Genomic DNA, 44,504 nt, shown 5'->3' with positions numbered 1-44,504 from the left:
TGTGCGGACCATACGCTTTCGGAGCGTCTTTCCACTGAAGACCGTTACGGATGACATAAACGATCCCGCTCAGAACACGCCGGTCATCCACGCGTGGCACGCCGTGCGCCAGAGGAAAAAACGGCTCAATCCGCTTCATCTGGCTCTCAGACAGCATAAACACATCACTCACAGGCCCACCCTCCATCGGTAAGCCTGTGAATCATAACCGTTCGCTCAGTTCAATAAATTAATAGGTCCTGAGCCTAGTCGAACGGATGGGATTATTGCCACAAATCCGTGCGGCACACGTCAACACCCGCCTGATGACATTTGTTGATGGAGACGGACGTGAAATTGGCTCCGTGCCTGTCTATGATGCCGTTGGTAGCAATGAAAGGGACGTCGAGTTACCTCGGGGAGCTCTGGCAACATTGTTGTATGACGCGTCCCGGCAAGGAAACGTCCGGTATCGGTTCAATGACTCAATAGACACGCTGCACGATGACGGTGCGGGGGTGGATATTCGGTTCACCAGTGGCATTCGTGAACGCTACGACATTGTTGTTGGGGCAGATGGGCTCCACTCCCGCACGCGGCGTTTTGCCTTCGGGGCTGAGGATCTTTTCCGTCATGATCTCGGCTTTGATTTCGCACTCTTCTCGTTACAAAATGATCAGGGTCTCTCACATGGCGGTATTTTCCATGCAGAACCCGGACGTGTGGCGGGATTGTTTGCGGTTCAGGATAGTCAGAGGATGTTCGGATTTCTGACATTCATGACTGATCAGGGAGCCCCGCGCACAGTCAGGGGGCAACTGGATTTAATACAGGCAACTTATGCCGGTATGCGCTGGGAAGTGCCGCGTCTGTTGAAAGAGATGGAGGTGGCTGACGATCTTTATTTTGATAGTGTCAGTCAGATCCGTATGCCGCACTGGTCCAGAGGATCTGTCGTTTTGCTAGGCGATGCCGCTTTTGCACCGTCTTTCCGGTCCGGGCAGGGAAGCAGCCTTGCTCTTGTCGGTGCTTATGTTCTTGCAGGAGAGCTTGCTTCGCATGAGGATACATCGGCTGGACTGGAAGCATATGAACGCGCCCTGAGGCCCTTTGTCGAAGCAAATCAGGCACTGGCAACTGATGGGCGAGGGGCGTTTTTCCTGCCGCGCACTCAGGCAGATATCGACATGCGAGACAGGATGCTGGCTGAGATCGCACGCAACGGCACTGGTGCGTTTTTTGACAACCGCCGTCCGGCGGCTCACTCCGCAATCAGTTTAGTGAATTATTAGGGGCTGTTACGAGCGTGAGACGCATTTTGCCAGGTCACCCCAGAATATAGTTCACGCAGGCTGAACGCTATCGCAAACACATGCTGGAAATTCAGGGACGATCGGAAAAATCCTGCAAGGTGGTCCTGTGCAAACGGAAGCCTCTGAAAATAGTCCTGTGGATTGTGCCGAAAGGAGGCTTTTGTCTGTGGTGCCAACTGCCTAAAGGACAGAACTCGACAGACAGGGCACCGAAAAGCATGGCTGACGCTATCATCCATGCTCCGGGAAATGTTTTCAGTGTAAGCCAGTCGGCATCTTCTTTTCATGCGCTGCCATGTGACTCAGTGCGAGGACGAAAGAATTTTTCGCTCTCTAAAAAAATACTGGAAGGGGAAATGCCAGACTATTCTTGATATTGTCTATAAAAATCACAGTGACTGAGCCGTAAGTGGTGTTTCTCTGGTCTTACAAAACGGCCTACTCAGTATCCTGCGCCCCTTGTAGTGCACTATGTATTTAACTCCATGATGGAATAATTGCGCCATGATAGGCTTCAAGCAGTTTTTCCCGCACATTGGGTTGCTGGAAGGCTTTCACGAGCGGCTGTATCCATGGTGCACGGGCGTTGTTCTCATTCACCGCAATAAAATTGATGTAGGGGTTATTTTCCATACTCTCGCGCGCGAGGCGTTCTTTATTGAGGTCAATCCCGGCTTTATACGCCCATTCCGTAATAACCACCCCGGCATCCAGATCGGGCAGGGATCGCGCCAGAACAGGATCATCCAGCTCTTTAATTGTCAGAGACTTGGGGTTTTCCGCAATATCCAGCGCCGTGGGCATTCCATCCGGTACGGTTGCAATTTTTAAGAGTCCTAAGGACTGAAGGAGCTTCAGGGCTCTCCCTTCATTTGTCGGGTCTGCGGGAACGCCGATTGTTGCACCCTGCGGGAGGGCAGACAGGCTTGGCCATTTCTTGGAATAAAACCCGACTGGTGCGAAATATGTATTACCGACCGGGACAATATGGGCACCCAGAGCCGTGTTTTGTGCCTGAAGATAAGGACCATGCTGGAAAGCATTCGCGTCCAGATCTCCGGCCGCCAGCGCCGCATTGATCGGCGTTCCCTCAGAAAACGGAATAGCCTCAATGGCCAGACCGGCAGTCCGGGCGTTTTCCTGAACAATATGCCAGATATCCTCATCCTCACCGGAGAGGATTCCAACCCGTATCGGGCGAGACTGTGCTCTGGCGGCGGATGACAGAATGACCGGTGTCGCAGCCAGAAGCGTCAGGACGGCACGACGATTAAAACGACGACCTTGTGTGGTGGAAAGGGAGGTAGAGAACACATTACGCATGGTCGAGAACTTTCGGTAATGCCGGAGAAAGAAGGTCACTGTGATGGCGGGCTGCGACGTCCGGATGCGATCTGAGGCGGCCCTTTAAGGTGTTTTGGCCAATCTGGGAGAAAAGCGGATTTTCTGGGTCCTGCGTCAGCCCGATGCTGGATTTTGTGAGGGATTCCGGCAAAGGCAGGATAGGGATTGTGGAATCCAGTTGCGCGCCAAGGAAAAATGCGGCCGAGAGCCTGTCATGCCCCGATCGGGGACTGACCACACGATGAATGGCTGCCCTGAAATACCCGCTGGTCGCGACTTCAAGCAGTTCACCGATGTTGACGATAAACGTGTCTGGCTGTGGCGGAGCCTTGAGCCATTGCCCGGACGCCAGCTCAACTTCAAGGCCGCCTTCGTTATCCTGTAAGATAAGAGAAAGCAGATCACTGTCTTTGTGCGGACCGACGCCCTGACCTTCATCATTATTTTGAGAGCCCGGATAATGGATCAGCTTTAAAAGGAGATAGGGCGAGTCATTCACAACCGGATGAAAGGCTGTTTTATCCTGTGCCAGAGACAGGGAGAGCGCTTCGAGAAGTTGGCGCAGCACATTGAGGGTTTGCTCCTGCCAGGCCAGAACCGTCTTTTTGAAATCAGGGAGGGCTTCAGGCCATTGATTAGGCCCCTGAAGGCGCAGATAGGCGGGCTTCTCCTCAAGATCTGTCAGAGCAGCTTTTTCAGAGCCGATATCAATCTGTTCACGCCAGTCCTGCCTGCCGCGCGTTAGCTCCAGTCCCGCACGATTATATCCTCTGAAATGCGGGGAATGAACCATGGCAATCTGCTCTTTCTGCTCCAAAGGCAGAGAAAAGAAGTGCTGTGCCTGCCGGAGCAGTTCAGCATTGAGGGACAAGGAAATTCCATGCCCTTTCAGGTAAAAAAAGCCGTATTCATGCGCAGCAAGCCTCAGTGAGTCCAGAAAAGCTGCGTCGGGCTTTCCTCTTTTGTCCCAGAGCGAAAGATCGATGGTCGGCAGAGAATAAGCAGTCCGCGTCATGCGTTGATTACTTTCAGCTTAATGTATTTGCCAGATGTCAGACCGTGGCCGAAACCGGCGTCAGGCTCTGACGGGCCTATTTAATGCATATTAAATCGCATTATATAAAAAATCCATAAATTATTCGTTGTTTGACTCGTAATTCCACATGGAATAATTGTGTTAAAGTTATTTATGGAAAACACTATAATGATGCGTGGTTATATTCTGGCACCGATTGTTTTTGGTCTGTCTGCTTCGACCGCTCTGGCTGCGGACAGCGGAAGCCGACAAAATCCTTCTGATAAAGGCGCGCGTTCTCAGAAGGTGGCTGTTGTCAGAGATACGCTCCGTACAACACAATCAGACCATGAGGCCTCTGATGAACCTGAACAGGTGATTGTTACAGGAACGCGTGATCCGTCCCAAACCGCGGCGAGAAGTGTCAGTCCGATCACCATTATTGGCGGGGATCAGCTCAGAGCAACAGGTATGACGGATATCCGGGAGGCTCTTGTCCAGCTTTCTCCGTCCATCAGCCGGGAAGTTAATGGGTCAGATCAAGGGTCAGTCGTAGATGCTCTGAGCCTGCGTGGTTTGAATGCTGATCAGACACTGGTGCTGGTCAACGGAAAAAGACGCCATACAACAGCAGCCATTGCTGTCGACGCATCTTCCCAGCAGGGCACGACGCCTGTTGATTTAGACATGTTGCCAATTTCGGCCATTGACCACATAGAAATCCTGCAGGATGGCGCCGCAGCCCAGTATGGATCTGACGCCATTGCAGGCGTTATCAATGTGATCCTGAAATCAAACAGCCACGGTCTGCACATGCAAGCCACCAACGGCGGATATGCTGCCGGAGATGGCTTTACGACAGGGGAAAACCTGAACGCGGGGTTTGCTCTGGGCCAGCGTGGCTATGTGAATATCAGCGCAGAATTCAAGCATCAGGATCGCACCCAGAGAACAGGGATTGACCCCAGAACCGGCCGTAATAATGACCTTGCGACTGGCCAGCCGCAGGTCACACGGGAAGCAATCGAGGCGAATTTCGGCTATCATCTGACAGATCAGATTGAACTCTATGGGTTTGGCACCTTTACACATCGGGATGCTGAACGCTGGGCCTATTTACGCGCGCCAAGCACGGCGGCAGCCGACGGGCTTCAGGGCATGTATCCGAATGGTTTTGAACCTGTGGAGACAATGCCTGAAAATGATTATGGTTTTACGTTAGGGTTCCGCGGCAAAAAATTATACGGCTTTGACTGGGATCTCAGTTCCACCATTGGCGGAGACCACGATACGTTGGCTGACTATAACTCAGCCAATGCGGATGCCTACAAAGAAACCGGTTATTCACCGTCCCGCTTTTATCTGGGCAATTACTCCAATCAGCAATGGACAAATAACCTCGATATCCGGCGTGGTGTTGATCTGCCGTTTCTTTACAGACCTCTGAATATTGCGTTTGGGGGAGAATATCGCAGAGACACCTATTCGATCGGGGCCGGGGAGCCGTTGTCATATTATCTGAGCGGGGCACAGGGCTACCAGGGAGAAACCCCAGAAAACGCGGTTAATTCCGCCAGACATGTGGCCGCAGCTTATATTGATTTGTCGACACAAATTATCTCGCGCTGGCGGGTGGATATTGCCGGTCGGTTTGAGCATTATAATGACGTCGGGAATGCACGGACCGGCAAAATTTCCAGCCGCTATGATATCAACAAATATATCGGGTTCCGTGGGACAGCCAGCACTGGCTTTCGGGCACCTACTCTTGCTGAGCAGAATTTTGCTGCTTTCATTTCCAGCCCGAACTACGCAACGGGGCAAATTGCCGCGAACTCCGCAGCGGCACGCGCCTTAGGTTCTCCGGGGCTGCGTCCTGAAACATCAACAAATTTCAGCGTCGGGATGATCCTGAACCCGTTGCCACGGCTTCATATCAATGTTGATGCTTACACAATTTCAATCAAACATCGGATTGTTGATGGAGGATATGCTTCAGGGGCACGCGCCATTGAGGCTTACGCGGCTGCCGGGGTGAATACATCCGGGTTTGCCGGAGATGAATCTGCAGTCAGTACAAATTACTTTACGAACGGTGCCAACACGCGCACGACGGGCCTTGATATCACTGCCCGTTACGCCACGGATTTCGGCCGGTTTGGAAAGGTGGACTGGGATGCAGCCGTTAATTTCAATCATACCAAAGTCAAGGATATTGCTCAGACAGGGGAGGGCAATCCTGTCCTGAATGCTCAGCAGATCAGCCTGATGTCGACGGAAAACCCATCAAACAAGCTTATTTTTGGCGGCCGGTGGACATTGGGGAAATGGGATGTGGCTGTGCATGAAATTCGCTATGGCCACACAACGTCAAACCTGACGTTTGTCTCTGGGCCCAATGCCTTTTCCACCACAGAGTTTTATCATCAGATCAACCGCCCGCGCTTTGTGACCAATCTTGAGGTGGGATATCAGGTATTGCCTCAGCTGCATCTGGCTTTGGGTGGCAACAATATTGGAAATGCTTACCCGAGCCGGGTGCCGTCTTTCACGGCAGATTATAACAACAACCTCTATGATACGCTTAGTCAGCAGCTTTCAGAAGAACGCGGGTTTTACTATCTGCGTGCGGATTTAAAAATATGAACAGCGTCACGTTTTTAGAGAAATCGCATGGCTGAGAGTCTGACAGAGAGTCTAAGAGTTGACCGGCTGTATAAAGCTTTTGGCGGCAGCTCTGTGCTGGAGGATTTGAGTTTTTCCATACAGGCAGGCGATATTGTCGGGATTATCGGGCGGTCCGGGGCAGGGAAGACAACTCTGCTCCGCTGCCTGCACGGCGCGGAAACCCCGGATGCAGGAGACGTTTTTATTGAAGGTCAAGAAATCGGCAGGCTGAAAGAAAAGGAACTTCTGGCAGTCCGCCGACGGATTGGCATGGTTTTCCAGAATTTTAACCTGCTTAAATCCCGTAATGTGTGGGGCAATATTTCTCTGGCTCTTGAGGTTGCAGGGGTTCCCAAATCAGCGCGCATCGCAAGGATTCAGGAACTGATAGGGCTGGTTGGACTGGAAGGGCATGAAAATAAACATCCTTCTCAGCTTTCGGGCGGCCAAAAGCAAAGGGTGGGGATTGCGCGGGCACTTGCCACAAATCCGGCGGTCCTGCTGTGCGATGAAGCCACATCGGCTCTGGACCCGGAAACAACATCATCCATTCTGGCTTTGCTGAGCAAGATCAATCAGGAACTTGGCATCACGATTGTGCTGATCACCCATGAAATGGATGTGATCCATCGCCTTGCGCGCCGTGTCATGGTTTTAGAGCAGGGGCGCATTATAGAAGATGCACGCATAGAAGATTTCTCAGGCACAAAAGAGAAGCGTACCTTAAACCAGTTTTGTGAAGGAGAAGAGCAGAACGTTCTTTCAGGCCAGCGACTGTCTGTTCTGCAGAGCGAAAAACCGCATGGAGGATTACCGGCACTGCGTGTAACGGTTGCAGAAAGCGCCTTATTCACGTCTCTCATTCCGGCTCTTTATGAGCAGTTTTCTATTACATCACACGTGTTGAGAGTAGATTTGAACGAAAATTATTCTGATACAGGCGCAAGACATCTCATTATTCTCTCTCGGGACGATGAGAACGCCCTGAACTGGCTTGTGCAGAACGTCGAGAAAATGGAAGTGCTTGGCTATGTCCCATCAGGTATTTGATCTGTTCCTGAAGGCGACGCTGGCAACGCTGGAAATGGTTTTTGCTTCTGCTGCCATTGCCGTCATTTTTGGATTACCACTCGCGCTCCTTCTGACTGTAACAGCACCCAACGGTTTATGGCCTTCACCTGTTATACGCAAAGGGCTGGGCTTTATTATTGATCTGACCAGAGCTGTCCCCTTTATTATTCTTCTCGTCCTGCTTATCCCGTTTACCCGTATTCTGGTTGGAACAGCCCTTGGAACGGGAGCTGCGATTGTGCCTCTTTCAGTCACGGCTATTCCGTACTTTGCACGCATTGCTGAAGTGTCTTTGAAAGACGTGGACCCGGCGCTGATTGAAGCCATACGCTCCATGGGTGCAACGCGCCTGAAAGTCATATGGTCTGTGCTGCTGCCAGAAGCGCTGCCGGGATTGATTTCAGGCCTGACGGTTACGGTGGTCACCCTGATCAGCGCCTCTGCCATGGCGGGTGTTGTTGGCGCTGGCGGATTAGGCGACCTTGCTATCCGCTATGGCTATCAGAGATTCAACACAGGCATGATGCTCTGGATAGTCGGGATACTTGTACTGATCACGATAATTGTGCAAGTTTCTGGCAATTTTGTAGCTGCTAAACTTAGAAAAAATTTATGACTGTTTTTGCGACGTCTAAGGAATGTGTTTTTGAATAAAAATCTTTATTTAAAAAAGAGTATGCACGTTCCTTTGCAGTCTAATCTGCTCATGGAAAATCTTGACGATCGCAAAGCATGTCAGTTTCTCCGCCAAAAAACAGATGAAATACTTGGAATATTATTGCATATACCAAGGAAAACAAAAAATTTCCGAGCGATTTTTTGTCTGGATGAAGAAGTTTATAAGTATTTGTGATACGCCATAGCATCCTGAAATGAGCCTTCTCTGCTGCCGTTCAACCCTCGTCCTGCTATCATCAGAGCTAACTGACAATATGGTCCGGAGAAGGTTCTTGGCAGGGTTTGAATGGGAAGGTCGTTCTCTCAAACGCTTCAAAATTTTATTTGGATCATAGAAAGAACAGCGTGAAAATTTTCTGGAAACCGGCCGCCTTTGATTGTGCCATATTCATATTGCAGGGCAATTTTTAAAATATCCATTGGCCACCAGTTCAGGTTGGCAGACCATGCTTTCTGCTGCCCCCCATCGACGGAGGCTGATTTTAGACTGGCTTCTGAATAGCGCGCAGAGGCCTCCAGAATTCCGGTTCCGTTACACATAGAGTTCTGGTGTTTTGCGCAGTTTGGGGAAGAAAAAGCCGCCGTTCTGGATTTCCAGCTACGGGGTTTTCCGACCAGAGTATAGCTGGCCTGAGCATACCAGCCTGAAAAATGCAGCTTCTGCGTCGTGTTTTCCACGGCCTTATTGGCAACAATCTCGTAAGCCTCGCCCTGAAAAAGCAGACGTTTCCATGCGGCGGCGGCTTCCAGCCCAAAGGCGCCGACATCCCGAAGGTTTATTTTGCCAGTGTTCAGATATTTGGAGGTGAGCCCAACATTCATTTCTGGATAATCAGAAAATGTCGCAGTGGGCTGTTGTCCGGGACTATGCGCGACCCGGAAAACCCATTCCCCGGAAAATCCAACGTGAAAAAACAGATCTCGCGTGCGGACCGGCACACCCACCAGCCGGAAAACAAGAGCGCGCTGGTTACCGTTTTCGCCCGGGCCAGCCGTCCCGGCGGTACCGGAGAGTGCCAGATGGTATCTCTTACCGTGAGCTTCTATCTGCACAGCCTGTCGTTCAATACCAGCGGCAATATTGCGCGTAATGGTGGAAATACTGGAGCGTTCGATGAAAGCTGTATCACCTTGTGCCTGCATAGATTCAAGCCCAAAGCTCGGTTTGAAAATACCAGCGGTAAACACAAAATGTCTGAGGCCGATATAGCTGATCTGGCCTTCAAAAAGGCGCATCTGCCCACCGGGAGCAGGGCCAAAATCCCATATGCCGCCCAACTCAACCTGATTGTGGATGGTAACGCGGGCACCATTCCGAATACGGCCACCACGCGCCCCAACACCCGGCACAGGCTGATTTGTCTGCGGGAAACCACCAATGTCTAACTGGTCCGTTGCATAGGGTTTGATGGTGATGCCGTTAAACGTAAATGTCGGGATTGTGCCAGCCACACCAGTGGGTGCGTTAAACAGCGAAATCCCAACACCTGCGCAGGACAGGCCCAAGACTACCTGCCGTGGAACATGCGCTCCACGCGGTAGCCTCCTGAAACAAGGCCAGAATTTTTTAGGAACCCGTATCAAAACGCGGCAACGCTACCGTCACTCCGGGGGTCGGCGGCTCCCTCGATAAGACCGCACCGGTGGCGAACAAGCGCTCCGGCATGACCCATCAGAGAGGAGAGCGGAGAGACGAGTTCTACATCATGCCCTGCCAGCCTGAGCTGCTGGATAAGGGGTTCGGAAAAATTACTTTCCATTTTCAGCGAGACACTTTCCGTGCCCCATGTTCGCCCCAGAAGCCAGCGAGGGGCCGTTACAGCCTGTTGCAGCGGAATGCCATAGCGGGCGTAGCGCGTAAAAATGGCCGATTGTGTCTGGGGTTGCCCTTCTCCGCCCATGGTGCCGTACACCATGCATCGCCCGTCATGAAAGCGGGCCATTGCTGGATTAAGCGTGTGAAACGGCTTCCGTCCGGGTTTAAGAGTGTTCCAGCCCTCGTCCGCAAGGCGGAAGGATGATCCACGGTTCTGCCAGAGTATTCCTGTTTCCGGCAGAAACACGCCTGACCCAAATTCAAAATACAGGCTCTGGATCATGCTGACTGCAATGCCGTTTGAATCAATAGCCCCCATCCAGGTTGTATCACCTTGCTGGGACGGCGCGGGCCAGGGCATGGCGTGCTGCATATCAATGCTGGCGGCAAGGCTCTTCATCTGCTCCGTATCATTGAGGAAGCTTTGCGCACATTCAGTCATGTACGCGGGGTCCCCGACATGCGCATTGCGGAAAAGAAAAGCCTTTTTAGTGGCTTCAACCAGCCCATGAATGTGCGCGAAACTCTCAGCCTCTGGTGCGTGAAGCTGATCAAACAGCCTGAGAATGGCCAGTGATGCAACGCCCTGTGTTGGGGGCGGCGTATTGTAAAGCGTAGCCCCGTGAATGCTGGCCTGAAGGGGGGCGGTCAGTGTTGCTTTGTGGCGCGCAAAGTCGTCAGGCGTCAGGGGGCTTCCTGCCTGCTGAAGGTCATGCGCCAGAGCGTGCGCGATGCCTCCTGTATAAAAGCTTTCCAGCCCGTCTTCGGCCAGAGACCGCAAGGTGTGCCCGAGAGCAGGGTTACGGCGAATTTCGCCACATCTCATGAGTGCTTCTTGTCCGGCATAAGCAGCCATAAAAGCCTGATTATGGGCCAGTTCGGCGTTCTTTTCCTTTAGGAGGGAGGCTTCACTGTCTGAGACGGCATAACCTGCTTCGGCGTAATAGATCGCGTCTTTCAGCAGTTCTGACAGAGGCAGACCGGGTTTGATAGCGGCACTCTGGCAAAGGGCTTCCTGCCAGCCGGAAACCGCGCCTGCCATACTGTTGGCAGCAAGTCCGCCACGCCACGGAATATCTGTATGTCCGGCACTCTGATACAGGGAGAGGGAGGCGTTAGCTGCCGCAGCCCCGCAGGCATCAATCACACAGGTCCGGCCATCCGGGTAGGAAATAAGCCAGAAAGCGTCTCCTCCAAGACCGGTCATGTGCGGATATACCGCGGAAAGCGTGGCAGATGTGGCAACGACGGCTTCCAGCGCGGTGCCGCCTTTTTTGAGAACATCAAGCCCCGCCTGACTGGCGAGATGGTGCGGGGATGTCACCATGCCGCGTGTAGCATGAAATGTATGAAGCATCAGGCGTCCGAAATATGTTTGGCGTGATAATGGCGGGCGATGAGTGTGCAAACAAAAAGTTGAATCTGATGGTAGAGGATCAGAGGCAGGATAATGAAGCCAGCCACGGAGGCAGGAAAGAGAACATTAGCCATAGGCACACCTGAGGCGAGTGACTTTTTGGACCCGCAAAGAATAAGCGAGACTTCATCCGGAGTAGGAAAACGGCAGGCTTTCCCGAGAAACAGGGTGATCAGTACCACAAGGAGCAGTAGTCCGGCATCCGTAGCTATCAGGGCAGCAATGCTCTTAAAATCGAGTTTAGACCAGATGCCTTCAACCACAGCATGGCTGAAGGCGGTATAAACCACCAGAAGGATGGAAGATCTGTCTGTAATGGAGAGGATCTTTTTGTTGCGATGCGCCCATTTATGCAAAACAGGCTGGAGGAGCTGCCCGGCTACGAAGGGGAGCAGAAGCTGCACGGCAATATCGGTGATGGCCTGAGCAGACCAGACGCCCTGCGTGTGCAAAACGCCGGAAACCAGAGCCGGGGTGACAAAAATCCCCACGATATTGGAGAGGGTCGCCGCACAGATGGACGCCGCGACATTTCCGTTGGCAAGAGACGTAAGGGCAATAGAAGACTGAACTGTTGAGGGAAGGCAGCACAGAAACAGCACCCCCAGCCATGTCGTGCTGTCCAGCAAGCCGGGTGCCAGCGTATGAAGCATGATACCCAATAACGGGAAGAGCAGGAACGTGCATGCAAGCACCAGCCCCTGCAACTTCCAGTTGCGCATATTGTGTACAATGGCGTGACGTTCAAGCTTGATACCCTGCATAAAGAACATGACCATGATGCAGGCATCTGTCACATATTCCAGCACACGGGTGGCGTTCCCTTTGCAGGGGAGCACGGTTGCCAGCAGGACAGCGCCAATAAGGGCTGTCAGAAAAGGGTCGAGCTTCCGCATTACGGCGCGCTCTGCATGAAGCGGCGGCGCATGGGGCGAAGGACCGCAAGAGCGAGAAAAGCTGTCAGCAGATCACCACCAATGGCCAGCGCAAACACCATATGCCAGTTGCCACTGGCCTGATGCAGCCAGGCAGCCAGCGGCCCCCCAAAGACGGCTCCCACGCCTTGCGCCATATAGAGTAGCCCATAATTGCGCGAGGCGTCACGGGTGCCAAACGTGTCTGTCAGCGTCGCGGGGAAAAGGGAGAAAATTTCACCCCATCCGAGGAACACAATGCCGGAAAGCAGGACAAAAGCGACGGGGTGGTTTGCCAGAGCGAGCCAGCATGTCAGAGCCAGCGCTTCCAGAGAGAACGCAAACGCCATTGTCTGCTCACGCCCCAGATGGTCGGAAACCCAGCCAAACAACGGGCGTGTGACACCATTGGCAATACGATCAAGCGTCATGGCCAGCGGCAAGGCCGCCATTCCCAGAATGGTAAGGTGGGCGACCCCAAAATCCGTTCCGATCTGAGCAAGTTGAGAGGTGACCATCAGACCGGATGTTGCCATGGTCGCCATCATGAAAAACATCAGCCAGAAAAGCGGTGTTCTGACGACGTAAGAGGTAAGATATCCTGTGGCTTCCGGCGCATCAGGGGTGGACACGCTTTCCGGCACTTTCAGGAAGCAGGCTGCAACAACACCCACAACCGCCATGATAACGCCAAACACCATCATGGTATTCCGCCAGTCCGTCGCGGCGAGAAGGTGAGAGATGGGGAAGGTGGTCAGCATGGCCCCCATGCCATAGCCTGCGGCTGCGGCTCCGGCAGCCATGCCCCGGTTTTTGGGAAACCACTGCATCAGAAGCGAAACAATGCCGACATAAACAATGCCTGTGCCAACCCCGCCAAGCCCGCCATAGGTCAGGTAGAGCATGGTGAGGGAGTGGACCTGTGCCGAGGCCACCCAGCTCAAACCCGTCAGAACAATGCCGGCCATAATCAGGTTGCGCGGGCTAACGTGCCGCGCAATCCAGCCCTGAATGGGCGAAAACAGGGTTTGCAGCACAATCAGCAGAGAAAAGGTAATCTGCAGGGCTGCGGCGCTCGTGCTGAAATCGGTTTTGAGCACCGGTGTAAACAGGGTCCAGACATATTGTGGGGAGGAAATGGCTCCCATACAGACCAGACCGGCAATCATCTGCCGCCATTTTGCTGCGATCATTTTCTGTATCCTTTATGGAAAGTGGCGCTCGGTTCAGACATGCGGACTAGTTGCGTGTACGATGCAGGGTGGGGAGACCAAAAGCCGGGCTGAACTGGACGTTCAGCATCACACCGGCCTGCACGGCGGTGTTCAGGTTGGGCAGAATGGTTTTGCGTCCAAGCTGGTCGGGGTTCCAGATATATTCAAAATAGGGTGTGAACATCACGCCCGGTGCAATATTCAGACCATAGTTTACTTCCACCATGGTTTCCTGTTTTGCCCATCGGGCATGATGGCCGTGCGCTGTCAGGGTGTCATTCATGCCCTCAACAAACCGGTGATCCCAGATGAAGCTCTGGCCAACGAGACCAAAATAGTCACGGGGGCGGCTGGCAAATGGCCCCCAGTCAAACAGACCCGCGACAAAACCATCCTTGATGGCCGCGTTGCCTGATGTCATGAGGTTGGCGGCGCCGAACAGGATAAGCCCACGTGTTCCGTGCTCATCAGGCTTCCAGATCATCTGTTGTGCCTGAAGATAGAGCTGGGTGCGGCCTCTGCGGTTCATGGCTGTTCCGCCATAAAGCGGGCGCGACTGGCCATGATTGTTGTAAAGAGGGTCAGAATAGCTGGCTGTATCGTACACAAACCCCAGATCATACGCGCGGGGATAGAGGTCATTGGTAAAGTTTGTGCGGTATCCTGCCTCGGTTGGAATATATTCACCCTGAGCTTTATCAAAACCCCAGTCCGGGCCGGGCCAGCTATTATGGTTGGTGGTTTTCAGCCAGGGCTCAGCCTCCCAGATACCTGTCTTGATGTACGTTTTTTCTGTGGGTTTATAAAGGAAACGCGCACCCCATGACGATGTAACGAACGAAGGCATGGAGCCGTTAACGGTCAGGGTTGTCGGCACAGAACACAGGAAAGAGGGGAACATGCAATAGAGTTCTGACCCATCAAACTCGCCGCCTTTAGGCATGGAGCGGCCAGCCAGAATGAAGAGGCGGTTGTTAAAAAGAGCCTGATCCCATGTGAATTCCCGGACCTGAAAACCATTATGATTACCATAATAGGACACAAAGCCCCAGCTGGACCCCGTAGCGCCTCCGGCACGCCCCTGACCGGCGACGTCATCTGCCAGAAAATGGATTTTTGCCCCCGGAATATGGGCTATCCGCTGCATATCCAGATCGAGCCCAATTCCTGCAAAATTATTGAAAAATGAGCCGTGTTTTATACCGCCAGCCGGAACGCCTGAATATTCGGAAACATTCCAGCCTGTTATATACACGCCATTTTTGGAGAGATATTTTCCCGCATCCCTAACAGGCGGTGTGTGCATGGAAAAAAGGTAGGGCTGCGGGGCGGTGGAATGGGCACTTTGTGCGGAAGGCGCAGAAGGAACACCGGCAGGCGTATTGATGGACGGAACATAGGCCGGCACGGACGGATCTGTCATGCTGCGGGCTTGTGCATCATCGGAATTTTTCCCGTGCACAACAATGTTGGAAGAGCCAGCAAGATCATTCTGATCTGCTGCCGCACAGGGAAGGGGGGCCATCAGAAAAGCCATACCGGACAGCAGGACGCCGGAACACAGAGGGCCTGGGGAGTGTTTGAACACGATCATAAGTGAGCCTGCTTTTATGTGCTGATATCAGCCGGGAAAGGCATCTTTTGTTGACTGGATCAGCGTGTTTTCAAGAGAACTGAACTCCTGCTTGTTGTTCAGTGCGACAAAACCAACAGAGGGGGCATCTGGTAAATCTGGCATCACAATGGGGGACGCCAGAGCACTCCTCTGGAGAAAACCGGGTTGCAGGGTGCAGCCGTACCCCGCTTTGACGGCGCCGAGCAGCGCGCTGAGGCTGTCGCTGCAAAATGCGATATGCCAGCGGATTTTGTGCCGGTTCAGGGTTTCAAGCGCTATCCGGCGCGTAACACTCCCTTCTGGAAATACCACCAGAGGTATGGAGTTTTCCTTATCGAGCGTTTCTTCTGGATGCATGTACCATTTCAGGCTCTCCTGCCACAGTAAGTGGCCGTGCGTTTCGTGCGGAGCCTGCATGCCAAACATGAGGTCAATCTCTCCCGTTCCAAGCCGGTCGCGTAATTCATGACTTAACCCGGTGACGAGACTAACCTGCGTCTTATTGTTCTTTTTTCTAAAATTTCTTAGTAATAAAGGGAGATCGGAAAGAATAAGATCTTCTGTTAAACCTAATCTTATCTGTGTCTGCGTTTCGAGTTTTTCAGACAACTGAAAAATACGGTCATGAGACTGGAGGGCATCCTGCGCCAGCCGAATAAGCGCGTGCCCGGAGCTTGTAAGTTCCACCACCTTGGTTGAGCGGGACAGAAGGGAAATACCCAGAGCCTCTTCCAGACGGCTGATATGCAGGCTGATGGTCGACTGGCTCACACCACGGCGATGCGCTGCGGATGTAAAATGGAGTGTCTCTGCAACAGCCAGAAAAGAACGGAGATGTTGCAGATCTAGATTAGATTTATCGACCATATAGATAAACATCCGAGTGGAATCGTCATATCCGATTGGTGCGATATAGATATGATTCCGTCAAGGAAAAACGATACATTGTGGAAATGAAGGGACTATAAAAAATACTTAATGTGATTTTTGTGTTATTACAGAACTATAAATATCCAATATTAAACTGGTTATAGTCTGAATTTGGATGCAGATATTTCTCTTTTGTATACAAAAAAGAAATTCAAGCCATTTATAAGTCTTTGCAAGGGTTTAAGGTCTCGGAATGAGAATACGGCCACAGGCGTAACAGGACTGCCGCTTTAGGCAATACATCTCGCAACACACACAACACAGTCTGCAACCCGCGATAACTGTTGATCAGAACTCTGCACGCCGTTTCATCTGGAAGGACGCGGCATGCAGAGCGGAAGAACGGAAGCAGAGGCGTTATATTAAGACGTTTTTCAGAGGATTTGACGGAGGCCTGCCGCCGGTGGGCGGCGTGCTGCCCGCCAGGCCTGACTGAAAATGGCGGCTGCTGCGACACAAAGAGTCAGGAGGGTTACAAGCATAAACGGGACCGGTGTCAGAGAAATTCTCTGATCAAACTTTGAGAGCCATGTCTGCATCAGCATCCACGCCACAGGCCATGCAATGACCGTGGCAAACATGATCGGGCGGAGAAACTGGCCGATAAGAAGGCGTAAAATATCCCCTGAGCATGCCCCCAGAACTTTGCGGATACTGATTTCCTGCATTCTACGCGTGACCGTAAATGCAGAAAGACCGTAAAGACCGAGACAGGCGATAGCGACAGCCACAAGGGACCCTATGCTGAAAAGCGCACTGTGGTTTGCGTCAGACCGGTAATCCTCAGCCAGAATATCTGACACATCCCGAGCGGAGAACGGCACATCCGGCACGACTTCCTCCCATACTTTGCGGAGGCGGCTCATTTCGATCTGTCCGCTTGCGCCTTGATAGCGCACAATACCGGCCACATAATCAATCGGCGCTTTTGTGCCAAAAAAGAGCAGGGGACGGATCGGGCTTTGTATTCCACCAAGGCGGATATCCTCAATAACGCCGATAATGCGATATTTTATGATGTTGTCAGTGGCCTGAGCCTCCTGAATGTCCTGCCCGAGTGCCATTTCGGGCGATGAGAAGCCAAAGCGTTTTGCGGCCAGACGTGAAATGACTACATTCTTTGCGCTGTCTGACGTCGCGTTTGTCTGGGCGTAGTCCTGCCCATGCTCTTCATCAAACACGCGTCCTGCAACAAGACTGGCGCCAAGGGTGTCAAAATATCCCGGCGTTGCGTAACCCCACTGGAGGCTGAAAGCGGTATTCTGGCCGGGTCGCTTCCAGTCATCACTGTCTGACATATGGTGGGGGTAGAGGTCCGAGCGTGTTGCAACCGTGACACCCGGAACCTCGGCAAGCCGTGTGATGATGGCAGCCTGCCGGTTTTTCAGCGTATCATCACTGAGCGCATCAATCACGATAAGCCCATGGTTTGTCATGCCCCGGTCCAGTGCCTGCACAAAGCGGGCCTGCTGGGCCATGACAAGGGTGCAGATGGCCAGAAGGCTTGCAAACGTGAATTGTAATGTCACCAGTGCGTTTCTGACTGTGCGGTCAAGCCGCCCGCCACCGGGCATTCTGCTCGCGGACAAAACATCAACGGGGCGGAAGGCAGAAAGAACAAAGGAGGGATAGAGGCCTGCAGTCGCGCCGGAGAGAAGGGCAATACTCCCGGTCACAGGGAGTATAAAAGACCAGTTGTAAGAAATCTGCCACCCGCCGAAGGCATTGACCCATTGCAGAGCAAACTCGGCGAGCGCCAGAGCCAGCAGAGCCGCGCCGCATGTCAGAAAAATAGCTTCCGACATAAACCTCATCACAAGGGAGAGGCGTGATGCGCCAAGCACCTTACGCATAGCCACGTCTTTTGCGCGTAAACCTGCACGGGCTGTTGCCATATTAATATAATTGACCAGCGCTGTGGCAAGCGCCGCAAGCCCGACCAGAGCCAGAATATCGACAAGCTGACGGCTAGTCCCTCCCTCCCCAATACGGGCGTTATGAAAATGAATATCTTTCAGCGGTATTAAAATTAATCCGCCTGTTCCAAACATAGTCTGGATTCCGCGCGGGGAATACGTGCCTGGATGTCGGACAGGATACGCCATTAACTCTTGCCGGATACGCGGAACAGCATCGGCATTATCAATACGGAGATAGATATGCCCCCACGTGCTGCCCCAGTTTTTAAAGGGAAGCGTATAAGGCGGCGTTGTGAAAAATTTACTTGGGAAGAGTGTGATAAGATTAAATGTTTCAGTCGAATTTGTGGGCGTATCTGCCATGACTGCGGAAATAATACCGTCCTCGTGATTATCAATACGAATTTTACGGCCCACAGCCTCCATTGTGCCAAAATATTTCCGGGCGAGGCTTGCAGAAATAATAACCTTTCCCGGCGCGTCAAGTGCAGTGGCTTTGTCACCGGACAGGAGAGGCAGGTCGAAGACCGACAGGAAATCCTGATCCGTCATGGTGACAGTCTCGCGCCCCAGTATCTCGCCCGCGCGAACGGCCTGCGGAATGCTGAGAAGACGTATGGCGTGGCTGATTTCAGGGAAGTCCTGTTTCAGGAACGGAAAACTGACGAAACTGACGGCATCATTTTCATAAGCAGAATGTCCTGCCGGTTTGAGCAGTTCATCCACCTGATACAGGCTGGCTGCGTGTGGAATATAGGAATCATAAGTCGTTTCGTATCGGACAATGAGCATCATGATGAGAAACACAGCGATGCCGAGAGCAAGCCCGATCAGGTTGATCAGCGTATAAAGCCGGTGGCGGGAGAGGGTACGGAACGTCGGGGTCAGAATTCCGGTCAGCATTGTGGTTCTCCTGTCCCTTACCAGCCAGCGCGGTCGAGTGCGGCCAGAGGCGCCTGAAGGGGCTCCCAGTCACGCGTACGGGCGTGCCGCAACTGAGCGTCGGGATCATAGGACTGGACGTTTGGTATCAGATCCTGAGCCTGCAAATGCCCGATGGCCGCCAGAAGCTGGGCTTGCGCAACAATGGTGTCATGCTGGCTGGTGGCCAGTTCCACCTGTGCGGACCGCAGGTTCTGATCCGCATAGAGCACGTCCGTCGTGCTGCGTAGGCCATAGCCATATTCAAGCTGATAGCCTTTTAAGGTTGTCTCACCAGAGCGGACTTCCGCCTGACCTGCTCTTATGGCTTGCAGGCCGTTCTCCACGGCATTCCAGTATGTCACAACATCCTGCAAAGCGGAGCGGCGGGCCTGTTCCACGTTCTGGTGGGCCTGTTCATCTTTATCGCGGGCCTGTCTGATCTGGGAGTTGTAGAGGCCGCCATTATAAATAGGCTGAACCAGCGAGACTGTTCCTGTCACCTGCTCCCCATACTCCCGCCCGCGGAAAGGTGCGCCCGGCCCGATGGTGCCAAACGTGCCCTGAACCTGAATTTGCGGCCCCCATTGTGAGCGGGCTGTCTCAACATCTGCCTGTGTTGCACTTTTTGTCTCGCGCATCTGGGCAAGCTGAGGGTTGGACTGAATGGCGGTTTTCATGGCCTGAGGCATGCTGGACGGCAGGCCGGGCAGGGCTGCTGGCATGACCAGATGAGTGGGGTCTTCCCCAATAACGGCCCGAAACTGTGCCTCGGAGGCTGCAAGAGTGGCGCGGGCCTGCGTCAGAGCCACCTCTGCTGACTGGCGGCGTGTTTCGGCCTGTTCCACGTCCGTTCTGGTCACCTGCTCGGAGGGCGCACCTCCAAGGTTGTAGCGGGAGGTCGTCAGTTGCACCTGCCTCTGGAGCATGCTCAGATCCGCCTGTCGGATGTCTTTTATCGAACGGTCCCGTAATACGTTCATGTAGGCGGTGATAACATTTGTGAAGACCTGCGCTTCCGTCAGACGCAAGGCGTGCCCTGCGGCATGGGAGCGGGCATCCGCGGCTTTAACCTGATTAGCCGTGTGGCCAAAGGAGTAAAGCGTCTGTTTCGCCGCAACATATCCTTCAGCATAGTTTGAGGTATAGCTTCCCAGAGCAAACGCGTTGGTATACGGGCCCTGCTGGTAATTGGCATCCATATTGACAGAGACGGTTGGCCTCCAGCCGGACCGTGCCTGCACGGAGTTTTCAGTAACGGCACGCTGATTAGCCTGCTCTCCAAGAAGGGCCGGGTTGCTGTGGTAGGCGTGTGCCAGAGCCTCCTGAAGGCTCTGGGCGTGCGCGACACAGGGGGAAAGTGCGAGGGCAAAGCATGCAAGAACGCGGGACATAGGCGTTACTCCGCTCTGAGGGCGCGTGCTGGTTCAGCCCGTGCGAGATGCAGGGTCTGACCCAGAACTGTGCAGGTTGCGATCAGTGAGGCTCCGGCCACGGCAAAGAGGAAAAGGGCCGGGGAGAGAGAAATACGTTCATCAAATCCGCTCAGCCATTGCCGCATGAGCAACCACGCAACCGGACAGGCCAGAAGACAGGCTAGAAGAACCGGCTTCAGAAAATCCGCCAGTAACAAAGCCAGCGTCTGCCCGGAGGTGGCCCCCAGCGTTTTACGAATACCAATTTCATGCACCCGGCGTGCGGCCGCAAAGGCCGCCAGACCGTAAAGCCCAAGGCAGGCAATCAGCAATGCGGCAACCGCGCCAAGAGTGAACAGGTACCCGCGCTGTTCATCATCAGCATAAAATTCTTCCATGAGCTTATCCGCCGGGGAAAAATGACTGGGGATATCAGGCAGGAGTGTCCGCCATGTTCGGTCAAGCCGCTCAGACATCACAACGGGAGCAACACCGGAGAAACGAACAGCCGGGACGGGATCATCAAACGGGGTGCGTTGCAGGGAGGAAAAGAACAGAATTTCCGGAGAGACAGTTTCACGCGCGGAACCGAAACGGATATCGTCAAGAACACCAATAATCGTGAAGTGCTTCGCGCCTTCCCTAATAATTTTCCCTAAAGCCTCATCAGGGTTTTTAAAGCCAAAGGACAGGGAGGCCTTGCTGTTGATAATAACATTCCAGTTGCCGTTCCCGTTTTTAAAATCAGCGTTGGAGGGGCCATCATCCTGCCCGTGTGTGGCATCAAACCAGCGTCCGGCCAGCAGGCGGGGCTGGTAGGTTTCTCTGTAACCGGATGAGACGCGATCCCGCAGCATCTGCACCTCAACCTGTCCGGCGGGGCTCTCATAAACAAAACCTGTGCGGGTGAGAGAATGTGGATTGGGCTGGAGCTCACCTAACGTCACAGAGGTGACGTTAGGGAGGGATTGCAACGTATCTAGCATGTGCCGTTGCACCTCGATATCTTTCGAGTGCATCTGCTGGCCGATCAGCGGGCCAGACTGGATGTAACCCCGGCTGGCATGCCGCAGAAAACTGGTCTGCCGGTCAATCACCAGTGTGCAGATCACGATGCAGATTGCGACAGAAAACTGCGCCACAACCAGCACGTTCCGCAGCATAGTTGCTTTGCGCCCCCCTGCGGGCATGCGGGCGGCGGCCAGAATAGTAGCGGGATTATAGCCTGACAAAATCAATGAGGGATAAAGTCCGGACGCCAGACCGCTCCCAAGGATAACGAGCGGAAGCAGGAGTGCTATAAAATAATAATCAATACGGACGGCTTCCCCTGTCACGCTGGCAATAGCCGGGACACATATCTCACAAAGCGCCAGTCCGCTCAGGCCCGCAATGCAGGAAAAAACCATAGCCTCCCCCATAAACTGGGTGAACAGCATGCAACGGGAAGCCCCGAGTGTTTTGCGGAGAGCGACTTCCTTTGCTCTCAGCCCGGCGCGGGCGGTGGCGAGGTTAACGGTATTGGCACACCCAAGAATAAGAGCAAGCAGACCAATCAGACCAATGCCATCAATAACGTATTGTTCCGCACTACTGCCCGCATCCTCAACCTGTGAATCATGAAAATGTGTTTCCTTCAAAGGAATAACGGAGAGCGCGTAAACTCTTTTTCCATCCGCGCCAATAGAAATCTGATCATCCGCCGTACCCGATGCCCGGTGCAGAACAAAATCGGAAAGGCGTGCGTTTATGGCAAAAATATCATCGTGTTTATGGAATTTAAGCAGAATTTCTCCGCAACTACTGCCCCAGAAAAGGAAACAGGAGCGCGTCACCCGGTCTTGCGGAGGGACTGGCAGGAGCATATCCACGTTATCCAGCAGGCCGGGGGAAGGAACGTCACCCAGAACACCTGTCACGATATACGTGTTTTTCTGTCCAATTCGGTTGATTTCTACCGTTTTCCCCAGAACATCAGACTTGCCAAACACTGTCATTGCGGCCTGCCGGGTGAGAACAAGACCATCAGGCCGCGTAAGTGCCGTATCAGGATTGCCCTGCAAAAGCCGGAGCGAGAACATCCGGAAAAATTCGGGATCTGTCATGCGGCCAAAAAAATGTGTGAACTGCCCGTTTTTCTGAACATTCAGATTAGTTGCGGTAAATGTTACACTGTCCTCAATTTCCGAAAAATCCTGTTTTAAAAACGGCAATGCTCTGAAGCTGACATCGGCACTTTCATAAGGCGTTGTGCCCGGCTCGGACCAGTGTTCATCCATGCGTGCAAGCCGGTCCGCATCCACAAAACCAGTATTAAAACTGTATTCAAAGCGTACAACGAGAGCGAGGGTCAGGAAGACCCCAATCCCTAAAGCCAGACCGAAAACATTCAGACCAACATACAGGGGGTGACGCCGTGCCTGACGAGCGACACTTCTGAGAATGACTGCAATCATCTCTGTCTCTTTCAGATGGCATTACGCACGGAAATGACAATCTGCCCGTCCAGCATATCAACCCGGCGTCTGGCCAGATCCGCATGGCTGGGAGAGTGTGTGACCATGATGATCGTGGCGCCCTCATCATTCAGGGCCTGGAGAATATCCATCACCTGTGTGCCATTTTCGGTATCAAGGTTGCCGGTTGGTTCGTCAGCCAGAATCAGGCGTGGTTCCCCTACAATGGCGCGGGCAATGGCGGCGCGCTGCTGCTGGCCACCTGAAAGCTGGGAGGGATAATGTCTGGCGCGGTGGGCAATCCCGACACGGTCCATAGCCTGCGCAACCCGCTGCCGGCGCTCCGGTTTGGGGATGTTCCGATAGATAAGGGCCAGCTCGATATTTTCTTCAATCGTCAGTTCATCAATCAGATTGAAGCTCTGGAAAATATAGCCGAGATTTTCCCGACGGAAGCGTGCAAGCGCGGTCTCGTTAAGCTTTGTCAGTTCTTCATCGCCAAAACGATAGGAGCCTGCCGTGGGCCGGTCGATTGTGCCCAGAATATTGAGCAGGGTAGATTTGCCGCACCCTGATGGCCCCATAATGGCGAGAAATTCTCCCTGCGCGATGTCCAGTTCGATATCGTGCAGGGCTGTTGTCTCCACTTCGTCAGAGCGATAGAGGCGCTGGATACGGGAGAGATGAATGAGCATGCCTGTAAGTCCTGTCGCTTAGTGGATGGAGAGATGGTTGAAATTTTTATAGGAATTGTAAGAGGAGATGATCACCTGATCCCCCGCATGCAGGCCGCCCGTAATCTCTGCCTGCTCGGGATTGCGGCGTCCGGAAGTGATTGTCACCCGGTCCGCACTTCCGCCATTCCCCGCGACGACAAACGCTGAAGACCCTCCGCTGGCTTCAAGCCACGCACCATTGGGCAGAACCAGCGCCCTGTGCGTCTCCCCCAGTGTGATGCGGATATCAATGCTTTCACCGCGCCTCAGGCCCGGTGGCGGTGGCGTGTCAAATGTCAGTTCCGCACGAAACTGACCATTGGTGACCTGAGGATGGACGCGCGTCACGGTGAGGGGAATTTTCACATCCCCGATGTCCGCCTGCGCGCGCTCCCCGGTTGCGACGCGACCCAGATAAAATTCATCAATATCGGCATCAAGACGATACTGGCCTTCACTATCAATCTGCCCGATCCTGTCTCCGGCCTTGAGAGACTGGCCGGGCTGGAGGTCAAAATTGGTCAGGCGACCATCCAGAGGGGCGCGAAGGGTCAGAGCGCCAAGGCTGCTTTCAACCACTTCAAGGTTGGAGCGGAGGCGCTGGCCTTCCTGATCAATTTCTTTCTCCTGCCGGTCTGCAACCTGAAGATCCTGAGCACGTGCAGCATCCAGCCGTTTGAGGCGCTGGGCATAATACTCTGCCTCATCACTGTAAGACTGCACGTTGGCATCGGATTCAAAACCCTGCTGCCGGAGCTGTTCACGAATGGAGAGTTCATGCCGTGCTTTGAGAAGATTGTAGCGGGCTTCAGCAAGCTGGGTTTCTTCAGTGGTGCGGGTTTGCTGCAAAGTGAGGCGCTGCGCGCTGACTGCCCCGAGCTGACTGGCAATTGAGGCCTCGCGCGAGGTCACATCCAACTGAAGCTGCGGGTTGCTCAGACGGGCGAGGACATCGTCTTTTTTGACCAGAGCGCCATCTTTCGCCACAGCCTCCGTGACCTCACCCCCTTGCACGGCATTGATGAACGTAACGTGCAGGGGGGCTACAGTGGCCCTTAGGGGCAGATAGTCGAGAAAAGGTGCAGACTGCACCGTGGCAATGGAAATCTGGTCACGCCTGACGGACAAGGAACCAGAGGCGGGGGCAAGGTGCCATCCGCCCCAGATAAGCAGGCCGACTGCAACGGGGCTACCATACCGTACGGCGCGACGCAGAAAGACCTTTCTCGCGGATGGAACAACCGCGCGGTCCATGCCGGAGCCGGACAGGGGCTGGGGTTTTTCTGGTGTTTCCACGTTGCCTGAAACCGGATGGCGCATACACTGTTTCTCCTCTTGAAAAACAGTGTATCGTAGAATCATAAAATCATATCCTATTGAAAAATAAAGGATATTTTTGTGGTCGTTCATATGTCTGTTCGGAAATGAACGGACTGTCCGGAAGCGGACACCTTTCAGGGAGTTGTCAACAGAATAATGACGACATTTCGGAACGAACTCAGCGAGACCGATACGTCTCACGACGTAGATCTGCCGTGCCTGCTGTTTGTGGATGATGACCGCGATATTCAGATTGCAGCCCGTCTGCTGTTCCAGCGGCGGGGGATTAAAATATTGTCTGCTTATGATGCGGCGGAAGCCCTGACGCTGCTGGCGTCTCATCCTGTTGATCTTGTTCTGCTGGACCTTAACTACAGCAAAGGCGCACGCAGCGGTGCGGAAGGACTGGCTTTACTGAAAGATATGCTGGTGCTGCGGCGGGATTTACCTGTGCTTGTCGTTACCGGGCATAGCGGGGTGAGCATAGCGGTTGAGGCCATGCGGACAGGTGCGACCGATTTTGTCATGAAGCCCTGGAACAATGACAGGCTGGTCAGTCTTGTCACGAGTGTTCTCGAAAAATGTGGTCGCAATCATGGTTCTGACGCAGAGCCCGTTCTGATCGCGGCGTCCGAGGCTATCAAGCGGATCGTAACTGAGGCAGACCGGATTGCTCCAACCCGTGCATGTGTTCTTGTTTCCGGTCCGTCCGGGGTTGGGAAAATGCTTCTTGCACGGCGCATTCACGCCCTTTCTCAAGAGGCGGGGCCTGTACAAAGTTTTAGCGCGGAAGACTGTGACGATCTACCAGAAGAGGGCGGTGTGTGGATATGCCGCGAGATCGAAGCGCTCTCTCCAACGCTACAGCGCCGCCTGACAGACCGGCTTGACGGGAGCGCGCCGCCGCGCGTGATAGCCCTGACCTCACTGGACCCTGCGGCACTGAACGCGCATCTCCAGCCCAAGCTGATGCTGCATCTGGGCATGGTAAGGCTGGCAATCCCCCCCTTGCGGGAGCGGCCGGAGGACATTGCTGCTTTAGCCAGCCACTTCCTGCATTATTTTTCCGCGCGCCACGGATTGCCTGAACCCGAATGTAACACGAGCTGCATTGCGGCCCTGCAGGCAGAGACATGGCCCCAGAACGTGCGGGAACTGCGGGCCGCAATAGAACGTGTGGTGATTATGGGGGAATGGCAGGTCTCGGCAAACAAGGCTGCAAACCAGACCTCTGAACCACAAACCCTGCGCGACACGGAAAAATCACTGGTTGAGGCAGCACTGCGCCGACACAGTTTTAACGTGACACAGGCCGCCAGAGAGCTGGGTCTGACACGCCCGGCACTCTACCGGCGCATGGCCCGCTATGGGCTTTAAACTCCATACGGCCTCGGCCACCCTGCTCAGGCTGACGGGGCTTGTTGCCGTGTGCCTGCTGCTCACGCCTGTCTGGCAACGGGGACTTTACGCCACGGCCTCTCTTCTGGTGTGCGTTGGGGCTGGGTGTATTGTATCTCTGGTGGCGACACAGGTTGATCTGGCCCGGCGGATGCAGCGCAGTGAGCCCTCTGTTGTTACCCCGACTGACCGTGAAAAACTGCGCAACCGTGCCCTGCTGGACCATGCGCCCGTACCGTTGTTGTACCGCAGCGTAGATGGCACACTGCATGCGGCAAATCGCGCGGCACGCAGGCTGTTTAAAACGGAAGATCGCCTGATCAATCCACCGGGTGAATTGCTTGCGGCCCTGCATGACAAACGTGTGTCTTCTGAAGGACGGATGATACGGCTGCACTCTTCCGCCGAGAGCAGGTTGCGGATGTATGCGCTCTCAGTCGGGCAGGGGGCCGGGGTTGGGGGGATTGTTGAGTATCTGGCACTGACGGACGTGGAAGCTGGCCTGCAAGCGGCGGAAGCACAGGCTCTGCGGGATCTGCTTCAGATTTTAAGCCATGAGATTATGAATTCTCTCACACCTATTGTCTCCCTGTCCGTCACAGCGGAAGAACTGTTTACAGACGCTGATAGGGCCACATCCTCTCCCCTTATCCGTGAAGCCCTGATTACTCTGCGGAGACGGGCAGAGGGGCTGGATAAATTTATAAGAGGCTACCGCGAACTTGCGCGTCTGCCTCCTCCGGATCTGGCCCCGGTTGAGCTTGAGGTGCTTCTGCGTGAGACGCAAACCCTCTTTCAGGCCCGCTGGGGCGCTGGCGTCCCGCTGGACGTTTGTCTTCCCTCCACACGGGTGCTGATCAGAGTGGATAAAGCGCAGATTGAGCAGGCTCTGCTTAACCTTCTCAACAACGCGGCAGAAGCGTGTGCCGGCCTGCCTTCACCCTCGGTCCAGCTTGTTGCTGAGGTTACGGATGGTGCTGCGGCCATCCTTGTCAGGGATAACGGGACGGGCCTTGACCCGTCCTTACATGAAGAGATTTTCCACCCCTTTGTTTCGTTTAAAGAGAATGGAAACGGGGTTGGCCTCAGTCTGGCGCGGCAGATTGTTCTGGGCCATGGCGGTTCCCTCGGGGTCGAGGCTCCAGATGCTGAAAGCCTCTGGAGCACGACGTTCAGGATCCGTTTGTAAGTCGGGCTGCTTTCTGAAGAGCCGGAATCATGTCTTCCGGTTCTGGCCTGCGCGTATAATCCGGGTTGACCTCGGCATAGAGGATCACACCATCCTGACCGATAACGAAGCGGCCCGGTATCGGCAGCGTCCAGCTCCCGTCACCATTAAAAGAGGGCAGATCGTTCTTAAGACTTTTGTACAGGTCCACGAGGTAGTCGGGCAAAGCGAACCGCAGGCCGAACTCGGCTGCAACGGCGTTATGCGTGTCTGACAGGATGGGGAAGTCAAGATGGTTCTGACGGACGGACTTCCGGCTGTTCACCGCTGTCTGCGGTGAGATGGCTATCAGATTTGCACCAAGCCCGCAGAAAGCGGGCCATGCCTGCTGGAGCGCCTGCAGTTCCATGTTGCAATAGGGGCACCACACGCCGCGATAGAAGCTGATGACCAGCGGGCCTTTTTCCAGCAGAGCGGCGGATGATACCGGATGACCGTCCGGGTCATTCAGGGTGAAGGAAGGAGCCGTATCGCCCGCTTTGAGGGTTTTTTCCGCAACGCCGGAGGAAATCAGCTCAGCGGTTGCCCGGTGCATGACCGTAATGACGGAGGCGGGGACATTATAGGGCGGCTTCCCAGCCTCGAAGTCGGCCCTGAACGCGTCGAGTTTTGCCTGAAGGGGCATGATGATGTCCTTGTAAGAGAGGTGATACACTCCAAGATGCCTCTTCCGGCCTCGACAGGGCAGACAGGTTGGGGCGATAAGGGTTATTCCCCGGAGGAATGTTGATGGACCGTTATCAGGCGATGGCCACCTTTATACGCGTGGTGGAGACAGGGTCTTTTTCGGCGGCAGCGCGTCAGCTTGGCGTGGGCCAGCCGGCTGTGTCCAAAACCATCGCGCAGCTTGAGGCGCATCTTCAGGTCAGCCTGATTGTCCGTTCTACACATGGCCTGACACCCACCGAAGCAGGGCAGAATTTTTATGAACGGGCCCGTAACGCCATTCAGGAAGCAGACGAGGCGGAACTGGCCGCCAGAGGTGCCGGGGCCGGTTTGTCAGGCCGTCTGCGTGTTTCAGCGGCAACGACATTTGCAAGACTGCATATTATCCCAAAACTACCCCGGTTTATGGCCGAGCATCCTCATCTGAATGTTGAGATTATTCTGGATGACCGGCTGATCGACCTTGTTGCCGAAGGCATTGATGTTTCCATACGCATGGGCACACTGGCAGATTCTACTGCAATCGCCCGGAAAATTGCGACGGGCTCCCGCTCGGTTCTTGCCACTCCGACATACCTTGAGCGGGCAGGGATACCGCGCACGCCGGCAGATCTGACAAACCATGATGCCATTATCTACAGCCAGTTACCGAGTGTCTGGTCCTTTACCCAGAACGGCGCAGCACTCTCGGTTTCTGTTAGCGGAAGGCTCAAGGTCAGCGCGGCAGAGGGGCTCAGAGCAGCGGTTCTGGCAGATATGGGGCTGAGTATCGCATCGGACTGGATGTTTGCACCGGAACTTGAAGCAGGCGCTGTTGTCCGTGTTCTGGAAGCGTGGTCTCTACCGTCTATTGATTTATGGGCGGTCTTTCCTTCCGGGCGCATGAAGACCGCAAAAGCCAGACTATTTGCCGATTTTGTCGAAAACCTTATGTCAGCTTAGCCTCTGCTCTTTTATGAGAGCCGTGTTTTAACCATAACAAATGGCCTTTTTTTTACGAATAGGGATAAAAGTATGAGATTTTTTATTTTGTTTGCCGGGGTTGTTGTCGCGCTAGTCTGTCTGTCACTGGCATGGTCCATTGTGGCGGCCCCTGAACCATCGGGCGGATGCACACTTGGTATCTGTTTCTGAATTTCTCAGTCTCAGACACAGCATATTGGCATATTGGCATATTGGCATATTGGCATATTGGCATATTGGCATACAGCCAGACTATAAGGGCCGTGTCAGAACGGTAAACCCACATAGCCAGATTAAAAGAGGTCTTTTGCGTACCATGCCCCCTAGGGCCAGAGGGGCTTCCCGCTGTACCGGCGCAGTCCGGTTGGGGCGAACTGTATGACATTACAGAGCGTGTAAGATTAACCGATAAAAAATGCCACCATTGTATGGTATAGTCTGAAGCTGACAATATAAAATGTATGGAAGTTTGGCAGCATGTCTGGTTACGCTTATCTGGCTCAATGGAAAGACGAGATTAACAGCAGCCCGAATGCGATCTATCTGACTCTGGCGGATGCTCTGGCGCTCTCCATTCGTAAAGGCGACCTGAGGGAAGGGGACAGGCTGCCGCCGCAGCGCATGATTGCGGAGTATCTTGGGGCCAATCTCACAACCGTAACCCGAGCATTGACCGAGGCCAGACGGCGCGGCCTGATTGATGCGACAGTGGGGCGGGGCACATTTGTGCGCGTAGGAGCCGGGGAAAGCCACTGGCGTCACACCGGACCGGCTGTGGTCGATCTGACCATGAACCTGCCTCCTATCCCTAAAGATCCGCCCCTGCAGCGGATGATCCAGAACGATATTACAGCCATCCTCAAACAGCAGGATCTGAACAGCCTGATGTCCTACCGTGTCACGGGCGGGACGCTGGAAGAGCGGCAGCTTGGCGCGAAGTGGATTGCCCCTGTTATCGGCCAGCGGCGAACGGATGAAATTCTTATCTCTCCCGGTGCGCAGAGTGCTCTGGCAGCGGTTGTCAGCACCTATACGCAGCCGGGGGACGTGATTGTTACGGATCGCATCGCATACCCCGGAATACGAACCGTTGCAGCGCAGTTCGGGCTTATTCTGGTCGGGGTCGATAGCGACCGTGAAGGCATGATGCCTGATCATCTGGACCGGGTATGTGCGGAGCATCACCCCAGACTGCTCTATTGTATCCCGACAATCCATAACCCCACCACCGCCACAATGTCCCTGCAACGGCGGAAAGATATCCTTAAGGTTGCTCAGCGCCACCACCTGCACATTACCGAGGACGACCCTTACAGTCTGCTGATGGAAAATCCGCTGCCAGCCCTGGCGGCGCTGGACCATAGCCGCGTCAGTTACATTGCCACCCTTGCCAAAACGCTTAGCCCCGGCCTGCGGACAGCCTACGTCGCACTCCCCAGTGCGGACATGACCCGGCGTGTAACCGCTGCCATACGGGCAATTGCCCTGACCAATGCCGGACTGCTCAGTGCCCTTACAGCACGATGGATGCAGACAGGGCAGGCAGAGACAGTCCTGCATGCCATCCAGAAGGAACTGCGGCTGAGGCAATCCATTGCACGCAAGGTGCTGGGGGAAGGGCATTGTATGAATCCGGACGGACCGCATGTCTGGCTAAAGCTGCCAGACTGGTGGGGAAGTGCGGATTTTGTTGCTTATGCCCGCAGGCGTGGCCTTGCTCTTGTGCCGAGCACCGTTTTCACGATCAGCGGAGAACCACCCCAGCGGGCGCGGATTGCTCTGGGAAGTGCGCCGGATGCAGCAAGTCTTGAAGAATCCCTGCTCGGCGTTCTCTCCATTTTACAGCATAAACGGTCCCCCGGATTCACGGATATTGTCTGACACCGTAGCGCCTTCAGAGGCACGGAAGAGCTTTGATTCTATGGGAATAACCAGCGCATCGGAAAAACAAAAAACGCTTCTGTTCACGAATGTGTGATTAAAAAATGTCTGTAAAACAACAGGTTATCACCACGAGATGGCATTGTATGGTTTTGTGAATATTTTTGTATGCTGCTGTCTCTGATAAAAACCAGACGATTTTCTGGTTTGATTTAATTGTACCCCTTTAAAGAAACATACAATATTTTATCTTCTCCTGATCCCGTGTCAGGTTTCCCCCGGCAACACGCTCAACCGGCCTCCTTGCCGGAGACGGTTGCACACGGGAGAAATATTATGCCGACAGTTGAACACACGCCGCATAAAGATGGTGACTGCTTCGTCAACTATGAAAACAAGGTTTTCGAGGACGTTAAAGCCCAGCCCGGCGAAAAAGCCCTTATCACTTTTCATACCGTCGCGAATGAAGGTTCAGTCGGGTTCGTAAATCTGCTTCAGGCCACACGGTTGATCCGCAAGGGTTTTGAAACCTCTGTCCTGCTCTATGGGCCGGGTGTGACCCTTGGTGTGCAGCGCGGCTTTCCGCGTCTGGGAGATGAAGCGTTTCCTGGCCATATGAACTGCAACAAGCAGATTGCAAAAATCCTTGAAGAAGGCGGAAAAGTTTATGCCTGCCGCTTCGCACTTCAGGCACTTTATGGTTACGGCGAACAGAATCTGATCCCCGGCATTACCCCCATTAATCCGCAGGATGTGCTCGATATTATTCTGCTGGCCCGCCGTGATAACGCCTTTATCCTTAACACCTGGACTCTCTGAGAGCGGAAGGGAGGACCGTCGGCATGTCACGTATTGTTCGCGCCGCAGCGATCCAGATCAGCCCAGTCCTTGGAGACGATGGTCTGGGTACAGCACGGAAAGTCTGTCAGGCCATCCGCGACGCCGCGGAAAAAGGCGTGACGCTGGCGGTCTTTCCTGAAACTTTTGTGCCGTATTACCCCTATTTTTCCTTTATCCAGCCAGCCTTCCGGTTTGGTGCCGAACATCTGGAACTCTATGAGCGCGCCGTTATTATCCCCGGTCCGGTGACCGATATGGTCGCGGAAGCCGCACGAGATAGCGGCATGGTTGTCGTGCTGGGTGTGAATGAGCGTGATTTTGGCACGCTCTACAACACACAGATCATTTTTGATGCAACCGGCGAGATCTTGCTCAAGCGTCGCAAGATTACCCCAACTTATCATGAGCGTATGGTCTGGGGGCAGGGCGATGGAGCCGGACTCAAGGTTGTTCAGAGTGCTGCTGGGCGCATTGGGGCACTGGCGTGCTGGGAGCACTATAATCCGCTCGCCCGCTATGCGCTGATGACCCAGCATGAGGAAATCCACTGCGCTCAGTTTCCCGGCTCACTGGTTGGTCAGATTTTCGCTGATCAGATGGACGTCACAATCCGTCACCACGCGCTGGAATCCGGCTGCTTTGTCGTCAACGCCACGGGGTGGCTCACGGACGAGCAGATCAAGGAGATTGCGCGCGACCCGGCACTGGAAGGGCCTCTGCGCGGCGGGTGCTTTACCGCCATTGTCTCGCCAGAGGGCAAGTTTCTGGCCCCGCCCCTGACGGAAGGGGAAGGGATGGTCATTGCCGATCTCGACTTCGCGCTGATCACCAAACGCAAACGGATGATGGACAGCGTGGGACATTACGCCCGGCCGGAACTGCTCAGCCTGCTTCAGGACCGGCGTCCGGCCCGCACTGTCCATTACGCGGGTGAAGAGGGTCCTTTCTCGCCCCCTAACGAGGAGATGGCACCATGACTGTTCCAACACTCGGCACTCTTTCCGGGCGCAAACTAGTGACTGATCTGCAATCTCTCGGCCTGCAGATTGGCGAAGCAACAGGCGGCATCTCCCGCAAGGGCGGCGCAGGCCCTTCAGACCACAAGACAATTACTATTGCCGGCCAGACTGTTATGGTCCCGGTTTATACCTCCGGAGCGCGTCGCTCCCCTTTTCAGGCCAGTGCGCCAGACAAAAGCGGGGCCAGCACGTTGCTGCGGGACGGGCAAACGCTCGGGACGATTCATTTCCCGGCCGCTCCACGGTTTTATGGGCTRAAAACCGCCGATGGTATTCCATACTGGAAGATTGCTCTGCTGCACGGGCGGGATACTCTGGCGACCACGGTCCACCAGACCTGTATCCGTTATGCAGACCGGCGCACCTCCTGCCAGTTTTGCGCCATTGGTCAGTCTCTGGCAGCAGACCGGACAATTGCTTACAAAACACCGGCGCAACTGGCGGAAGTTGCTAAATCCGCCGTTGAACTGGACGGCGTGCGCGATATGGTACTGACAACCGGCACACCGAACGTGATTGATCGCGGGGCTGCTGTTCTGGCTGAGTCCGCCCGCGCTATCCGCGCTGCTGTGGACCTGCCGCTTCAGGTCCAGTGTGAGCCGCCACGTGATCACGGCTGGTTCCAGCAGCTGCGGGACGCCGGTGCAGACAGCCTTGGCATGCATCTTGAAGCCGCCACGCAGGCTGTGCGTGAGAAGATTATGCCCGGCAAAGCCACGGTAAGCCTTGATCGCTACATGGAGGCTTTTGCTGCTGCCGTACCGATCTTTGGCCGTGGGCAAGTGAATACCTATATTCTGGCCGGTCTGGGTGATACAGCCCAGGACATTCTGGCTCTGGGTGAACGGCTGATTGCGCTGGGGGTTTATCCCTTTGTGGTGCCGTTCGTCCCTATTTCCGGAACGCCTCTGGAAAATCATGAGGCACCTTCGGCAGACTTCATGAAATCTGTTCTCGCGCCCCTTGGACGGATGCTGCGGGATGCAAACATGAAATCCACCGATATCCGAGCCGGGTGCGGCCGGTGTGGCGCGTGCTCCTCTCTCTCGGCCTATGAACAATGAGCAGGATGCTTGAAGGCGTGGAAGACCGGCCTTTTATCCCCACGGAATATGTTGTGCGCCTTGCCCGCACACCATGGGAACGGGCCGGTTATCACGCGCTCCGCCGTGAAGTCTTCTGCCATGAACAGAAGATTTTTGCAGAAGATGACCGGGACGCGATTGATGAGGACGCCATTCCCATTATTGCAGCCTGCTGTATGGCAGGCATGCCCGACCGGATTGTCGGCGCTGTCCGTATCCATGAAGCTGAACCGGGCCTGTGGCGTGGCTCCCGTCTGGCCGTCCATGCCGAGCATCGTAAACTCGGGCGGATTGGTGCTGAACTGATCCGCATGGCCGTCAGCACGGCACATGGTCTGGGGGCGCAGCGCTTTCTGGCGCAGGTGCAGGAACAGAACGTGCTGTTCTTCCGGCGTCTGCACTGGAAAAGCCTTGGCGTCATAACGCTGCACGGCCTGCCGCATCATGACATGCAGGCAGATCTCGCACGGTATCCCGCACATGGTCAGGATCAGACCTGGCTGCTCCGCCCGCAACCCCGCACCAGACAGGTGGCGTGATGACAGGGAAATTAGCCCCGTTGTTGCGCGCCCTTCAGCAAAGCCGCGCTCTTGCCGCCAAACAGGACATTGCGGAAGCCGTCGGCATTCTCGGCCCGCAGGCGGGAAGTGCCATTCGCCTCGGCGATGACTGCGCCGCGATTGAGGATGGGGACGGGTATCTCCTGCTGGCCAGCGAGGGCTTTCAGGACACCTTCGTCCGCGCCATGCCGTGGTTTGCGGGCTATTGCGGCGTGATGGTCAATGTCAGCGATATTGCCGCCATGGGCGGCCGGCCGGTGGCCGTTGTCGATGCCCTGTGGAGCGAGACATCCGAGGCTGCCAGATCCATCCTGACCGGCCTGCATGACGGCGCACGCATCTATAACGTGCCGGTTGTAGGGGGGCATACCAATATGCGCAGCACCCATAACTCGCTTTCCGTCGCGGTTCTGGGGCGTGCCCGCCATCTGCTGACCAGCTTTGACGCGCAGCCGGGTGAAGTCCTGATTGCCGCCATTGACCTGCGTGGCCGCTGGCACGACCCGCATCCTTTCTGGGATGCCAGTTCCGCCCTGTGCGGCACGGACGGCGCAGCCCGGCTGCGGGGGGATCTGGACCTTCTGCCCGGCATAGCTGAAGACGGGCTGAGCCGTGCTGCAAAAGATATCAGCATGGCCGGACTGCTCGGGACAGCTCTGATGCTGGCTGAATGTTCGGGCGTGGGCATGACCATCTCGCTTGATGATATTCCGCGCCCTGAGGATGCACCTATGGAACGCTGGCTATCCGCCTTCCCCAGTTACGGCTACCTGCTGACAGCCCGACCGGCAGACGCCGAGACGCTTATGGCCCGCTTCCGGTCCCGCGGCATTGCGACCGCCGTCATTGGCCAGTGCACCACCACCCAGCGTCTGGATGTGACATGGGAGGGTGAGACAGAGCCCTTCTGGGATCTGGCCCGCACGCCGCTCATGGGGTGTGCGCCATGAGACTTTCCATTGGTATTCTGACGCATTCGACCAATCCGCGTGGCGGTGTCGTGCATGGTATGGCGCTGGCAGAAGCCCTGCACGATGCCGGGCATGAGGCCACACTTATTGCACCGGACGAGACAGGCGCGGGCTTTTTTCGCACACCACGCTGCGCTACCCGCTACATCCCTGCGAGGCATGCGCCTGACCTGCCAACACTGGTCGAGCAGCGCATTGGCGCGATAAAAAATGCGCTGCGGCATGAGGCATCTTTTGATGTGCTGCATGCTCAGGACCCGATCAGCGCCAACGCTCTGGCTGATTTGGTGGAGGAGGGACGGATACAGGGGTTTGCCCGCACGGTGCATCATCTGGACAGCTATTCTCATTCGGGTGTTGCTGCCCGTCAGGCGCGTGGCCTGACGGCTGCGACCGAGCTTTTTACGGTCAGCCATATCTGGAAAGAGACGCTGTTTGCTGAATACCGGCGTCATGCCCCTGTAGTGGGGAACGGCGTTGATTTGGCCCGCTTCTCTCCGGAAGAGGGACCGCAGGACCATGATCTCCGCGCCCGTTATGGGCTTCCGCAAAATGGCCGCCTCCTGCTCTCGGTCGGCGGGGTGGAACGTCGTAAAAACACGCTTGTCCTGCTTCAGGCTTTTGATGCATTACGGACGAATTATCCGGACCTGCATCTGGTAATTGCAGGAGGCGCATCTTTACTTGATCATTCTGCGTATCGCAGTCTTTTTGACGAGTATGTGCAGAGACAGGGTCTGGCAAATGCCGTGACTGTCACAGGCCCGATTGCGGACGCCGATATGCCCGCGTTCTATCGGCAGGCTGCGGTTCTGGCCTATCCCTCACAAACAGAAGGCTTTGGCCTGTGCCCGCTTGAGGCTCTGGCCTGCGGGACACCTGTGGTGGTTCCGGCCGCCCCACCTTTTACGGAGCATCTGCGGACACTTGAGGCGTTCTGGTGCCAGCCAGACCAGCCGGAGAGCCTTATCTGCACGCTGCATGACGCCTTAAATGCCCGGAATGCGGCCCGTTTTCAGGTCAGCGGTCCAGTTACAGCCTGTCGGTTTGACTGGCAGAACGTGGCCAGCAAACACCTGCCCGCATACCGGCGTCTGGCGGCATTACAGCACGCTGCTGCCCCAGCTTCAGGAGTTTTCTAACTATGCCCGAAATGATTTTTCGTGTGCGCTGGCCTGATGGACGGGAGACAGACTGTTATTCCCCGTCGCTGGTCATACGAGACTATTTCACGCCCGGTCAGGATTATTCAGTCCGGGAGTTTCTTGCAAAAGCCGACACAGCCCTGACGGAAGCCAGTGAACGTGTGCGCGCACGGTATGGCTTTCCGTGCAGCCGCGCTCTGGGTCAGCGTGACGCCATTCAGCAGGCGTCTGCGGCTTTCCTCAACCAATCCGGTGCGCAGGTGCGCATCCTGTCTTTTAGTCTTTGAAACGAAGAGAAATCTCATGACACATACTGAGAAAACTATTCCCGTTATCATCGTGGGTGGCGGGCAGGCCGGTCTTTCAATGAGCTGGTATCTCTGCCGCGAGAAGGTAGAGCACATCGTTTTTGAAGCAAAAACTGCATGCCATGCATGGGATGATGAACGCTGGGACAATTTCTGTCTGGTCACACCGAACTGGCAGTGCGCGCTCCCCGGCCATCCCTACACAGGGAAGGATCCGCATGGCTTTATGGTAAAGCAGGAAATTATAGAATACGTCAAAGGCTTTGTTGACTCATTCAATCCTCCCCTGCGTGAGCACACACCGGTAACCTCCATTACGCGCCATGAAAATGGGGGGTATCGCGTTGTGGCGGGGAATGACGTATGGCACACGGAACATGTGGTGATCGCCTCGGGCGCATATCAGGATGCCGTGATTCCGGGTTATGCCAGCGCGATTGATACCAGCATTTATCAGGTACACTCTCAGGATTACCGGAATGCGGCACAGCTTCCGGACGGTGCTGTGCTGGTGGTGGGCAGCGGCCAGTCCGGTTCGCAGATTGTCGAGGATCTGTTCCTTGAAAAACGCAAGGTTCATCTGTGCGTCGGCTCCGCCCCGCGTGTTTCGCGCTTCTATCGTGGGCGGGATGTTGTGGACTGGCTTGCAGACATGCAGTTTTATGACCTTACGGTGGAGAAGCACCCCTTGCGGGACGGCGCACGGGACAAGACCAACCATTACGTAACGGGCCGGAATGGCGGCCATGACCTTGATCTGCGTCTTTTTGCAAAAGAGGGCGTTGGGCTACATGGCACGCTGAAGACAATCCGTGACGACGTGGCGCAGTTTGCACCTGATCTGACGGAAAATCTTGATGATGCCGACAAAACCAATGCCGACATCAAAAAATCCATTGATGCCTATATCACCCGTGAAGGTATCAATGCTCCGGAGGAAGCCCCTTACGTGCCGGTCTGGCAACCTGATGGCAGCAACACGCCGCTGGACCTGAAAGCGGCCGGTATTACGGCAATTATCTGGTGCATTGGGTTTCGGCCAGATTACCGCTGGATTGACGTGCCGGTCTTTAACGGCGCCACCAAGCCAGTCTGGCGCCGCGGCGTAACGGATGCGCCGGGGTTCTACTTCCTTGGGCTTCCCTGGCTCCACACGTGGGGGTCGGGGCGGTTCTCCGGTGTCTCACGAGATGCCGCGTGGCTGGCCAGCCAGATCACCGGCAAAGATGTGGCTGTAGCCTGAGCGAAGGACGCCGCCATGCTGCCATGGACCACATATGACGCGGTGTCTGCTGCGGCGACAGATCAGCCAGAAACATTCTGGCTGGAGGCCGCCAGGCGCATTACGTGGGAGCAGGCCCCGCTGAGTACATGCCGGGCACGGGCGAACGGCTGGTATGACTGGTTTCCTGATGCCACGCTCAACACCTGCTATAATGCGGTGGATCGGCATGTTGAGGCCGGGCGAGGGGAGCAGGCGGCTCTGATCTGGCATTCCTGCGCCACAAAGGAACGCCAGAGCGTCACCTACAGGATGCTTCAGAGCAGGGTAGCCGGATTTGCCGGTGGCCTGCGCTCACTCGGGGTGCAAAAAGGCGACCGGGTGCTGATCGCCATGCCGAGCATGATTGAGACAGTTGTCGCCATGCTGGCCTGCGCACGGATTGGTGCGGTCCATGTGGTCGTCTTTGCTGGCTATGCCGGACCTGAACTGGCCCGCCGGATTGAGGATGTGACGCCCAAGGTTGTCATTATCGCCAGTTGCAGTTTTCAGCGACAGACTGTGATCCCATCGGCACCAGTTCTGCATGAAGCCCTTGCTATTGCAGCGCACAGACCGCAGGCCTGCATCATTGTCCAACGTGATGCCTGTCCGGCTGTGCGTCTGCCAATGCGCGATCATGATTTTCACGCGCTGGAACGCTCGGTACCTGTAGCACCCGTCATGCTCAGGGCGCAGGACCCGCTTTATATTCTGCATACATCCGGAACAACCGGAAGGTCGAAAGGGATTGTCAGGGACAATGGCGGCCACGCCGTAGCGCTCGCCTTGTCCATGGACCTGATTTATGGCTGCAAAGCCGGAGAGACTTTTTTCACCACATCAGACCTTGGCTGGGTGGTGGGTCACTCTTATGGCGTTTATGCCCCGCTGATCAGCGGCTGCACCAGCGTCATTGTAGAAGGCAGTGTGTCTGCCTCCGCCCTTCGCATTCTCTGCCATGACCATGAGGTGAGGTGCCTGTTCACCACGCCGACGCAGATGCGGCTCATGCGGCAGGAAAGCCGCCATCTCTCATACGCCAACCTGCCAGCACTCGCCCGCGTCTTTGTGGCCGGAGAGTACGCCGACCCGACATTGCTGGACTGGGCGCGGTCCTACTTCCAGAAACCCGTTGTAAACCACTGGTGGCAGACTGAAACCGGATGGAGTATTACCGCGCACTTCTTTGGCCTGCCGGAGCAGGATCCAGCCTCACTCATGAACGAAATTGGGCGGCCAGCACCGGGGTTTCGCCCGGCGATTGTGCGGTCACGCCCCGATGAACCTTGTGGAGAAATTGTTCTGTCCCTGCCGCTGCCGCCCGGTTGTCTGGCCGGGATGTGGAAGGAGGGGGCTGTCCGTGCGCCTGCAACCTATCTTGATGAAACAGGCCAGTATTACCGGACTTTTGACGAAGGGATGATTGACGACGACCACGTCATTCATATGCGTGGGCGATCTGATGATGTTATTAAGGTTGCGGGGCGGCGGATTTCAGGCGTTCAGATTGAAAAAATCATTGCCACGGAGGCTGGTGTTCATAGTTGTGCCGTGATTGCGGTTCCTGATGGCCTCAGAGGCGAACGACCGGTGGCTTATGTCGTGCTGGAGACTGGTTTTAATACAGCCCCTTCTGCTGAAAAGATTATCCGTCAGGTGCATCAGGCGCTTGGCAGGTGGGTCGGCCTCAGGGATGTTCGTTTTGTGGAACGGCTACCAACCACCGTCTCCGGAAAAATTATCCGGAAAGCCTTGACCCTTACGTCTGAGACAAAAGAGACAAGACAAGGTTCTGTGCAAACGGTTCTGTCATAGAATTGCTTCATATAGGGTGATAAAGAGCGGTTAAAGAGAGACCCGGCGCCTAGAATTTTTGGAGGACCAGCCGCGACAAGCCTCAGGCACTTCGCGCAGAAATGTCTTAATCACGAGGCAGGAAAGCGAGGGGAGAAATGCCTGTTCTCATTTCTCCGCCTGTCGCAAGCTCAGATGGTCCGTTTTGAAGGGTTTGTCTGGTTCAACATTTACAGAACATGCTCAGACAGAGAGGTGCTGCGCGGGGGCAGGAGCTCCCCCCAGCCGCCTCCCAGCGCTTTATAGAGGGTAATGCTGTTGGACATGGCCTGAAGCTGGGTCGTAATGGCTGCTAGTTCGGCGGTATACCAGCCTCTCTGAGCAATCAGCGTGGCCAGATAGGGGTCATACCCTGCTTTAAACCTCTGCAAAGCCAGTGTGTATTGCCGCTGTGTGGCAGAAACTGACGCCTGCTGGGCTGTAAGCTGCTTGATAAACGTCTCCCGCCCGGCCAGAGCGTCCGCGACTTCCCGAAACGCGGACTGGATCGTGCGTTCGTAGCGCGCCACGTCTTCTCGTTTGCGGGCATGGGCCTGCTTGAGCTGGGCTGTCAGACGGCCTGCGTCAAAAAGTGGCACGGTAATCTGCGGTGCGACGTTCCATGCGCCCATGCCGCTCTGGAAAAGGCGGGTAATATTGTTGCTTGCCGTGCCATTGGCCGCCGTGATCTGGATTTTTGGAAAAAACTCGGCCCGAGCAGCACCAATATCGTCATTGGCAGCACGTAATTCACCTTCGGACGCCGCAATATCCGGCCGCCGGGCAATCATGTCAGACGGCAATCCTTCCGGCACGTCCGGGAAAGCGACAACGGCGTTGAGAGAGGCTTTGGTGCTCATGGACTGCATGGTTGCCTCCGGGAGCGGAGAACCAACCAGAAGCGTTAGCTGATCAAGAGCCTCTGCGCGCTGGCGTGTGTAGAGTTGCAGATTGGTTTCGGCATCATGCAGGGCAACTTCGGCTTCCGCGACATCAAGTTGCGTGCCGGTGCCGACATCCGCCGTCTGTTTTACCAGAGTATATGTATGCTGCCTGTTGGCCAGCACAGCCTGTGTCACAGCGAGCGCCTGAGCATTGGCCACCCAGTTCAGCATGGCCGTCGCGACACTGGATATAATGCTCAGCCTCATGGCCTGCTGATTGAAAGCACTGGCCATATAACGGTCGAACGAGGCTCTGGAGGCGCTCCGGATGCGGCCCCACAGGTCTACTTCATAGGCGGAAACACCAAACCCTACGGCATATTGACGCATGTAAATCGGTTCATCCGTGCGGGAGAGGCTCCAGATATGCGAATTCATTTTCTGGATGTTGGCGCCTGCTGTGCCGTTTAGTGTCGGAAAAAGAGCGGCGTTTTCAATATCAAACTGGGAGCTGGCTGCGGCCGTCTGCTGCTGGGCAATACGCAGATCCCTGTTATTTTCCAGCGCACGCGCAATGAGGCTCTGCATGACGGGGTCGCGGTAGAAAGACCGCCAGTCTTGCAGGAGAGCGGACGCGTCCTGCCCGGAAGCACCAGCGCTCTGCCCCTGTGGCCAGACGGATGCGACGGGGGGCTCTGGCTTATGATAGTTCGGAATCATGGTGCAGCCGCCCAGAAGTGCAAGCAGCGCCATGCCGTATGCAGAAGAAGACCGCACGATCAGATCACTTTCAAAGATTTATCGAGTTGCGGCGCGACAACGCTGCCTGCATGCAAAGCGGACGGGGGATGCACCACAAGCTGGCTGCCATCGGGTAAACCATCCAGAACTTCCAGATGATCGCCATAATCCCGGCCGATCTTGACCTTGCGAACCGCAATTTTATTGTCAGCTTCGACAGTTTCAACAGACAGCCCATCAGCCTCATAATTGAGGGCTTCTGAGGGAACCATAATAACGGGGGCCGCCCGGGGCAGGTCAAAATGGATTTCCGCATAAAGCCCGGCTGTCAGGCGATTATCGTGGTTATCAATGTCAATCTCGACGGGCAGCATACGGCTTCCCTGTTCCAGCGCGTGCCCAGTTCGCGTCACTGTCCCCTTAAAAATCTGTCCGGGCCGCTCCGGCACACTCATACTGGCTGGCTCCCCAACCTTGAGTGTCAGAGCCGCATCCTGTGGAACATGCACCCGCACCCGCAGACGATCCGTGCGGGTCACGACAAAGAGCGGACGCGCTGTGCTATCGGCGCTCACCAGATCCCCGGCTTCCACGGCCCTGCCTGTCACTACACCGTCATAAGGTGCGGTAATGCTCGTATAGGCCTGACGCTGCGCGGTTTCAGCCAGCACGGCATCAGCGGCTTTTTGTTCGGACTGCCGGGCATTCTGGGTCAGGCGGTCCACATCGAAATTCTGTTTGCTGACAGCCCCACCGCCGACAAGCCCGCCGGACCTGCGGGCGGTAATCTGCGCCAGAGCCAGATTGGCACGGGCCTGCGCCAGTGTCGCCTGCGCCTGCTCAACGCGATGATCGAGTTCCGGCGCTCGGATAACCGCCAGAACCTGTCCGGCCTGCACGGGGGTTCCGATATCAACAAACCGCTTGTCGATATAGCCTGATGCGCGTGCGCCGATGGGTGTCGTCTCAATCCCCACGGTTTCGCCAGGCAGGTCCAGCGACAAAGGTTGTGTCGAAGCACGCGCGATCATGGTCCGCACATCAGGGACCTGCTGGTCGCGTTCTCTGGCCGTCGCCGTGACCGCGTGTGCGCGTTCGACATGGGTATAAACGCCATAACCAACTGCGACGATAACAGCCAGTCCGGCAACAATGCCGGTGGAAAGCCGCCTGCGTTCGTGGCCAGAGTGGGACATGACAGGATCAGACGACATTCTCATATTCCTCAAGCATGCGGGATTCACGACGGCGCAGACGGCTGTAGAGCCAGGGGACAACAAAAAGCGTGGTGCAGGTGCCAATCATCAGGCCGCCAATCACGGCGCGGCCCAGAGGTGCGTTCTGCTCGCCGCCGTCTCCGAGGCCCAGCGACATCGGCAACATGCCGATCACCATGGCCAGCGATGTCATTAAAATAGGCCTCAGACGTTCCCGCCCGGCTTCCATCGCCGCCTCCATGGCGGTCATGCCATGGGCACGGCTTTCCTTGGCGAAGGTGACAAGCAGGATGGAATTGGCGCTCGCCACACCCACGCTCATGATCGCGCCCATGAGTGAGGGCACGGAGAAGGTTGTTCCTGTCACGAACAGCATCAGCACGATGCCGCACATAGCCCCAGGCAGACCCAGTATGACAACCAGCGGGTCCATGAAGGACTGGAAGTTCACGACCATCAGCAGATAGACCGCAATGGCCGCTACCAGCAGGCCGATTTCAAGGCGCGTGAACGAGGTGTTCATGCTGTCGATCTGCCCTGCTACTTCGATGCTGTTACCGGGTTTCAGGTCGGCTTTATGCCGGTTCACAATCCGCCCGATATCCCGCGCAATGCTCCCGAGGTCCCGATCCTCGGCGCTGGCGTCGATATCCAGAACCGGCTGGATGTTGCTGTGTGAAATCACGTCAGGCGCTACCGTGCGTTCAATGGTCGCCACATTCCGCAAAAGGGTCGGGATTGCGGCCGCCTGTGATGCATTCCCTGCCACCACCAGCTTGCCCAGATCATCAACGGTGTTGACCTGATATTGCGGTGTCTGCACGGCAACCGGGTAAAGCGTTCCCATCTGTGGATCGGGCCAGAAGTTCGGCGTGACGGTGTTGGAGGACGCCTGCGAGACCATGACGCTACGGGCTACATCGTTCAGAACGAGATTGAGGTCCTGCGCCCGTTCACGGTCGATCGACACGTTCAGGGCAGGGGCTGCAAGCTGCTGGTGCAGATGCACATCCACCAGACCGCGCACATGCCGCATGTCCTCCATAATCTTGCCCATAACCACGCGGTTATTCGCCTGATCGTAGCCTGTGATCCGCACATCAATCTGGGATGTCAGACCAAAATTCAGGATCTGCGTCACCATGTCAGCGGGCTGGAAATAGAAGACGACATCGGGGAAACGCTTAGCCAGAACTGTGCGCAGGCGGCTGATATACTCCGTTGTCGGACGATGCTTTTCTTTGAGCGCCACCATGATCTGCCCGTCATTCGGGCCGATGGTTGAGCCATCATCAAAGGGCATGGAATAACGGAAGGGGATGCCGATGTCGTCAAGGACTAACTCGCGTTCGCTCTCTGGCACCACTTCACGAATGGTATCTTCCACCTGATCGAAAATCCGTTCGGTGGTTTCAATCCGCGTGCCTGCAGGCGCGCGTACATGGAGTTTGAACTCTCCGGCATCAATAACCGGGAAAAAGTCCTGCCCCACCTGCGTTGCAAGAAGCACCGCGCCCAGAACAAAGATGCCGCCTAGCAGCCTGTCGGATTGGGGTACCCTGTGAAGGGGTGATGTTGTAAGGTTGTGAGATGAGCAGCTTCATCCCGTTTGACCGGTCTCAGCCGTATCTTCTGCCACCGGATCTGAAGTCGTGGCTTCCTGCTGACGATATGGCGCATTTCATTGTTGCAGCCGTTGAGCGGGTTCCGATGAGCGCGTTCTGCGTGCCAGTGCGCACGGGAGGCAAGGCGCAGTATCATCCGCGCCTGATGCTGGCCCT

The 44,504-nt window shown here is 55.3% G+C and carries 36 protein-coding genes and 1 pseudogene; 19 read left to right on the top strand and 18 right to left on the bottom strand.

Translation table 11 applies throughout. The features are described 5' to 3' along the window. Positions 1 to 172 (bottom strand): transposase (locus tag KP699_RS12015; RefSeq protein WP_215762796.1); only part of this gene is annotated, 172 nt, incomplete at its 3' end. Between the two features lie 94 nt (positions 173 to 266). Between KP699_RS12015 and KP699_RS12010 the strand changes: the two genes are divergently transcribed. Beyond that, complete coding sequence (locus KP699_RS12010; protein ID WP_252347020.1) at positions 267 to 1,271, top strand: FAD-dependent monooxygenase; 1,005 nt, start codon at positions 267 to 269, stop codon at positions 1,269 to 1,271. Positions 1,272 to 1,769: 498 nt separating this feature from the next. On the opposite strand, the gene KP699_RS12005 is transcribed toward KP699_RS12010, so the two are convergent. Together KP699_RS12005 and KP699_RS12000 are read right to left on the bottom strand one after the other, a co-directional pair. Then, a complete protein-coding gene (locus tag KP699_RS12005; protein ID WP_215762792.1) occupies positions 1,770 to 2,615 on the bottom strand; it encodes a MetQ/NlpA family ABC transporter substrate-binding protein in 846 nt (281 codons plus the stop codon). After that, entirely contained in the window at positions 2,608 to 3,651 is a 1,044-nt protein-coding gene (locus tag KP699_RS12000) for an isopenicillin N synthase family oxygenase (RefSeq protein WP_215762791.1), read from the bottom strand. Before KP699_RS12000 ends, KP699_RS12005 begins: the two co-directional genes overlap by 8 nt. A gap of 189 nt (positions 3,652 to 3,840) precedes the next feature. On the opposite strand from KP699_RS12000, the gene KP699_RS11995 reads away from it, so the two are divergent. From KP699_RS11995 to KP699_RS11980, 4 genes are read left to right on the top strand one after another with little or no spacing between them, the layout of a single operon-like run. Then, entirely contained in the window at positions 3,841 to 6,297 is a 2,457-nt protein-coding gene (locus KP699_RS11995; RefSeq protein WP_215762790.1) for a TonB-dependent siderophore receptor, read from the top strand. 27 nt (positions 6,298 to 6,324) lie between these two features. Beyond that, positions 6,325 to 7,368, top strand: a complete 1,044-nt coding sequence (locus KP699_RS11990) for a methionine ABC transporter ATP-binding protein (RefSeq protein ID WP_215762789.1) — start codon at positions 6,325 to 6,327, stop codon at positions 7,366 to 7,368. Beyond that, the gene (locus tag KP699_RS11985) at positions 7,349 to 8,005 is read left to right on the top strand and encodes a methionine ABC transporter permease (RefSeq protein ID WP_215762788.1); all 657 of its coding nucleotides are present in this window, start codon (positions 7,349 to 7,351) and stop codon (positions 8,003 to 8,005) included. The genes KP699_RS11990 and KP699_RS11985 overlap by 20 nt, the downstream gene beginning before the upstream one ends. A gap of 30 nt (positions 8,006 to 8,035) precedes the next feature. Continuing rightward, positions 8,036 to 8,242 carry a hypothetical protein gene (locus tag KP699_RS11980; protein WP_215762787.1) on the top strand — a complete coding sequence of 69 codons (207 nt, stop codon included), beginning with the start codon at positions 8,036 to 8,038 and terminating at the stop codon, positions 8,240 to 8,242. 137 nt (positions 8,243 to 8,379) lie between these two features. Here KP699_RS11980 and KP699_RS11975 read toward each other — a convergent pair whose 3' ends face one another. The 11 genes from KP699_RS11975 to KP699_RS11925 all read right to left on the bottom strand — a co-directional run bounded on the left by KP699_RS11975 (position 8,380) and on the right by KP699_RS11925 (position 24,720). Then, positions 8,380 to 9,519: a porin gene (locus KP699_RS11975; protein ID WP_308164922.1), complete on the bottom strand. Its 1,140-nt coding sequence runs from the start codon at positions 9,517 to 9,519 to the stop codon at positions 8,380 to 8,382. Between the two features lie 128 nt (positions 9,520 to 9,647). Then, positions 9,648 to 11,240: a gamma-glutamyltransferase family protein gene (locus KP699_RS11970; protein WP_215762785.1), complete on the bottom strand. Its 1,593-nt coding sequence runs from the start codon at positions 11,238 to 11,240 to the stop codon at positions 9,648 to 9,650. After that, on the bottom strand, positions 11,240 to 12,196 hold the full coding sequence (locus tag KP699_RS11965; protein ID WP_215762784.1) for a bile acid:sodium symporter family protein: 957 nt from the start codon (positions 12,194 to 12,196) through the stop codon (positions 11,240 to 11,242). Before KP699_RS11965 ends, KP699_RS11970 begins: the two co-directional genes overlap by 1 nt. Next, positions 12,196 to 13,407, bottom strand: coding sequence for an oxalate/formate MFS antiporter (gene oxlT / locus KP699_RS11960; RefSeq protein ID WP_215762783.1), 1,212 nt, complete (start codon positions 13,405 to 13,407; stop codon positions 12,196 to 12,198). Before oxlT ends, KP699_RS11965 begins: the two co-directional genes overlap by 1 nt. Before the next feature lie 46 nt (positions 13,408 to 13,453). After that, on the bottom strand, positions 13,454 to 14,953 hold the full coding sequence (locus KP699_RS11955; RefSeq protein ID WP_252347019.1) for a carbohydrate porin: 1,500 nt from the start codon (positions 14,951 to 14,953) through the stop codon (positions 13,454 to 13,456). Positions 14,954 to 15,049: 96 nt separating this feature from the next. Further along, positions 15,050 to 15,910: a LysR family transcriptional regulator gene (locus KP699_RS11950; protein WP_215762781.1), complete on the bottom strand. Its 861-nt coding sequence runs from the start codon at positions 15,908 to 15,910 to the stop codon at positions 15,050 to 15,052. 437 nt (positions 15,911 to 16,347) lie between these two features. Further along, the gene (locus KP699_RS11945) at positions 16,348 to 18,795 is read right to left on the bottom strand and encodes an ABC transporter permease (protein ID WP_215762780.1); all 2,448 of its coding nucleotides are present in this window, start codon (positions 18,793 to 18,795) and stop codon (positions 16,348 to 16,350) included. Between the two features lie 17 nt (positions 18,796 to 18,812). Further along, on the bottom strand, positions 18,813 to 20,207 hold the full coding sequence (locus KP699_RS11940; RefSeq protein WP_215762779.1) for a TolC family outer membrane protein: 1,395 nt from the start codon (positions 20,205 to 20,207) through the stop codon (positions 18,813 to 18,815). Positions 20,208 to 20,212: 5 nt separating this feature from the next. Further along, positions 20,213 to 22,684, bottom strand: coding sequence for an ABC transporter permease (locus KP699_RS11935; RefSeq protein WP_215762778.1), 2,472 nt, complete (start codon positions 22,682 to 22,684; stop codon positions 20,213 to 20,215). Positions 22,685 to 22,695: 11 nt separating this feature from the next. Next, entirely contained in the window at positions 22,696 to 23,379 is a 684-nt protein-coding gene (locus KP699_RS11930) for an ABC transporter ATP-binding protein (protein ID WP_215762777.1), read from the bottom strand. 18 nt (positions 23,380 to 23,397) lie between these two features. Further along, complete coding sequence (locus KP699_RS11925; RefSeq protein ID WP_252347017.1) at positions 23,398 to 24,720, bottom strand: efflux RND transporter periplasmic adaptor subunit; 1,323 nt, start codon at positions 24,718 to 24,720, stop codon at positions 23,398 to 23,400. A gap of 156 nt (positions 24,721 to 24,876) precedes the next feature. Here KP699_RS11925 and KP699_RS11920 point away from each other — a divergent pair, with 156 nt between their 5' ends. Then, positions 24,877 to 26,097 (top strand): sigma-54 dependent transcriptional regulator, encoded by a 1,221-nt coding sequence (locus KP699_RS11920; RefSeq protein ID WP_215762776.1) that lies wholly within the window; start codon positions 24,877 to 24,879, stop codon positions 26,095 to 26,097. After that, a complete protein-coding gene (locus tag KP699_RS11915) occupies positions 26,087 to 27,307 on the top strand; it encodes a PAS domain-containing sensor histidine kinase (RefSeq protein ID WP_215762775.1) in 1,221 nt (406 codons plus the stop codon). Before KP699_RS11920 ends, KP699_RS11915 begins: the two co-directional genes overlap by 11 nt. Here KP699_RS11915 and KP699_RS11910 read toward each other — a convergent pair. Continuing rightward, positions 27,291 to 27,971 (bottom strand): peroxiredoxin-like family protein, encoded by a 681-nt coding sequence (locus KP699_RS11910; protein ID WP_215762774.1) that lies wholly within the window; start codon positions 27,969 to 27,971, stop codon positions 27,291 to 27,293. The two genes, KP699_RS11915 and KP699_RS11910, sit on opposite strands and share 17 nt — an antisense overlap. 104 nt (positions 27,972 to 28,075) lie before the next feature. Here KP699_RS11910 and KP699_RS11905 point away from each other — a divergent pair, with 104 nt between their 5' ends. The 11 genes from KP699_RS11905 to KP699_RS11855 all read left to right on the top strand — a co-directional run bounded on the left by KP699_RS11905 (position 28,076) and on the right by KP699_RS11855 (position 39,863). Further along, a complete protein-coding gene (locus KP699_RS11905) occupies positions 28,076 to 28,954 on the top strand; it encodes a LysR family transcriptional regulator (protein ID WP_215762773.1) in 879 nt (292 codons plus the stop codon). A 498-nt stretch (positions 28,955 to 29,452) separates the two neighbouring features. Further along, the gene (locus KP699_RS11900) at positions 29,453 to 30,856 is read left to right on the top strand and encodes a PLP-dependent aminotransferase family protein (RefSeq protein WP_215762772.1); all 1,404 of its coding nucleotides are present in this window, start codon (positions 29,453 to 29,455) and stop codon (positions 30,854 to 30,856) included. A gap of 336 nt (positions 30,857 to 31,192) precedes the next feature. Further along, positions 31,193 to 31,675 carry an MSMEG_0572/Sll0783 family nitrogen starvation response protein gene (locus tag KP699_RS11895; protein WP_077929872.1) on the top strand — a complete coding sequence of 161 codons (483 nt, stop codon included), beginning with the start codon at positions 31,193 to 31,195 and terminating at the stop codon, positions 31,673 to 31,675. A gap of 23 nt (positions 31,676 to 31,698) precedes the next feature. Continuing rightward, on the top strand, positions 31,699 to 32,673 hold the full coding sequence (locus KP699_RS11890) for a Nit6803 family nitrilase (protein WP_215762771.1): 975 nt from the start codon (positions 31,699 to 31,701) through the stop codon (positions 32,671 to 32,673). Next, the gene (locus KP699_RS11885; protein WP_215762770.1) at positions 32,670 to 33,779 is read left to right on the top strand and encodes an MSMEG_0568 family radical SAM protein; all 1,110 of its coding nucleotides are present in this window, start codon (positions 32,670 to 32,672) and stop codon (positions 33,777 to 33,779) included. The genes KP699_RS11890 and KP699_RS11885 overlap by 4 nt, the downstream gene beginning before the upstream one ends. Continuing rightward, positions 33,776 to 34,339, top strand: coding sequence for an MSMEG_0567/Sll0786 family nitrogen starvation N-acetyltransferase (locus KP699_RS11880; protein WP_215762769.1), 564 nt, complete (start codon positions 33,776 to 33,778; stop codon positions 34,337 to 34,339). The genes KP699_RS11885 and KP699_RS11880 overlap by 4 nt, the downstream gene beginning before the upstream one ends. After that, a complete protein-coding gene (locus tag KP699_RS11875; protein ID WP_252347015.1) occupies positions 34,339 to 35,310 on the top strand; it encodes a sll0787 family AIR synthase-like protein in 972 nt (323 codons plus the stop codon). Before KP699_RS11880 ends, KP699_RS11875 begins: the two co-directional genes overlap by 1 nt. Continuing rightward, positions 35,307 to 36,473 carry an MSMEG_0565 family glycosyltransferase gene (locus KP699_RS11870; RefSeq protein WP_215762767.1) on the top strand — a complete coding sequence of 389 codons (1,167 nt, stop codon included), beginning with the start codon at positions 35,307 to 35,309 and terminating at the stop codon, positions 36,471 to 36,473. The genes KP699_RS11875 and KP699_RS11870 overlap by 4 nt, the downstream gene beginning before the upstream one ends. A 2-nt stretch (positions 36,474 to 36,475) precedes the next feature. Then, positions 36,476 to 36,763: an MSMEG_0570 family nitrogen starvation response protein gene (locus KP699_RS11865; protein ID WP_025825585.1), complete on the top strand. Its 288-nt coding sequence runs from the start codon at positions 36,476 to 36,478 to the stop codon at positions 36,761 to 36,763. A 16-nt stretch (positions 36,764 to 36,779) separates the two neighbouring features. Next, positions 36,780 to 38,027 carry an MSMEG_0569 family flavin-dependent oxidoreductase gene (locus KP699_RS11860; RefSeq protein ID WP_215762766.1) on the top strand — a complete coding sequence of 416 codons (1,248 nt, stop codon included), beginning with the start codon at positions 36,780 to 36,782 and terminating at the stop codon, positions 38,025 to 38,027. 15 nt (positions 38,028 to 38,042) lie between these two features. After that, positions 38,043 to 39,863 (top strand): AMP-binding protein, encoded by a 1,821-nt coding sequence (locus KP699_RS11855; RefSeq protein WP_215762765.1) that lies wholly within the window; start codon positions 38,043 to 38,045, stop codon positions 39,861 to 39,863. Between the two features lie 209 nt (positions 39,864 to 40,072). Here the strand turns inward: KP699_RS11855 and KP699_RS11850 are convergent, their stop codons facing one another. The 3 genes from KP699_RS11850 to KP699_RS11840 are packed head-to-tail and all read right to left on the bottom strand — an operon-like array spanning position 40,073 to position 44,233. Further along, the gene (locus KP699_RS11850) at positions 40,073 to 41,542 is read right to left on the bottom strand and encodes an efflux transporter outer membrane subunit (protein WP_308164921.1); all 1,470 of its coding nucleotides are present in this window, start codon (positions 41,540 to 41,542) and stop codon (positions 40,073 to 40,075) included. 2 nt (positions 41,543 to 41,544) lie between these two features. Next, positions 41,545 to 42,720 carry an efflux RND transporter periplasmic adaptor subunit gene (locus KP699_RS11845; protein ID WP_215762764.1) on the bottom strand — a complete coding sequence of 392 codons (1,176 nt, stop codon included), beginning with the start codon at positions 42,718 to 42,720 and terminating at the stop codon, positions 41,545 to 41,547. Next, entirely contained in the window at positions 42,710 to 44,233 is a 1,524-nt protein-coding gene (locus KP699_RS11840; RefSeq protein WP_308164920.1) for an efflux RND transporter permease subunit, read from the bottom strand. The genes KP699_RS11845 and KP699_RS11840 overlap by 11 nt, the downstream gene beginning before the upstream one ends. A gap of 80 nt (positions 44,234 to 44,313) precedes the next feature. Between KP699_RS11840 and KP699_RS11835 the strand changes: the two are divergent. Beyond that, positions 44,314 to 44,504 (top strand): annotated as a pseudogene (locus tag KP699_RS11835) (IS5/IS1182 family transposase); the annotation flags it as partial.

The sequence above is a fragment of the Acetobacter sp. P1H12_c genome, from assembly GCF_018811975.1.
Lineage (GTDB): Bacteria > Pseudomonadota > Alphaproteobacteria > Acetobacterales > Acetobacteraceae > Acetobacter > Acetobacter persici.
This window is presented reverse-complemented; position numbering and strand designations above follow the sequence as displayed.

Excerpts from the sequence above, each read along its gene's own strand:
- KP699_RS12005 (WP_215762792.1), bottom strand. The coding sequence starts at position 2,615 with ATGCGTAATGTGTTCTCTACCTCCCTTTCCACCACACAAGGTCGTCGT.
- KP699_RS12000 (WP_215762791.1), bottom strand. The coding sequence starts at position 3,651 with ATGACGCGGACTGCTTATTCTCTGCCGACCATCGATCTTTCGCTCTGG.
- KP699_RS11995 (WP_215762790.1), top strand. The coding sequence starts at position 3,841 with ATGATGCGTGGTTATATTCTGGCACCGATTGTTTTTGGTCTGTCTGCT.
- KP699_RS11990 (WP_215762789.1), top strand. The coding sequence starts at position 6,325 with ATGGCTGAGAGTCTGACAGAGAGTCTAAGAGTTGACCGGCTGTATAAA.
- KP699_RS11985 (WP_215762788.1), top strand. The coding sequence starts at position 7,349 with ATGTCCCATCAGGTATTTGATCTGTTCCTGAAGGCGACGCTGGCAACG.
- KP699_RS11970 (WP_215762785.1), bottom strand. The coding sequence starts at position 11,240 with ATGCTTCATACATTTCATGCTACACGCGGCATGGTGACATCCCCGCAC.
- KP699_RS11965 (WP_215762784.1), bottom strand. The coding sequence starts at position 12,196 with ATGCGGAAGCTCGACCCTTTTCTGACAGCCCTTATTGGCGCTGTCCTG.
- oxlT (WP_215762783.1), bottom strand. The coding sequence starts at position 13,407 with ATGATCGCAGCAAAATGGCGGCAGATGATTGCCGGTCTGGTCTGTATG.
- KP699_RS11955 (WP_252347019.1), bottom strand. The coding sequence starts at position 14,953 with ATGGCCCCCCTTCCCTGTGCGGCAGCAGATCAGAATGATCTTGCTGGC.
- KP699_RS11950 (WP_215762781.1), bottom strand. The coding sequence starts at position 15,910 with ATGGTCGATAAATCTAATCTAGATCTGCAACATCTCCGTTCTTTTCTG.
- KP699_RS11945 (WP_215762780.1), bottom strand. The coding sequence starts at position 18,795 with ATGCTGACCGGAATTCTGACCCCGACGTTCCGTACCCTCTCCCGCCAC.
- KP699_RS11940 (WP_215762779.1), bottom strand. The coding sequence starts at position 20,207 with ATGTCCCGCGTTCTTGCATGCTTTGCCCTCGCACTTTCCCCCTGTGTC.
- KP699_RS11935 (WP_215762778.1), bottom strand. The coding sequence starts at position 22,684 with ATGATTGCAGTCATTCTCAGAAGTGTCGCTCGTCAGGCACGGCGTCAC.
- KP699_RS11930 (WP_215762777.1), bottom strand. The coding sequence starts at position 23,379 with ATGCTCATTCATCTCTCCCGTATCCAGCGCCTCTATCGCTCTGACGAA.
- KP699_RS11925 (WP_252347017.1), bottom strand. The coding sequence starts at position 24,720 with ATGCGCCATCCGGTTTCAGGCAACGTGGAAACACCAGAAAAACCCCAG.
- KP699_RS11920 (WP_215762776.1), top strand. The coding sequence starts at position 24,877 with ATGACGACATTTCGGAACGAACTCAGCGAGACCGATACGTCTCACGAC.
- KP699_RS11915 (WP_215762775.1), top strand. The coding sequence starts at position 26,087 with ATGGGCTTTAAACTCCATACGGCCTCGGCCACCCTGCTCAGGCTGACG.
- KP699_RS11910 (WP_215762774.1), bottom strand. The coding sequence starts at position 27,971 with ATGCCCCTTCAGGCAAAACTCGACGCGTTCAGGGCCGACTTCGAGGCT.
- KP699_RS11905 (WP_215762773.1), top strand. The coding sequence starts at position 28,076 with ATGGACCGTTATCAGGCGATGGCCACCTTTATACGCGTGGTGGAGACA.
- KP699_RS11900 (WP_215762772.1), top strand. The coding sequence starts at position 29,453 with ATGTCTGGTTACGCTTATCTGGCTCAATGGAAAGACGAGATTAACAGC.
- KP699_RS11895 (WP_077929872.1), top strand. The coding sequence starts at position 31,193 with ATGCCGACAGTTGAACACACGCCGCATAAAGATGGTGACTGCTTCGTC.
- KP699_RS11890 (WP_215762771.1), top strand. The coding sequence starts at position 31,699 with ATGTCACGTATTGTTCGCGCCGCAGCGATCCAGATCAGCCCAGTCCTT.
- KP699_RS11880 (WP_215762769.1), top strand. The coding sequence starts at position 33,776 with ATGAGCAGGATGCTTGAAGGCGTGGAAGACCGGCCTTTTATCCCCACG.
- KP699_RS11875 (WP_252347015.1), top strand. The coding sequence starts at position 34,339 with ATGACAGGGAAATTAGCCCCGTTGTTGCGCGCCCTTCAGCAAAGCCGC.
- KP699_RS11870 (WP_215762767.1), top strand. The coding sequence starts at position 35,307 with ATGAGACTTTCCATTGGTATTCTGACGCATTCGACCAATCCGCGTGGC.
- KP699_RS11865 (WP_025825585.1), top strand. The coding sequence starts at position 36,476 with ATGCCCGAAATGATTTTTCGTGTGCGCTGGCCTGATGGACGGGAGACA.
- KP699_RS11860 (WP_215762766.1), top strand. The coding sequence starts at position 36,780 with ATGACACATACTGAGAAAACTATTCCCGTTATCATCGTGGGTGGCGGG.
- KP699_RS11855 (WP_215762765.1), top strand. The coding sequence starts at position 38,043 with ATGCTGCCATGGACCACATATGACGCGGTGTCTGCTGCGGCGACAGAT.
- KP699_RS11845 (WP_215762764.1), bottom strand. The coding sequence starts at position 42,720 with ATGTCGTCTGATCCTGTCATGTCCCACTCTGGCCACGAACGCAGGCGG.